The organism is Arcticibacter svalbardensis MN12-7, assembly GCF_000403135.1.
In the GTDB taxonomy this organism is placed as follows: domain Bacteria; phylum Bacteroidota; class Bacteroidia; order Sphingobacteriales; family Sphingobacteriaceae; genus Arcticibacter; species Arcticibacter svalbardensis.
The window spans coordinates 115,343-169,694 of sequence record NZ_AQPN01000063.1 but is presented as its reverse complement, the minus strand read 5'-3'; the positions used below and the strand labels follow the sequence as shown (position 1 = coordinate 169,694).

General features: G+C 38.2%; 43 protein-coding genes. 33 read left to right on the top strand and 10 right to left on the bottom strand.

The features are described 5' to 3' along the window. Nucleotides 1-437: 437 nt before the first annotated feature. A complete protein-coding gene (locus ADIARSV_RS08065) occupies nucleotides 438-587 on the bottom strand; it encodes a TonB-dependent receptor plug domain-containing protein (RefSeq protein ID WP_016194967.1) in 150 nt (49 codons plus the stop codon). A 65-nt stretch (nucleotides 588-652) separates the two neighbouring features. After that, nucleotides 653-868 (bottom strand): hypothetical protein, encoded by a 216-nt coding sequence (locus ADIARSV_RS08060; protein ID WP_016194966.1) that lies wholly within the window; start codon nucleotides 866-868, stop codon nucleotides 653-655. A 977-nt stretch (nucleotides 869-1,845) separates the two neighbouring features. Between ADIARSV_RS08060 and ADIARSV_RS08050 the strand changes: the two genes are divergently transcribed. From ADIARSV_RS08050 to ADIARSV_RS20485, 10 genes are all read left to right on the top strand, one after another. Next, a complete protein-coding gene (locus ADIARSV_RS08050; RefSeq protein WP_052016977.1) occupies nucleotides 1,846-5,943 on the top strand; it encodes a hybrid sensor histidine kinase/response regulator transcription factor in 4,098 nt (1,365 codons plus the stop codon). 174 nt (nucleotides 5,944-6,117) lie between these two features. Then, nucleotides 6,118-9,099: a SusC/RagA family TonB-linked outer membrane protein gene (locus ADIARSV_RS08045; protein WP_016194963.1), complete on the top strand. Its 2,982-nt coding sequence runs from the start codon at nucleotides 6,118-6,120 to the stop codon at nucleotides 9,097-9,099. Between the two features lie 10 nt (nucleotides 9,100-9,109). After that, nucleotides 9,110-10,732: a RagB/SusD family nutrient uptake outer membrane protein gene (locus ADIARSV_RS08040; protein ID WP_016194962.1), complete on the top strand. Its 1,623-nt coding sequence runs from the start codon at nucleotides 9,110-9,112 to the stop codon at nucleotides 10,730-10,732. A gap of 92 nt (nucleotides 10,733-10,824) precedes the next feature. Beyond that, nucleotides 10,825-12,660, top strand: a complete 1,836-nt coding sequence (locus ADIARSV_RS08035) for a glycoside hydrolase family 2 protein (protein WP_016194961.1) — start codon at nucleotides 10,825-10,827, stop codon at nucleotides 12,658-12,660. A gap of 34 nt (nucleotides 12,661-12,694) precedes the next feature. Beyond that, nucleotides 12,695-13,996: a glycoside hydrolase family protein gene (locus ADIARSV_RS08030; RefSeq protein WP_016194960.1), complete on the top strand. Its 1,302-nt coding sequence runs from the start codon at nucleotides 12,695-12,697 to the stop codon at nucleotides 13,994-13,996. Nucleotides 13,997-14,434: 438 nt separating this feature from the next. Next, entirely contained in the window at nucleotides 14,435-15,061 is a 627-nt protein-coding gene (locus ADIARSV_RS08025; protein WP_235048384.1) for an RNA polymerase sigma-70 factor, read from the top strand. A 54-nt stretch (nucleotides 15,062-15,115) separates the two neighbouring features. Then, on the top strand, nucleotides 15,116-16,144 hold the full coding sequence (locus ADIARSV_RS08020; RefSeq protein ID WP_016194958.1) for a FecR family protein: 1,029 nt from the start codon (nucleotides 15,116-15,118) through the stop codon (nucleotides 16,142-16,144). 1 nt (nucleotide 16,145) lies between these two features. Beyond that, nucleotides 16,146-18,779 (top strand): outer membrane beta-barrel protein, encoded by a 2,634-nt coding sequence (locus ADIARSV_RS08015; protein ID WP_016194957.1) that lies wholly within the window; start codon nucleotides 16,146-16,148, stop codon nucleotides 18,777-18,779. 245 nt (nucleotides 18,780-19,024) lie between these two features. Then, nucleotides 19,025-19,957: a hypothetical protein gene (locus tag ADIARSV_RS08010; protein WP_016194956.1), complete on the top strand. Its 933-nt coding sequence runs from the start codon at nucleotides 19,025-19,027 to the stop codon at nucleotides 19,955-19,957. Nucleotides 19,958-20,125: 168 nt separating this feature from the next. Beyond that, the gene (locus ADIARSV_RS20485) at nucleotides 20,126-20,386 is read left to right on the top strand and encodes a glycoside hydrolase family protein (protein ID WP_016194955.1); all 261 of its coding nucleotides are present in this window, start codon (nucleotides 20,126-20,128) and stop codon (nucleotides 20,384-20,386) included. Nucleotides 20,387-20,436: 50 nt separating this feature from the next. Here the strand turns inward: ADIARSV_RS20485 and ADIARSV_RS08000 are convergent, their stop codons facing one another. Further along, nucleotides 20,437-21,570 carry a BamA/TamA family outer membrane protein gene (locus ADIARSV_RS08000; RefSeq protein WP_016194954.1) on the bottom strand — a complete coding sequence of 378 codons (1,134 nt, stop codon included), beginning with the start codon at nucleotides 21,568-21,570 and terminating at the stop codon, nucleotides 20,437-20,439. 64 nt (nucleotides 21,571-21,634) lie between these two features. Here ADIARSV_RS08000 and ADIARSV_RS07995 point away from each other — a divergent pair, with 64 nt between their 5' ends. From ADIARSV_RS07995 to ADIARSV_RS07900, 20 genes are all read left to right on the top strand, one after another. Next, on the top strand, nucleotides 21,635-22,609 hold the full coding sequence (locus ADIARSV_RS07995) for a deoxyhypusine synthase family protein (RefSeq protein WP_016194953.1): 975 nt from the start codon (nucleotides 21,635-21,637) through the stop codon (nucleotides 22,607-22,609). A gap of 237 nt (nucleotides 22,610-22,846) precedes the next feature. Next, complete coding sequence (locus tag ADIARSV_RS07990; protein WP_016194952.1) at nucleotides 22,847-24,214, top strand: cytochrome c3 family protein; 1,368 nt, start codon at nucleotides 22,847-22,849, stop codon at nucleotides 24,212-24,214. 33 nt (nucleotides 24,215-24,247) lie between these two features. Further along, nucleotides 24,248-27,265, top strand: a complete 3,018-nt coding sequence (locus ADIARSV_RS07985; RefSeq protein WP_016194951.1) for a TAT-variant-translocated molybdopterin oxidoreductase — start codon at nucleotides 24,248-24,250, stop codon at nucleotides 27,263-27,265. 29 nt (nucleotides 27,266-27,294) lie between these two features. Then, nucleotides 27,295-28,767 carry an NrfD/PsrC family molybdoenzyme membrane anchor subunit gene (gene nrfD, locus ADIARSV_RS07980; RefSeq protein ID WP_016194950.1) on the top strand — a complete coding sequence of 491 codons (1,473 nt, stop codon included), beginning with the start codon at nucleotides 27,295-27,297 and terminating at the stop codon, nucleotides 28,765-28,767. 3 nt (nucleotides 28,768-28,770) lie between these two features. Then, complete coding sequence (locus tag ADIARSV_RS07975; RefSeq protein ID WP_016194949.1) at nucleotides 28,771-29,307, top strand: DUF3341 domain-containing protein; 537 nt, start codon at nucleotides 28,771-28,773, stop codon at nucleotides 29,305-29,307. Continuing rightward, nucleotides 29,300-29,884, top strand: a complete 585-nt coding sequence (locus ADIARSV_RS07970) for a c-type cytochrome (RefSeq protein ID WP_316929497.1) — start codon at nucleotides 29,300-29,302, stop codon at nucleotides 29,882-29,884. Before ADIARSV_RS07975 ends, ADIARSV_RS07970 begins: the two co-directional genes overlap by 8 nt. A gap of 20 nt (nucleotides 29,885-29,904) precedes the next feature. Continuing rightward, nucleotides 29,905-31,140 (top strand): hypothetical protein, encoded by a 1,236-nt coding sequence (locus ADIARSV_RS07965; protein ID WP_016194947.1) that lies wholly within the window; start codon nucleotides 29,905-29,907, stop codon nucleotides 31,138-31,140. Between the two features lie 40 nt (nucleotides 31,141-31,180). Next, nucleotides 31,181-32,500 (top strand): cytochrome c oxidase subunit II, encoded by a 1,320-nt coding sequence (locus tag ADIARSV_RS07960; protein WP_016194946.1) that lies wholly within the window; start codon nucleotides 31,181-31,183, stop codon nucleotides 32,498-32,500. Nucleotides 32,501-32,521: 21 nt separating this feature from the next. Continuing rightward, on the top strand, nucleotides 32,522-34,417 hold the full coding sequence (locus ADIARSV_RS07955) for a cytochrome c oxidase subunit I (RefSeq protein ID WP_016194945.1): 1,896 nt from the start codon (nucleotides 32,522-32,524) through the stop codon (nucleotides 34,415-34,417). Nucleotides 34,418-34,473: 56 nt separating this feature from the next. Then, entirely contained in the window at nucleotides 34,474-35,346 is an 873-nt protein-coding gene (cyoE, locus tag ADIARSV_RS07950; RefSeq protein WP_016194944.1) for a heme o synthase, read from the top strand. 4 nt (nucleotides 35,347-35,350) lie between these two features. Next, nucleotides 35,351-35,938 carry a cytochrome c oxidase subunit 3 gene (locus ADIARSV_RS07945; RefSeq protein WP_016194943.1) on the top strand — a complete coding sequence of 196 codons (588 nt, stop codon included), beginning with the start codon at nucleotides 35,351-35,353 and terminating at the stop codon, nucleotides 35,936-35,938. Nucleotides 35,939-35,945: 7 nt separating this feature from the next. Next, a complete protein-coding gene (locus tag ADIARSV_RS07940) occupies nucleotides 35,946-36,635 on the top strand; it encodes a cytochrome c oxidase subunit 3 (RefSeq protein WP_016194942.1) in 690 nt (229 codons plus the stop codon). 19 nt (nucleotides 36,636-36,654) lie between these two features. Next, on the top strand, nucleotides 36,655-37,005 hold the full coding sequence (locus ADIARSV_RS07935) for a cytochrome C oxidase subunit IV family protein (RefSeq protein ID WP_016194941.1): 351 nt from the start codon (nucleotides 36,655-36,657) through the stop codon (nucleotides 37,003-37,005). Then, nucleotides 37,002-37,703, top strand: a complete 702-nt coding sequence (locus tag ADIARSV_RS07930; protein WP_016194940.1) for an SCO family protein — start codon at nucleotides 37,002-37,004, stop codon at nucleotides 37,701-37,703. The genes ADIARSV_RS07935 and ADIARSV_RS07930 overlap by 4 nt, the downstream gene beginning before the upstream one ends. A gap of 12 nt (nucleotides 37,704-37,715) precedes the next feature. Continuing rightward, a complete protein-coding gene (locus tag ADIARSV_RS07925) occupies nucleotides 37,716-38,255 on the top strand; it encodes a DUF420 domain-containing protein (RefSeq protein WP_016194939.1) in 540 nt (179 codons plus the stop codon). A 12-nt stretch (nucleotides 38,256-38,267) separates the two neighbouring features. Beyond that, nucleotides 38,268-38,540, top strand: a complete 273-nt coding sequence (locus ADIARSV_RS07920; protein WP_040299453.1) for a hypothetical protein — start codon at nucleotides 38,268-38,270, stop codon at nucleotides 38,538-38,540. After that, entirely contained in the window at nucleotides 38,540-38,935 is a 396-nt protein-coding gene (locus tag ADIARSV_RS07915) for a DUF983 domain-containing protein (protein WP_040299451.1), read from the top strand. Before ADIARSV_RS07920 ends, ADIARSV_RS07915 begins: the two co-directional genes overlap by 1 nt. A gap of 202 nt (nucleotides 38,936-39,137) precedes the next feature. Beyond that, nucleotides 39,138-39,800 (top strand): DUF2461 domain-containing protein, encoded by a 663-nt coding sequence (locus tag ADIARSV_RS07910; RefSeq protein ID WP_016194936.1) that lies wholly within the window; start codon nucleotides 39,138-39,140, stop codon nucleotides 39,798-39,800. 60 nt (nucleotides 39,801-39,860) lie between these two features. Beyond that, on the top strand, nucleotides 39,861-40,628 hold the full coding sequence (locus ADIARSV_RS07905) for an OmpA family protein (protein ID WP_016194935.1): 768 nt from the start codon (nucleotides 39,861-39,863) through the stop codon (nucleotides 40,626-40,628). Nucleotides 40,629-40,766: 138 nt separating this feature from the next. Next, nucleotides 40,767-41,288 (top strand): flavodoxin domain-containing protein, encoded by a 522-nt coding sequence (locus ADIARSV_RS07900; protein ID WP_052016976.1) that lies wholly within the window; start codon nucleotides 40,767-40,769, stop codon nucleotides 41,286-41,288. Here ADIARSV_RS07900 and ADIARSV_RS07895 read toward each other — a convergent pair. After that, complete coding sequence (locus tag ADIARSV_RS07895) at nucleotides 41,260-41,547, bottom strand: DUF4286 family protein (RefSeq protein WP_016194934.1); 288 nt, start codon at nucleotides 41,545-41,547, stop codon at nucleotides 41,260-41,262. The genes ADIARSV_RS07900 and ADIARSV_RS07895 overlap by 29 nt on opposite strands. Nucleotides 41,548-41,589: 42 nt before the next feature. Then, complete coding sequence (locus ADIARSV_RS07890) at nucleotides 41,590-43,560, bottom strand: tetratricopeptide repeat protein (protein ID WP_052016975.1); 1,971 nt, start codon at nucleotides 43,558-43,560, stop codon at nucleotides 41,590-41,592. Between the two features lie 186 nt (nucleotides 43,561-43,746). Here ADIARSV_RS07890 and ADIARSV_RS07885 point away from each other — a divergent pair, with 186 nt between their 5' ends. The 3 genes from ADIARSV_RS07885 to ADIARSV_RS07875 are packed head-to-tail and all read left to right on the top strand — an operon-like array spanning nucleotide 43,747 to nucleotide 47,988. Then, the gene (locus tag ADIARSV_RS07885; RefSeq protein WP_016194932.1) at nucleotides 43,747-45,621 is read left to right on the top strand and encodes a S9 family peptidase; all 1,875 of its coding nucleotides are present in this window, start codon (nucleotides 43,747-43,749) and stop codon (nucleotides 45,619-45,621) included. Nucleotides 45,622-45,627: 6 nt separating this feature from the next. After that, entirely contained in the window at nucleotides 45,628-47,295 is a 1,668-nt protein-coding gene (locus tag ADIARSV_RS07880) for a sensor histidine kinase (RefSeq protein ID WP_016194931.1), read from the top strand. 3 nt (nucleotides 47,296-47,298) lie between these two features. Next, nucleotides 47,299-47,988: a response regulator transcription factor gene (locus ADIARSV_RS07875; protein ID WP_016194930.1), complete on the top strand. Its 690-nt coding sequence runs from the start codon at nucleotides 47,299-47,301 to the stop codon at nucleotides 47,986-47,988. A 2-nt stretch (nucleotides 47,989-47,990) separates the two neighbouring features. Here the strand turns inward: ADIARSV_RS07875 and ADIARSV_RS07870 are convergent, their stop codons facing one another. The 5 genes from ADIARSV_RS07870 to ADIARSV_RS07850 all read right to left on the bottom strand — a co-directional run bounded on the left by ADIARSV_RS07870 (nucleotide 47,991) and on the right by ADIARSV_RS07850 (nucleotide 54,315). Next, nucleotides 47,991-48,887 carry a UbiA prenyltransferase family protein gene (locus ADIARSV_RS07870; protein ID WP_016194929.1) on the bottom strand — a complete coding sequence of 299 codons (897 nt, stop codon included), beginning with the start codon at nucleotides 48,885-48,887 and terminating at the stop codon, nucleotides 47,991-47,993. A 27-nt stretch (nucleotides 48,888-48,914) separates the two neighbouring features. After that, the gene (locus ADIARSV_RS07865; RefSeq protein ID WP_016194928.1) at nucleotides 48,915-50,168 is read right to left on the bottom strand and encodes a metallophosphoesterase; all 1,254 of its coding nucleotides are present in this window, start codon (nucleotides 50,166-50,168) and stop codon (nucleotides 48,915-48,917) included. 14 nt (nucleotides 50,169-50,182) lie between these two features. Continuing rightward, nucleotides 50,183-51,691: a sigma 54-interacting transcriptional regulator gene (locus tag ADIARSV_RS07860; RefSeq protein ID WP_016194927.1), complete on the bottom strand. Its 1,509-nt coding sequence runs from the start codon at nucleotides 51,689-51,691 to the stop codon at nucleotides 50,183-50,185. 19 nt (nucleotides 51,692-51,710) lie between these two features. Beyond that, the gene (locus ADIARSV_RS07855; protein WP_016194926.1) at nucleotides 51,711-52,811 is read right to left on the bottom strand and encodes a vWA domain-containing protein; all 1,101 of its coding nucleotides are present in this window, start codon (nucleotides 52,809-52,811) and stop codon (nucleotides 51,711-51,713) included. 178 nt (nucleotides 52,812-52,989) lie between these two features. Then, entirely contained in the window at nucleotides 52,990-54,315 is a 1,326-nt protein-coding gene (locus ADIARSV_RS07850) for a DUF6089 family protein (RefSeq protein WP_016194925.1), read from the bottom strand. Nucleotides 54,316-54,352 lie beyond the last annotated feature (37 nt).

Genomic DNA, 54,352 nt, shown 5'->3' with positions numbered 1-54,352 from the left:
CCCATCAAATCAAATGCGCCAACTAAAAATTACTAATCCCGGTTTTACCGGACAACAATAAAAATAAATATAACTCTTGCTTGGGACTGTAATGACACATGCGCAGATCTGATAGTTTGTCCCGAAAAACGAAGATTCTTTAAACCTTATTATAGGTGATACCTTCCAGATGTAATCCTCTGTTAAACAGTTCGCCTAAATTCAACATAGATCACAGTCTATTTAAAATAAAACCAGATATTGAACACTGCTTTTCAGTTCTATAAGCTTTATTGAAACAGTGGATATTAGAATTGAGCCATATCATGAATAATAGAGATGTTGATCATAACCTTAAAATAACCTTCTGAAATACTATTATGTTCTCAAAACTAAATGTAAAATTTTAGGCAATATCAACTATATTAATTTCATTTAAACCCCGGAGGAAGTAGCTATTATTTCTGTGAGAAATCAATTTTACTTGCGTAGGCCTTTTTGATCTCAATTAATAGTACCCCATTTGCGGCTTTAGAACCATAAAGGGCAGTTGCCTTTGCCTCTTTCAATACTTCTATTTTCTCTATCCAGTCAGGTGAGATTTCCATAAATCTAGACGCGTCAATGGTACAACTCTTCTTATCAGAATAAACCAGGTATAAAGGCTTTTTATTCAAGATACAGTTGATACTCCACCTAATAAAACTTTGCCCACCGCGATCAGCTTAACCACCATATTGCCATTTAAGGATGTCTCTACCTTGGCATAATTATCCAATTCAAAGATAAACGGGATAGCCTTATTCACTTCCGATATGCCCAGTTCAAATCTACCGGTGCTGTCTGTTATAGCCAGTACGTTCTCGAAGTTTTTTTGTCTAACCTTCACCCCATTCAAAGGTTTGTCAGTCTGGTTATCTACAGCCCTTCCGCTAATGGTATCTCTTGGTATGGGTGGTTTAGCGGCTGATGTTATTGATGACGGCAGTAAAGCTGATGTTTGATCGCTTGGTACAACACTGGCCTCAGCGTTTGTGCATGTGTTGGGCTTGCCTCAATTGCGCCCATGGCGAGGGGCATCAACCAATGCCAACTCACTTTTGAGGAAGGCAGCACCAGTTTGCGATTAAGCTGACTGGAAAACAGGCGCCCACAGACATTATCTTCTTTGTTTTTGAAAAAGTGGATAATTTCGGTATCAGATTTGGAAGTGAGATCTATGATGCTTTTTTTACAATGATTACAGTAACACCCAGCGCCGGCTTGCGGCATATCATCCCTGTACTCAGAACAGAGGTGGTCAATATTAATTGTAAATCTTTCACAATTGACCTTTTAACAATGGTTCACTAATTTACATTATTTTACAATAAGTTTTATTGATAAAAAAGGGGTGTAATGATAATATGTGAGTCATTTAAATTATTGCACCACAAAGGTAACTTTGTGTTATAACTTTTCCTTTCTCTTTTTTGCGTTTAGGACGCTATAGGTCTTTTACCTATAAAGAGTAACCAAATTACAATCTTAAATGCTATTTTTGGGAAAATTGCATATAAATTAAACTTCCAACTGTATTGTCAGAGCTCTTCATTCTCAAAGTGCTTGATGACTACTCCTGATTTCCCCTTAGAACTTGAAGTGGTTTGAACGAATACTGATCTTAAAAAGCGGTTGTAAATGTAAAATGGGTCAAATTTAAATGAATAATCAAGGTGTTTTTAAGAGAGTAAATTGAACTTGAACCTGTCGCATATTTACATTAATGTTACTATCTTTAGTCATTCCACAGCCTTTAATTATAATTATTTAATTCCCCCTATGAATTTGAGAAGGTATTTTTGTCTCTTCATTTTTGTTTTTGTAATGAAGACAAGTAGTGCACAAACGCTCAACTTTAAACATATCTCTTATAAGGAAGGACTTGTTCAAAGTCCTATATCTAATTTCTTGCAGGACAATCAAGGATTTATCTGGTTTGGAAATTTGAAAGGGTTAACCCGTTATGATGGGTATGAATTCAAGACTTTTATTTATGACGAGGAGGATAAAAGCAGCATCAGTAACAACAGAGTGAATGTCATTTTGCAGGACCATAATAAAAATTTGTGGGTGGGTACTGCAAATGGGTTGAACTTGTATAATAAAAATTCGGAGAGTTTTACACCGATAGATGTTTTGGAGATTAAGGGAGGTAGAAATTACATCTCATCTTTAGCAGAGGATTCAAATGGAGATTTATGGGTGGGCACTTTCGCAGGAATTAGAAAGTTGAATCGAAGAACTCAAAAGTTAGAACCAGTTATTAAACCATCGCAGTCAGAAACACTAAGCTCTAAAGCCGTTTTCTCTCTTTTTGTGGATCAGGATAATTTCATGTGGGTAGGTACAAAATCTGGATTGCAAAAATTCGATCCTAAAACAGGGAAAGTGATTTCATTACCATCATCATTTGATGTTGTTAAAGATTTAAAGGTTTTGGTAACGCGACAAGATAAAATCGGTAATCTTTGGTTTGGAACTGAAGTGTCGGGGGTATTTAATTATCAGCGAAGTACCAATACCCTTAAAAGGTATGTAGTGAAGGATGGTGATGCCAACTGTATATCATCTAATTGGGTGAAAGATATTCTATTATATAATGCTCATACCATTTGGTTCGCCACAAGAAATGGCATCAGCACCTTAAACACAAAAAACCAACAGTTCACTAATTATAAACATGACCCTTTAAATTCTAATAGTTTGAATGATAATTCCATTTGGAGTTTCATGAAAGATAAAGCTTCATGTGTCTGGGTTGGTACTTTTGCCGGCGGGATCAATTTCTATTACAAAGGGAATGCTAATTTTCAAAACGTAGGGGAGCGTGTTGGTGATCGCATAGGTTTAAATCATGTACTGGTGAACGCAGTTAGTGAGGATAAGGATGGCAGTTGGTGGATAGGGACTTTCGGAGGTGGACTCAATCACATTATAAGAGACCGAAAAAGTGAATATTACTCAGTTAAGTCAGATTTGGAAGGTAGACCAAGCAACGGTATTAAATCTTTAGCTGATGACGGTAAAGGGAATTTATGGATCGGGTCGTTGGATGGATTAAGTTTATTTAATAAGCGGAATAAATCTTTCAAATATTTCAAATTTCCAATAAGAGACGGTAAGTTAAGTGAAGATTTGATCAACACGGTATTGCCAGATGGTAGGGGTGCGTGGGTTGGAACCAATGGTGGCGGACTAAGATATGTTTTGCCAGATGGTTCTTCCCCGATTTTTTTAAGAAAGCAGGGGCATCGAACTGGAAAATCTAAAAATACGTTTACGCTAAGCGACAATTTTATCACTGCTCTGATAAAGGATGAGCAAGGAAACTTATGGATTGGAACACAAAATGGTTTAAACTATTTCAATCCGAAGGTAAAAGGTATCACTAAGCTTTATAGAAAGGTACGGAATACCAAGTTCCAGATAAACAGTAATAATGTAACGACACTTTTTATCGATTCTAAAAGAAGATTATGGATAGGAACTGAAGGAGGAGGGCTTAATTACTTTGATAAAAGCACCGGTCATTTTTTTGCCATCAGTAAAAACTTAGGCTTAGGTGACGATATGATTCACACCATTGTGGAAGACGATTCGCAAAATCTATGGTTAAGCACCGATTTAGGCTTATATAAGTTGAAATTCAAATCTTTTCATCTGCCGTTTAAAAAGGAAGATCTCGAAATCACTTCCTATACTGCAAATGATGGTTTAATCAGTAATCAGTTCTCAAGTAATGCAGGGATTAGATTACATACCGGCGAGATTTTATTTGGCGGTCTTAACGGATTATCTCTATTCTATCCCGAAAATATCATAAAAAACACTTCAGCTCCAAAAGTGGCACTCACCAGAATCTTATTGAATAATAGAGTCGTTGCGATAGGAGAAGATGCTCCGTTAACAAAATCAATTTTAGAAGCGCAACAAATCATTGTTCCACATGATCAATCTAACTTAAGTTTAACTTTTTCCGCTTTAAACTTCATCAATCCAGAGAACAACCAATACGCTTATAAGCTGGAAGGTTTGCCGAATGATAAAGAATGGCAGCAAACTGGAACGCAGAGAGTGGTCAATTTTGCTAATGTTTCTCCAGGATCTTATCTGTTTAAAGTGAAAGCAGCAAATAATGACAAAGTTTGGAGTGACGATATTCGAATATTAAAAATAATTGTTCTTCCTCCGTGGTGGTTAAGCTGGTGGGCATATTTAATATATATGGTACTAACCGCGTTCATTTCGTTGATCATCATACGCTTTTTTAGGAATAGAGTCCGGTTAAAGAGAGATTTATATCTGGAACATGTATATAATATCCGACGTGAGGAGTTGTACCAGCTGAAGCTGAATTTCTTCACTAACATTTCCCATGAAATCAGAACTCCTTTGACGCTTATTCTGGGTCCTCTGGATAAAGTGATGCGCAGTGGAGAAGCTAAAATATTCTCAAAACAACTTATTCTCATTAAAAATAATGCAGATAGGCTAATGAAATTGGTGTCTGAACTCCTTGATTTTAGAAAAGCAGAAGAGGGTCATTTAAAAATTCATTGTTCAGAACAGGATATCATTGTTTTTTGTAGCGATATTTTTGAATCCTTTAATGAGCTTGCTGAAGACCAGAAAATTAGTTATCAGTTTATAACTTCCTCAAAGCAACTTTTTATCTATTTTGATGAGGACCAGTTGGAGAAAGTTATTTACAATCTACTTACCAATGCATTCAAATTTACATCAGAAAAAGGAAGTATCAGTTTGATTATTGAAGAAGATCAGGAAGGAGTGAGCATTAAAATAGTTGATGACGGAAAAGGAATTCCACAGGTTTTGCAACCCAAATTATTCGAGAGCTTTTTTCAGGTGGACGACAGAGGAAGACATAATATTGGAAGTGGAATTGGTCTGGCTCTTTCAAAAAGCATAATGGAGTTGCATAAGGGCCGAATAGAAGTGAACACTGAAACAGGTCTTAAAAGTGTAACTGTTTTTACTATATTTCTTAAAAAGGGAAGCGACCATTTGGATGAATCCACGATAGTTAAGTACCATACTTTAGCTGAAGATGCGAGAGAGCAAACGGCTTCTCCAGATCCTGGTCTTGACACAAGTCATGTGGAAATCGTCCACTCGTCCGCAAGAAAATATACGGTTTTAGTTGCGGAAGATAATGATGAAGTGAGAGGTATGGTGGTGGATATTTTATCTACAGGGTATAGAATCTTGCAATTTTCATGTGCTGAAGATGCATTAGTTTATATGGAAAATGAAATTCCTGATTTAATCTTGAGTGACATCATGATGCCAGGAATGAACGGTTTAGATTTTTGTAAAGTGGTGAAGCTTAAAGAGTCCACCAGTCATATTCCTTTTGTTCTACTTACAGCTAAGGCCTCCATCAATAATCAAATAGATGGGCTTTCAATAGGAGCAGACGCTTACCTCTTTAAGCCATTTAGTCCTCAGGTACTAGAGCTGAATATTAAGAACTTACTGAGGGCCCAGGAAGTGACAAGAGAAAAATTTGGACAACGTTTTATTCTCCAACCAACGCTTTTAGATGTCACTTCACCAGAAGAGCTATTTGTAAGTAAATTAATGAGCATCATTCAAGATAAAATGGAGGATCCAGCCTTTGATGTAAATGAACTGGTAAATGAAATAGGGATGAGTAGGACAGTGCTCTATAAAAAAGTGCAATCAATTACTGGACTTCCGGTAGCTGATTTAATTAAACAGATCAGGTTGAAAAAGGCTGCAGAATTGTTTAAACATACCAGCTATTCTGTGTCAGAAGTTACTTATATGGTTGGCTTTAATGATCGTAAATATTTTAGTAAAGAATTTAAAAAACAGTTTGTAGTTCCGCCATCTGAATATATCCAGACCTTCAACGATAAGGTGAAGGACAATAATTGATTTTTGCGAAATATGCATTAAAACGTCATTGTTTTGTTCTTAAAAGACGTTTGACCCCTCAATTGAGTACAAGTGAACACCCCGCTTTCTTAGTTTCACATCCATATTTGTAAAGTTATCAGGCCAATTTGATAACAATTATAAATCAACCAATTTATTAGCAAATCAATTAAAATGAAAAAAATTTACAAAAGGAATGTTTGGCACTATGTCAGTTTAACCAACTGTTTAAAGCACTGCCTAATTATTACGCTCTTTTTATTTGTTGCGCATGCTCAGGCTCAGGGTGTAATTATTAAAGGAACAGTTAGAGATGAGCAGGGTGTGACATTGCCGGGAGCAAGTGTATTGTTAAGTGGTACGGATAAAGGTACAGTAACGAATACGAATGGAGTCTTCAGCATTAATGTACCCGGAGACGCTGCAATTTTAGTTTTCACCTATCTGGGTTTTGATGAACAGCGGATAAAAGTTGGGCTGGACAGAAATCTAAATGTTACCTTGAAATCATCAGCCAATGCTTTAAATGAAGTGGTGGTAGTCGGTTATGGTACCCAAAAGAAAAGTGACGTCACAGGCGCCATCACAAGTTTAGATACCAAGGATCTGGAAACAATGCCTCAAACGAATGTTCAACAGGCGCTTCAGGGAAAGATTGCTGGGTTAAGTGCACAAACCATTGGAGCAAGTGCTGAAGGAGGAAATTTGAATCTTCAAGTGCGTGGAGTTAACTCCATTGGCGCAAGCAATAATCCTTTAGTGGTTGTAGATGGAGTGATCTTCAGCAATAGTTTATCAGAAATCAATCCGGAGGATATCGCATCATTGCAGGTATTGAAAGATGCATCCTCCTCAGCAATCTATGGTGCCAGAGCGGCAAATGGCGTGATATTAATCACCACTAAAAAGGGTAAGACTGGAATAGCCAAAATCTCTTATAACGATTACTTCGGTACGGATAAGGCCGTTAATATTCCTGATATGATGTCGGGGGAACGTTTTTATCAGTTGAAAGCGCAGCGCTTTGGTGCCGGCTCTATTACCAATACCGAGCAGAACTCTATTGATAACGGAATTTCTACAAACTGGATTGATCTGGCATTGAGAGATGGCTTTAGGCAACAGCATAATTTGGGAGTTTCAGGTGGTTCAGACGATACGCACTATTATTTTTCAGGTACAATGAACAAGAATGCCGGGATTTCTAAAAATGATAATTTTGACAGGTATAGCCTTAGGTTGAATGTTGATTCTAAAATTGGGAAAATATTCACTATTGGAACTAATACACAGTTTGGACTTTACGACAGAGGGGGAACACCAGCAAACTTTACGCAGGCTTTTGTGATGAATCCATTAACGATTCCTTACAATGCGGATGGTTCCATCAACTTAACACCATGGCCGGATGATGCCTTTTGGTATAATCCGCTACAAGGCTTGAACGTGCTTAATAATGACCTTACCCGGTCAGTTTTCTCTAATAACTATATTAATGTAGATATTCCTTTTGTTAAAGGACTATCTTACAGGTTGAACACTGGTTACAATTATACAAATCAGGGAACGGAAACTTATTACGGACAAAATACCAGAACGGGTCTGCAAAACAAAGGACAAGCAGATATTTCTAATAACAATACTGTAGATTGGTTAGTTGAGAATTTATTGAATTACAACAGAACTTTTGGTAAACATAGTATAGGATTCACTGGCCTTTACAGCGTACAACAAAGAAAATATACGAGTCACGGTACAACAGGTGTTGGTTTTACTAGTGATATTCAAACATTTTATCAAAATGCTACGGCGTCCCTTATTACGGCTAAAGATGACTTCAGTCAAACCAATAATATCTCGCAGATGGGCAGATTAAACTATTCTTATGATGGGAAGTACTTATTGACTGCAACTGTAAGAAGAGACGGTTTCTCCGGTTTTGGGAGTAACAGGAAATTCGGGACTTTCCCATCCCTTGGTTTAGGATGGAACATAAGCAAGGAAGAGTTTTTAAATCAGTATAATTGGATTGATAATTTGAAACTGAGATTGTCCTTCGGAAAGAATGGAAACCAGGCTATTGATCCATATGCCACATTGCCGCAGCTATCTACTCAGAATTATTTGAATAATGATGGTAGTCCAGCAATTGGATATTACACTAATAAATTGGGAGATCCTTCTTTAGGATGGGAGACTACCGTTTCCTGGAACTTCGGGTTGGATTACAGTTTTATAAAAGGCAGAATTTATGGTAGTGTAGATTACTATAGTTCTAAAACATCTGATCTTTTATTGGCAAGAGCGATCTCCCCGGTTAATGGTGTAAAAAATATCACACAGAACATTGGAGAGACAAAGAATCATGGTTTAGATTTTCTCATATCCAGCATGAACGTGAGAAAGGGAGATTTTTCCTGGTCAACTGATTTAAACTTCTCTCTCTACCGCAACAAAATTGTGAATGTGGGATTAACCAATGAAAATGGCAATTATATTGATGATATAGGAAACAGGTGGTTCATTGGTCAGCCAATCAATGTGACTTATGCTTATGTATTTGATGGGATTTATCAGGCAAATGATGATATCGCCAATTCCGTTCAGCCAACAGCTAAACCTGGAGACGTGAAGGTGAAAGATGTGAACGGCGATGGTCAAATCACTGCAGATGATAAGGCAGTGATTGGCAATTCGGTGCCTGATTATTCTGCGGGTCTTACCAATACGTTTAATTATAAAAACTTCTCATTAAGTTTCTTTATACGTAATGTTCAGGGAATTACGAAGACAAACACGCTGTTGAATACTTATTTTGATGGTAGAAACGGAGCATTAGATCGCCAGTTCTGGACACCTGAGAACCCAATCAATACGTATCCGGAAAATCGTGATGACGCTAATCCTTTTGGTGTGGGGATTTTTGAAAAAAAACAATCTGATGCCAGTTTTATAAGATTGCAGGATGTTTCCCTCAGCTACACCCTTCCAACAAAACTCATCAGTAAATGGAAGGTTGATAGATTACAGATTTTTGTGAATGCTAAAAACCTGGCTACAAGGACAAACTGGGTAGGATTGGATCCTGAATTCAGCAACCAAACAGCACAACCACAAGTGAAGTCTTTCGTCATTGGATTACGTACTCAATTTTAAGATTAAGATCATGAAGAAATTATATATCATAGCTATTTTACTCACTTTTACTTACACTTCTTGTAAGGAAGATGTTTTTTTAACAGAGAAGCCACAGGATGCACTGTATGCAGATAATTTATTTGAAAGTTACGATGGTTTCCGGTTAGCTGTTAATGCTTTGCTGGACTGGCCAAGACAAGAACGTTCTGAGATGATACAATCTGCAGAACTCGGCATCATCTGGAAAATAGGTGTTGACAATGGATGGTCTAATGCCGAATTATCATGGACAAGAGGGCTAAATAAATATAATGTTGATTTAAACCCTGAAATGCAGTTTATAAACGGTGACACAGGTGGCCGAGATGGTATCTTTTTGATTCTTTATAAAGCTATAGCAGCAGCAAACACTGTCATCACCAGAGGGCAAAACCCAGATGTAGATTGGCAGGGAGGTTCTGTTCAGCAGAACGAAGTCAACAAAAACCTGATGGTTGCTCATGCTCATTTAATCAGGGCCTGGGCCTATCGCCACTTGGTTTACACCTTTGGGGCTGTCCCCATCACAACGGAGGAGATCACCGGTGTGAATTATCGTAACGACTGGGAGAGAAGCCCGGTACCAGATGTACAGGCTTTCATCGTAGAAGATTTAAAATTTGCAGAGGAATATTTACCCGATTACTCTGATAATGTTCTGGTTTTATCCAAAGTTATCGCTCAGCATTATTTAGCGGAGATGTATTTATGGATGAATGATCCGGCCAAGGCAGAGGAGGAAGCGTTGAAAGTAGTGAACAACCCGCGTTATAAATTAATTACCCAACGTTATGGAGTAAACGCTTCTAAACCAGGTGTGGCTTTTATGGATCAGTTTCTTAACGGAAATATTCTTCCAAGTGAAGGGGATACAGAGGCCTTATGGATTTTTCCAAACACCGATGTTTTGGAAGCTATTGGAGCAAGAGGTAATGCGATGCGTAGAACATGGGTGGTAAATTATAACTCTTATGCCCCTTACACACCAGAAAACGGAGGAAGAGGACTTGCAAGGGGTGGAATGACCGCCTGGGCATTCAGTATTTACGAACCTCAGGATGACAGGTTCAGTAAGTATGCCATTGCTAAATCTTACACGAATTCAGATGGTATTACGATAACAAACACGCAAACATCTGCTTCTCAGATGAATGTTAATAATAATAAATGGGCAAGCACCCGTAAATGGGATTGGACTTATGCAGATCCATCACTATGGAATGCCAGTTATTCTTATGCCGATCAAACCTATATTCGTTTAGCCGATACTTACCTGTTATTGGCGGAGGCTTATTTCAAACAAGGTAAATTGGCAGAGTCTGCTGGTATGATCAATCAAATTCGAACCAGATCTCATGCTACACCTATTGTAGCAGATGGTTCGACCATCACTATGGATTATATCCTGGATGAACGCTCAAGAGAGTTGGTAACTGAAGAGAACAGAAGAGAGACACTCATCAGAACTGGAAAATTATTAGAGCGAGCAAGAAATCCTTTATATAATAAATTTACTACCGCTATACAAGATTTTCAGGTGCTGTTACCAGTTCCTCAGAAAGTTATTGATGCAAATACAGGTAAAAAAATGGAACAGAATCCAGGCTATTAAATTATTCTTAAAAACCACCAGTCTCTGCAAACAGCTGGTGGTTTTATCGACTTATAGCTTAAGAGAAAATCATCATATATTAGAATCCAAACATGCGAAAATTTATCATTTATTTTGTCTTACTTATCACTTGTGGTTTCCAAAGTTATGCACAGGAAGTAATCCAAAACATCAGTTCAAGAAAGAACATTAGTCTTAACGGCAGATGGAATTATATTGTCGATCCTTATCAAAATGGTTATTTCGATTACCGTAGAATGGCCTTTGATGAATCTGAAACAGGAAATGGAGGATATTATGATGACAAGCAACCGAAAGACAAAACAGACTTAGTAGAGTATGATTTCGATCACTCCCCAAGTTTAAATGTACCTGGAGACTGGAACTCGCAGAAAGAGGATTTGAAATTATATGAAGGTGCTGTTTGGTATCGCCGGTTATTTAATGCCACTCCACAGAAAGGGAAAAAATACATCATTTATTTTGCTGCTGCCAACTATGAAGCTCATGTTTACTTAAACGGCAAAAAGTTGGGAATGCATAAAGGTGGATTTACGGCTTTTCAATTTGATGTCACTGAGCTGTTGAAATTGGGAGCCAATTCTTTGGTGGTCATGGTGGACAATACCCGTAAACAGGATGAAGTCCCAACCATCAATACGGATTGGTGGAATTACGGTGGAATAACCCGGGATGTTTATTTAGCTGAATTGCCAGACACCTATTTAGCTGATTATAAGATTCAATTAGCGAAAAATAATCTGAAAGAGATTTCTGGATTCATCCAGATAAAAGGGAATCAAAAAGAACAAAAAGTGACTATTAATATCCCCGAAGCAGGGATCAAATTCAACACCAATACCAATGATAAGGGTTATGCAGCAATAAATATTCCGGTTAAAAACTTAATCAACTGGTCTCCTGAAAACCCCAAGTTGTATCAGGTGAATATCAAAACAGAAACAGATGCCGTGGAAGATAAGATTGGCTTTCGAACCATCAGCACCAAAGGGAAGGATATTTTATTAAATGGTAAATCTGTTTTTCTTAGAGGAATAGCCATTCATGATGAAAATCCATTAATCCCTGGAAGACCACGTTCTGAAGCTGATTTAAGGATGTTGTTAACATGGGCCAAAGAACTGAATTGCAACTATGTGCGTTTGGCGCATTATCCGCACAACGAGAAAATGATGCGTTTAGCAGATGAAATGGGATTAATGGTTTGGGCTGAAGTACCTGTCTATTGGACCATTTCATGGGAAAATCCTGAAACGTATAAAAATGCAGCCAAGCAGTTAACTGATTTAATCGAACTTGATAAAAACAGGGCCAGCGTGATCATCTGGTCTGTTGGAAATGAAACTCCAGTCAGTGAACCAAGAAATAAATTCATGGGTAATCTTGTTGATAAAGCAAAATCTTTAGATGACACCCGTTTGGTAGCTGCAGCTTTAGAGTTGCATCGCGAGGGAAATATAGTTCATGTGGATGACGTTCTTGGTGAGAAGTTGGATATAGTAAGCTTTAATGAATATGCTGGCTGGTATTGGGGAGGAACTCCAAAAGAAATACCTCAATATAAATTTGAAATCAAATACCCTAAACCGGTGGTGATATCTGAATTAGGAGGAGCTGCTCTAGCGGGATTTCATGGCGATCAGGACACCAGGTGGACGGAAGAATATCAGGAGGCTCTTTATGAAAATCAGTTCAAGATGTTAGATCAAATTGATGGACTTAGAGGAATGACTCCATGGATTTTAGTGGACTTCAGATCACCTAGAAGACCGCATCCAATATATCAGAACTTTTGGAACCGTAAAGGTCTGATCTCTGATACAGGCGTAAAGAAGAAAGCTTTCTTTGCATTGAAGTCTTATTATGAAAAGGTAGAAAAGAAATACGCAAACAATTCAAATAAGTAGAATTAATGCGAACTATAATTAGAAATTAATTATCATGATACGTAGTTTAAATGTTTTTAAAGGAGTTGTTTTAAGCTATCTTTTATTCATACTCCCGACCATTGCTTTCTCACAACTTAAGATAAGTCCCTATCTATTAGGAGAGAATGCCTGGAGTCCCAAAGGGGTATTGCAAGTTCAAAATCTGATTAAAAATGTGAATTTTCAAACCGTAAGAATTGGAGGTAATGGATATGAAAATGCGGAATTCATTTATAAAGATGCGATAAAACTGATCGCGTTTGTGAGAGCTGTGGGTGCTGAACCTATATTGCAGATGCCCCGACAGTTCAAAGATGGAGACAAGGCTTACCATGCCATTGCTTATATAAATGGAAAAATGGATCAGCATATTAAGTTTTGGTGCATAGGAAATGAGCCAGACCATCATAATCAGTTAGCGAGTCCAGAGGAGGTGTATGATTATTTCTCCAAGATCAGCACTCAAATTAAAAGGTATGATTCCCATGCTAAGATCCTAGGATTTGATTTATCATCTTATCAGCCTAAATATCTCAATCGCTTATTGGGTGGCAATTTAGATTTGACCGGCAGAATTCCTCATCATGATTATTACTATTTGGATGTGCTTTCTTTTCATGGCTATCGGTTTGCAGATATTGCGATGTTTGAAGGCCAGGTAAAGGAATTGAAATCGGTTTTATCTGTTTTGAATAAAAAAAGAGATACTGGTAATCCACTGGGCTGGGCCATCACAGAATTTAATTCACATTGGAAACTGGATGCCTCCCTGGGGGCCAATTATTCTCCTTATAATTTTCATAACGGGCAAATTTTTGCTGAAATGTTTGATTTAGGAATGCGTGAAGGTGCCTTTACCATCTGCCCCTGGAGTATGTTGGAAGGTGGAGCTCACCGATCAGGAACAGATTTAAGTCTATTTGATGAACTGAACGGAAAGTATATGCCGCGGTCAAATTATTACCATACACAGTTATTGGCTCAGAATTTTAAAGAAAATTATCTTCAGCATAGCCCGAACGCAAAAGGTTTAACCATCATCCCCATGGGAGATGAAAATGGCCTGGCCATAATGGTGTTGAATAAGAATGAGACAGAAAGGCAAGCTTATGTATTTAAATTAAGAAGAGAGCAAAAGGAGGACAACAGCACCGTTTATATTAATGCAAATCTTGATCAGGTATACAAGGGAGAAATTCTTGCTGCCACCACTCAGATGATCTTATTTGATAGTAAAGGTCAAGCAACGAAAATTATCACCTATTCCGCTAAAGATGCATACGCGATGACTTCACCTGTGGAGAAGGATTTATAAATGCACGGATAGGTATAAAGCCCGCAATTATCTTTGTGATGATTGCGGGCTCATTTATGGCATGGCAAGGATATAATTAGTTGAGTAATCTCATAAATTCGTTTTGGCCAAATTCATGAATTCGTTTTAACCGTTACACATGCTGCTAATAATTGTAAAGAAGAGCGGCAGAATCATTATATAGTTCACAATTATCGGATAATCAGGATACATGTATATACCAATTGAAAATTCAATCGGAATATACAGATACAATGATAATTAGATTTTTTGTGGTTTATTAGACCCCTAGTACCCGGTAATGACTATAAAATTAATTTGTTTATTAGTAGGTATTCATTTAGTAATGCTAAATATCCTCTCCGAATAAGTATATCTTCTAACTTTAGTGTCATTAACAGTAACACTAAAATATTTGGTTCACAAAGCTGGTCATCTATGCCGGAAGAAAAAAGTAAGATTCTATTGCTGTTCATGGAAATCCAATATGGGAACAAGGTCGCGTTCGATGAACTTTTTGTCCTTTATTATGACAGGCTTTTATCCTTTGCAAGGCAATATACCAAACAACTGGAGGTCGCAGAGGAAATTACCTCTGAACTTTTTGTAAAAATATGGATTAAACGCAACGATCTTGAACATGTCAATAATCCAGAAGTCTATCTTTTTGTGTCGATTAAGAATGCATGTCTTAATTTGCTAAGGTCTGAAAGAAGACGTCCTACTTTATCTGCGGAAGTGATGGATAGTCAATTTTTAGAGCAACTTTCCAGTCCAATCAACGAATCTTTGGAAGAAAAAGAACTTTTAAAATTGCTCGACAAAGCTGTCAATGACTTACCGGAAAAGCGTAGGATAATTTTTAAGCTAATTAAGGAAGATGGCCTTAATAGTAAGGCAGTAGCTAAAATCTTAGGTATTTCAATAAGAACCGTTGAAAACCAACTTTACAAAGCAATAAAATCGCTTGCAGACTCGCTTGCCGATCATCTTGGTTACCATCCACAGAAGAAAGCAATTAGATTGAAAGAGTTTTCCAGATCAATAATCTTATTTTTTCTATAACCCGATAAGTAATATCCTCGAATCTATTGTCTTAGTAGTATCAGCCTTTATAAAATGGTAAAAACGAAATTTTTAAAATTAGTATCAAAAAAGTTTTCTAAAGGGATTTCTGAAAGTGATGCCGGCATTTTAAGAGACTTGGAGGCGAATAGTGAAGAGCTTCAAGTGCTTTCTGACCGACTAACTTTATACTTTAAGGAAGAGAATGAATATAGGCCACGATTAGATAAGTTAAGCGATACATGGGATAAAATATCAACAATTGAAAGTAATAATTTCCAAGGTAAATTCAATTATTCACCATCAATTAGGATAGCGCACTTTTACTCGAATCTTATAAAGGTCGCCGCTGTTCTCCTATTATTCACCTGTACAGGTAGCCTAGCTTATTTCCTTTTGAAACGTGAGAAAGTGATAGACTCTATTGTAATTAATGCAACAAAGCAAAAGATCTATAGAAGGCTCGATGATGGTACAAGGGTCTGGTTAAACAAAGAATCATCTATTAAATATAATAAGGATTTTGGAGTTGAACAGCGGGAGATATTTCTTGATGGAGAGGCTTATTTTGATGTGACAAAAAATAGTGCCGTGCCCTTGTTTGTTCATGTCCGTGGCATTGATATAGAGGTAAAGGGAACTGCTTTCAATATCAATGCATATAATAAGAATAATGAAATTCAGGTTGCATTAATTAGGGGGGCTATACAGATAACGGACAGGCTGGACAAAAAGCGAATGGTTTTATTAAAGCCTAATCAAAAATTGATTTATGCTAATTCTGGAACAGGTGCAACAAATGGTGAATTTTTAATAGTTCCTGTATCACCGAATTTGTTAAAGAAAGAAACTAAGTGGATTTTAGACACATTAACGTTCAGAAAAGAAAAACTCAAGGATCTCGCTTTGCGGATGGAAAAGAAATACAACATCAAAATTAAGATTCAGACCGAGCAAGTTAGAGAGAAACGATTCAGTGGTACATTTACTAATGAGACGATTCAACAGGCTCTGGAAGCTCTTAAGCTTTCGTATCCGTTAACTTATACGATCAATAATAATATTGTTGTGATTAAGAATTGAGATGAAGAGAATCATAGCCTTATTCGCTTTTGTGATCTATCACTCGTTTCTTTTCTCGCAAGACCGAAGAGTTACCTTAGAGCTTAATCATGAGCCAATTAGCTTGCTATTTAATGAAATTAAAAAACAATGTCAATATAATGTAGTATACAGCGATGATTTGGTCTCGGATACAATTAGCGTTTCAATTGACGCCAAAATGATGCCGGTGGCTCAAGTATTGTCCCGAATTCTTCCCTCAAAAAAGCTTTGTTATTATTTTGTTTCTAATAAGCTGATTGTGATTACTAAAATAAAGGATGAAGATGATATGATGGAAGCCAAATCACTTCTTAGAGGAAAAGTGGTTGATGCAAAAGGTGAGGGGATACCTTTTACTTCCATTGGACTTTTTGAAAATAATTCATTTCTAATCGGAACTGTAAGTAGCCTTGATGGAAATTATCAATTAGCATTTAGATTTCAGCCTGGACATAGCTATTTTTTGAAAACATCCTACGTAGGTTTTAAACCATTGGAGATAGCATTTACTTATCCAGACACAATAAACAGTAAAAGAATACAATTAATTGAAGATCAGCTTCTGCTAAAAACCGTGAATGTTACAGCTGATAATCCATTTATCGAGCGGAGAGTTGATCGTTATATTGTTAACGTTGAGAAAAGCTCATTCGCACAAGGATTTTCTGCATGGGAAGTATTGCAAAAATCGCCAGGTGTCTGGGTTTCCAGTAATGGGAGTATTCGACTAAAGGGCAACCAATCGGTAATGGTTATGATCAATGACATGGTGCAGCGAATGTCTCAGGAAGATCTGGCTGAATATCTTAATTCGTTAAGATCGGATGAGATCAGTAAAATTGAAATTATCTATAACCCGCCTTCTGAATTTGAGGCCGCCGGTGCTGGTGGAATTATACACATTGTTTTGAAGAAATCCAGGAAGGATGGTATTACCGGTTCGGTTTACTCCAGATATCAGCAACAGGGTAAAAATCCATTTACAAGTACAGGTGGTTCGCTCGCTTATAAGGTGAAGAAAATATATATCTCTGGGAATATATCATACACAAAGGATAAAAACAAAGCATTTGGTCAGGAAAATATTATTTATCCTGACAACAGTGTTTTTAACAATGTTACGGATAGATATAATAACATTTCCAGATCTCAGTACCGACTTGGAATTGCATACGATATTTCTTCATACCAATCCATTGGTATACAAAACACCGGTGCATTAAACAGGCCTGTTCAGGTATTTTTAACAGATATAAATTACCAAAAAGAGCAGCCCTTGCTGGGTACTGCCAGAGCGGATTGGGAAAGAAGAATAAGTTTCAACAGTACGACTCTAAATTATGTTCTTAAATTAGATAGTCTGGGTTCGTCACTTAAAGTCATTGGGGATTATTCAAAGAATGGTAAAAATGAAGAGAATAAGCTTGCTACAACTTACAACGATTCTTTAAAGAACTCTGCTTCAATAACAGCTACCCCAAGTAGTACAAGTATTTACGCGGGACAGGTAGATTACACTAAAACCTGGAGCAATAAAACGGAATTTAAGGCGGGAGTGAAATATACATCGATCAAGAGAGATAATCAAAGCTTAAATGAGAATTATTTTCAAAATGAATGGTTATTCAATCCACTGGGTAGTAATCACTTTATTTATTCGGAGCAGTTGATGATGCTATATTCTTCTTGGGAAAAGAATGTAAATAAAACCAGCATTAAATTAGGACTAAGAGCAGAGGAAACTGTGTCGAATGGTAACTCAATCACCTCGGTTCAAAGTTTCAATCGAAACTATCTTGGTTTATTTCCTTCTTTTTACCTGATGCAGATGCTCAATGAAAGTAAGAGAACGTCGTTATATTTTAACTATTCAAGGAGGCTCCAAAGGCCTTCATTTAATGACCTGAACCCTTATCGACTTCAAGTCCATGACTATTCGATTCTTACTGGAAATCCAGATCTTCTACCACAGTATACAAACAATTATCAGGCAGGATATATATTTTTTAAGAATTACACGGCAGATATATATTTTTCAGCAACCAAAAATCTAATAGCGCTTTTAGCAACGCCTTTAGAAAACAATGTAATGGAATACAAATCCTTCAACTTTAATAATGGCAAGGAATATGGTCTGAATCTAAGTATCCCGGTGAACATTTCTAAAATATGGACAGTAGCGAATAATCTTTCGCTTTACAGGCTTTCAAATGAGGTAAATAATGTAAGTACTACTTACACGACCTTATATGCAAAATCCATTCAAACCTTAAACCTAAAAAAAATAATGGGTATTGATGTAATCGCTGAATACAAGTCGCCATCGGTAGTTGGTAATACCCGGCTTGGATATATGTTTTATTTGGATATAATGTTCTCCAGGAAAATAATGAAAGAAAAGGGCGTTTTTCGAATCTACTGCTCGGATGTGCTGAATACGGTAGTAGAGAAAGAACTGACAATATTTAACAACACTACAATCGATTATTACCAGAAAAGGCAAACGAGAAACGTAAGCCTGTCCTTTAGCTATAATTTCAGTCTAGGCAAGAAATTTACACAGAAAAATATTGAGCAAAGCAATAAAGAAGAAAATAGGAGAATGGGGAACTAGTATTCATTTAATTTCACAAATGTCGGGGAAGCATACAATATAAATGAGCAAATAAAGACTTTAGAGCAGTTGTCGTTTATTATGGTACTGCCGTTTAGCTACTCCTTAGCGGAAAGAGTTCAAATTTTGTATCTTCATTATATTTACTGTATTTAAAGCGAAATGGAAGGACCTCGGGAAGGTTTAGGAATCTAAACTACTGGATTTAATGATAAAAAGGCCATTGTGAAAATAGAAAGTCAACTATGAAACTAATAAACATTTCAATATTTATAATCGTCTCGTGTTTTTGTTGTTTTTCTTGTGCTAATAAAATGAAAGGTGATACATCTAACGAGTGGCCTTTATTTAAAAATTACAAGGATATAAACTATTTTGAAGTGCGCCGAGAGTTTAAAAACGGTTTTTCTTTTGATGAGAAAGGGTATCAATTAGAACCCGAGTGGAGCTTATACTTTACATCAGACAGTGCTGTGAAAGTCTTTAATAGTAAAATGTCAAAGTATTTGGAGTATCCAGTTGTCTATGATAAAAAATCCATTGTAAATTTTGCCAGGACATGGTTTAGGGTAACTTCTTTAAGTAAAGACAGCCTGGTGTTGCAGCGACTAGAGCTTACTGACAAGGCTGTGTCTGCAGAAAGATCTAATGTTTTCATGACCTTTTATTCAGCGAACTACATAAAAAATATTCGGAAGACGAGCTTATCAGATCTGAGGAGACCTAATCTAAGCGACTCAATTTATGTTAAGGCTAAAGTAGAAATGGCTAATCGGTACGTTGATAGTGCTTTCGCTGCAAGAAATCCGCCGCAACTGGAAAGCAGGAGTCCCATAATTGAAGTCAAAAAAATTGAACCGGAGGTAGAAGATATAAATATTAACAACCGTTATATAGCTGATGCTTATTTATATCCTGAATATCATATCACAATTGATAATGCGTACAATAACTTTGCTTATTTTTTCTCTGCTAACATTGACAAACAGGGTAACATAACTTTTAAGGAAATTTTGCAGTTAATGAGTCCTGAATATGTAGAATCTAAAAAAAGAGTAGTCAAAGGGATCGTTGATGTTTACCTTAAAAATCTTTTAAATATAACTCCTGGATCCACTTTAGGGTTCCCTCAAAATAGTACGGTTTATCTTTTTGTTAGTGGTAAAAAGAAGTCATGAAGCGTGATTAGACTATTTCGACACATATCCCAACGTTTTGAGGCAAGGTACGGGTTAAATGGGGGCACGCCATCATAGACCTGGAAAAACTTTATCCTGTTAAATTTAAAAATCTTCAATGGGTAATGGGCACCGCAAACGATTTATGATCCTGCGGCAAATAAATTTATGGTGTATTTTACGATTAAATTTAAGGATGATGTTCAACTAGACTTTTATTCAGCTTATGCTAATAGGGATTTTAGTGGTTTTGAAACTGAGTCTACCCTGTGGTTTCGTGCCAAATATGGCGCAATCGATGGTGATATCGTTTATAAAGACGGGTTATATCATTTCTTCTACAAGGGGAATACGAAAGATGATGCTGGGAAAGAGATTAGTAATGGTATTCAGCATGCTATTAGTAAAAGCCTTAAAGGGGCATGGTAGAAGATTTTAAATATCCGGATGTCTATTCCGCTAAGAAAATATACGATTTTTTAAAAAGCCTCTGCTAAGGCAAGATAAAATCCGGTTTGGCGTGCTTCTTTTGGTCTTTTTTCGCCTACTGCATAATCCATGCGGAGGGTTAGTCCTCTGCCTGGATCAACAAAATAGCGGACACCTGCTCCATAGTTAGGCTTTAGGTTTGCGATTTTAAAGGAACCATTGCTGAATACAGTTCCTGTGCCGGCAAATGCTGCTGCTCCAAAGCGGGGTATGAATCGATACCGCAGTTCGGCATGCGCGGTAAATAGGTTTTGATCCCGGTATCGGCCAGTATAATATCCTCGCATAATCTGATCGTTCCCTAATTGGGGAAGCAGATAAAATGGCGTTTTATTTCCGTAGACTCCCTCAAATGTGGATTGAAAGCCAAGTACGGCCTTTTTATTCAGACTTTTAAAATGACGAAGATCGGCTTTGATTAAACTTCCTGAAAAATCGTTTGATCCAAACATTGAGGGTGCATAGGAGTAATTTAGTCTGAAGTAACTCCCTGCGGTAGTATAGGTATTGGTATTTCGGGTATCGAGTATCGCTGATGTTCCGAGGTACATTACCTGTGCGGTTTCAGTTACGGCAAAATTTCCGGTATCATAAATACCTCCGGGTTCCTTGTCAGAATAAGCAAAGTTTTCGTACCCGATATTCAGACCTGCATAAAAACCTTTGGCAAACTTCTTTTCGGCTTCTGCCTGAACGATGAAAAGGCGCTGTACAATAGGATCTTTATCTGATTCAAGGGTTTGATCGCCTATTCCAAAGAAATCAAAAGGAAACTTTTTGTAACGTAATGTTCCTGCGAAATGATATTTATTGCCCGCTGACCAGATATCTGGCTTGATGACGAAGTTGGATTGCTTTTTGGTGGTGTAGGTGAGGATGGCATTTATTGTGGAGCTCCGCATAGATGTGTCGGTTTTATCGGTATAAAAGGAGGTAATAGACAGTCCGCCAAATTCAATTCCGGTTTCCTGTGAGTATGCTGCTGCGGGAAGAATGATAAAACTAGTTTTTCTGCTTGTGTCACTCTCACTGGATAGAAACTTTTTTATTAATTTCTTTTGTGCAGTACAAATGGTTGTACAGAGAAGAGTTAAACAAAAAATTAGTGTTATGCTTTTGCCCATGAGCCGCTAATTTAGTGTTCAAAGTTTTTAAAATTGCTATTTTTGATGCTTTAAATTAAAATTAATGGAAAGAGGACCTATTTCTAAGTTTATAGAAAAGAATTATTTGCATTTTAATTCCGCAGCGCTGGTTGATGCAGCTATTGGATATGAAAAATATATCGATGCTGGTGGTAAAATGATGATTACCCTGGGTGGTGCTATGAGTACAGCTGAACTGGGGATTTCTTTGGCGGAAATGATCCGTCAGGATAAAGTGTCTATTATAAGTTGTACAGGTGCGAATCTGGAAGAGGATATTATGAACCTGGTTGCTCATTCTCATTACAAAAGAGTGCCAAATTATCGCGATTTGAGTCCACAGGATGAATGGGATCTTTTAGAAAATCACTATAACAGGGTAACGGATACTTGTATTCCGGAAGAAGAAGCTTTCAGAAGGATTCAACAGCATATTCATAAGATCTGGGTGGACGCTGAGGCTGCCGGAGAGCGTTATTTTCCACATGAATATATGTATAAGTTGCTGAATAGCGGTGTGTTGGAGCAGTATTATGAAATTGATCCTGCGAATTCATGGATGCTTGCTGCTGCTGCAAAAAACCTGCCTATCGTGGTTCCGGGTTGGGAAGATTCGACTATGGGAAATATCTTCGCTTCTTATGTGATTAAACAACAACTGCAGCCTTCTACTGTAAAAAGTGGAATTGAATATATGGCTTATCTGGCTGAATGGTATACGAAAAATTCGGAAGGTAAGGGAGTTGGCTTTTTCCAGATTGGTGGTGGTATTTCTGGCGACTTCCCAATATGTGTAGTGCCAATGTTGTATCAGGACCTGGAAATGACTAATATTCCTTTCTGGGGTTATTTCTGTCAGATCTCTGATTCGACTACTTCGTATGGTTCTTATTCGGGTGCTGTTCCGAATGAAAAGATCACTTGGGGTAAGCTTGATATCCATACTCCTAAGTTTATTGTGGAGTCTGACGCAACTATCGTAGCACCATTAATATTTGCCTGGATTTTAAAACAATAACTTGTATTCAAGGTTAGCATAAAAATGTCTCCTGATTGTACTATTTCTTAAGGAGAAATGAGTATTTTAGGAGACATTTTTATGTTATTTATGCTTTGTTTAGAATGGATATAAATTGTTTTTCAAAGTCATTAATGTGTCACAGATCATTTTTTTAATTATATTTTTGTCATCCTTAATTGTGATTTTAAACACAATTTTCAATTTTACATATAAATTAAAGCGTAAAATAATAATATGAGAAGCATCTCATTGATTTTTAGAAGTGTTGTAAAACCGTTTATTTTTGTTTCTGCTCTAAGTTTTGGTGTTCAGGGATATGCACAAGATACCTCTGCTGCTCCGGCCGCCGCGGGTAGTGTTGCTGGAAGTGCCACTGCTGCAGTGGCTTCTACTGCGTCTAAGGGAGATGCAAGTGCAGGTGCTGCTATTTTTAAGCAGAAGTGTACTGCATGTCATGCCTTAAATCGTACTGTAGTTGGTCCGGCCTTAAAAGGCATTAGCGAGAGGCAAAGTGAAGAGTGGTTGATCAAGTGGATCAAGAATTCTCAGGCTCTTATTGCTACCGGAGATCCGGATGCTGTCAAAATCTTTAATGAATATAACAAGGTTGTCATGACTCCTTTTCCGGAATTAACGGATGGGGATGTTGTCAATATTCTTGCTTATGTGAAGGAAGAGGGTGATAAACCGGCAACTCCTGCTGCTGGTGCCGCTGGTACTGCCGATGGAACCGGAGCTGCAACTGATACTGGTGGAGTTAGTAATTTCATGCTGGGTGGTTTGATCGTAGTGGTCATCATCACGTTATTGGTTGTGCTGGTATTAAACCGCGTAATCAGTACATTACACAAACTTCTTTTACAAAAACAAGGGGTTCCTGTTGAGGATGAAAAAGTTGCTGAGCCAGGAGAAAAGGTTTATGACAAGCTGAAAAGACTTTCTAAAAATAAGAAACTGGTATTTTTTACTATTCTATTGGTTTCAATTTTGCTTGGTTCATGGAGCTGGCGGATGATGTGGAATACAGGTGTTCATGAAGGGTATCAACCGGAACAGCCTATTAAATATTCGCATCAGTTACATGCCGGTACGTTAAAGATTAACTGTCAATATTGCCACACAGGTGCATACAAATCAAAGAATGCTTCTATTCCTTCTTTGAATGTATGTATGAACTGCCATAATTATGTTCAGGCAACTGAAAAATATAATGGTGAGATCTCTCCTGAGATTATGAAGATCTATAAAGCGCTTGATTATGATCCGGATACGAAAAAATATGGTAATGATCCTAAGCCTATTCAATGGGTTCGGATCCATAACCTGCCTGACTTTGCTTATTTCAACCATTCCCAACACGTTTCTGTAGCAGGAATTGAGTGTCAGAAATGTCACGGTCCAATTCAGACTATGCCTGAAGTATACCAATACGCTCCTTTAACCATGAAATGGTGTATTAATTGTCACCGTACAATGGAAGTAAATGCCAAGGGAAATGGCTATTACGATAAGCTGGAAGAAGTGCATGACTTGTTGAAACAAGGAAAGAAAGTCACTCCTGCAGTACTAGGTGGTATTGAGTGTGGTAAATGTCATTATTAACAATAAATACAGATACAGTTACATATAGCTTAAATGAAGAGCAATAAAAAATACTGGAAAGGCTTAGAAGAGTTGAAAAGTTCTTCTGATTTTGTGGAAAAGAATAAAAACGAATTTGCTGAAGAGATTCCTTTGGAAGATGTCTTAAGTGAAGGAGTACTGAATTCAGTTACACCAAGGCGTGACTTTTTAAAGGCATTAGGGTTTGGTTTAGGTGCTGTTTCTTTGGCTGCTTGTCAGACGGCTCCTATCCGAAAGTCTATTCCTTATCTTATAAAACCAGAAGAGATTACTCCTGGGGTGGCTAATTATTACGTATCCAGCTTTAATGGACAGAGTATCTTAGTTAAAACAAGAGAAGGCCGTCCGATTAAAATTGAAGTAAATCCTGCTGGATTATTTGAAAATACAGGAACTGATGCGGTAACGCAGGCTGCTGTGCTTGACTTATACGATGTATCCAAATTAAAGGGTCCTGTGCTGAATAAAGCTGAAGTGACCTGGGATAACATGGATTTATATGTTAAAGGGGAATTAAATAAGCTTCAGGCATCCGGAAAGAAAATTCGCCTGGTATCGTCTACGGTAACAAGTCCTTCAACTAAAGCGGTTATTGCTGATTTTATTACGCAGTTTCCGAATACTACACATGTTCAGGTGGATGCTGTTTCTTATAGTGGAATCCTTCAGGCAAATGCAGCAAGTTTTGGAAAATCAGTATTACCCCGTTACCGGTTTGACCGTGCGGATGTGATTGTTAGTATTGCGGCTGATTTTCTGGGTACATGGATTGCTGGAGAAGAATATAGTCGTCAATATGTTGGAAATCGTAATTCAAAGTCTCTGAAGAAGGGAAAGATGTCCAGACATATTCAGTTTGAAACTGGTATGAGTATGACGGGTACTAATGCGGATTCGCGCATCCCTGTTAAGCCATCTGAACAAGGTCCTGCTATTATTGCTTTGTATAATGAAGTTACTGGTAGTAGATTAAGTGGAGCAGAGGGGCTTTCTGCAAATGGGGTTGCTAACACAGCAATTAAACTTGCCGCCAAGGAGTTGGTTCAGGCAAAAGGTCGTGCTTTAGTAATATGTGGATCTAATGATGTATCCATACAGACCTTAGTTAATGCGATCAATTCTTCATTGGGAAGTTATGGTACTACGATTGATCTGGATAATCCTTATTTGAATTATGCAGGTAATGATGCGGTATTCGCTTCTTTTATAGGTGAAATGAACAGGGATGAAGTTGGTGCTGTATTCTTATTGAATACGAATCCTGCTTATAGTTATATTAATGCAAAAGCGTTTACTGATGCTTTGGCAAAGGTGCCTTTGCGGATTTCATTCTCCGATAGGGAGGATGAAACGGCTAGTTTATGTAATGTGCTTGCACCAAATTCCAACTTTCTGGAGTCTTGGGGCGATGAGAGCTCTGTAGATGGTTATTATACAGTGGTTCAGCCTACTATCAATCCGGTATTTAATACTCGTCAGGCTGAACAAAGCTTGCTGGCTTGGTCTTCAAATCCGCAGAAGAACTATTATCAGTTTGTGAAAGCATATTGGGAGAAGAATATATTGCCAACAGCTGGCAAGTCATGGAAGCAATTATTGCAAACTGGATTTGCTTATACTGGTGAAAAACCTGCAGGTAATTATACCTTCAGTGCTTCGCTTCCTGCTGTAGCACAATCTATCGTTACACAAAGTAAAACACTTGCTAAGGATATAGAAATACATTTATACCAAAGTATGGCTATGAGGGATGGTCGTTATGCAAATAATGCTTTCCTTCAGGAATTGCCTGATCCTGTTTCTAAAGTGACATGGGATAATTATGCTGCTGTTGCGCCTAAGTTTGCTGAAGAGCAAGGATGGAGTGAGTTTGATCAAATTGAAATTAAAGGGGCGAATGGATATACCATAACGCTTCCTGTGTTATTGCAACCGGGACAAGCGCGTGGGACGATTTCTATAGCGGTTGGATACGGACGTGAAAAACCGGGTCAGATTGGTAAGGTAGGGGAGAATGCATATCCTTTTGCTACTAGTACAAATGGTTCTATCCGCTTTTTTAATACCGCAACGGTAACTAAGACGGGTGATAAATATGAATTGGCTCAAACACAAACGCATCATTCTTATGAGGGTCGTGATATTGTGAGAGAAACTTCTTTTGCGAGTTATGTAAAAGATCCTCATTCAGGTACTGGTCAACATGGCGGTGGTCATCATGATTATGATTTATGGCCTGAGCATAAGAAAATTGGGCATAACTGGGTAATGGCGATCGACTTGAACGCTTGTACGGGTTGTGGTGCTTGTATTGTTGCCTGTAATGTGGAGAATAATGTTCCTGTTGTAGGACGTGACGAGGTAAGAAATCGTCGTGAAATGCACTGGCTTCGAATTGACCGTTACTATAGCTTTAAAGAAGGTGAAAAATCGGTAACTGAAGAGAAGGAGATTGAGAAGCTGGAGAACCTGGATGATGTGTCTGTTATTCATCAACCAATGCTTTGTCAGCATTGTGATCATGCTCCTTGTGAGACAGTTTGTCCGGTTATTGCCACCATGCATTCATCCGACGGACTGAACCATATGGCTTATAACCGTTGTGTGGGTACGCGTTACTGTGCGAATAACTGTCCCTATAAAGTACGTCGTTTCAACTGGTTTAACTACTGGAATGACTCCAGGTTTGATAATTATCTGAATAATGAGTTTACGCAGTTGTTGCTTAATCCGGATGTAACTACCCGTTCAAGGGGGGTTATGGAGAAATGCTCGATGTGTATCCAGCGAATTCAGGGTGGCAGATTGAAGGCTAAGATTGAAAAAAGGCCGCTTGTAGATGGTGAAATTCAGATGGCTTGTCAGCAGGCTTGTTCAGCAAACGCCATTATTTTTGGTGATATGAACGATCCTAATTCAGCTGTTAGTAAGGAATTACGTAATGAGCGTACTTATTATGTGCTGGAAGAGATTAACACTCAGCCGGGTGTTGGTTACCAGACCAAGGTTAGAAACGTAGTAGAAGCTTAATTGATATTAGAATAAGATTTTAAAAGATTATGTCAGCACATAACGAATCCATATTAAGAGAGCCATTAATCACAGGTACGAATATAACCTATTCGAAAATTACTGATGATGTTTTGGTTCCAGTTGAAAATAAGCCCAACATGGCCTGGTGGATAGGTTTTGGTATAGCTTTAACATTGGCTCTTACCTGGGTGGTAGCGATAAGTTACACTTTTTGGGTAGGACTAGGTGTCTGGGGTTTAAATAAGACTGTAGGTTGGGCGTGGGATATCACCGGTTTCGTATGGTGGGTAGGTATTGGTCATGCGGGGACATTGATTTCAGCGGTTCTATTGCTCTTTAGGCAGAACTGGCGAAATTCAATTAATCGATCTGCAGAGGCCATGACGATCTTTGCCGTGATTTGTGCCGCTACCTATATTATTGCGCATATGGGTCGTCCATGGTTAGCTTATTGGGTTTTCCCGCTTCCAAATCAGTTTGGCTCTTTATGGGTTAACTTTAACTCGCCATTGATCTGGGACGTATTTGCGATTTCAACGTATTTCTCTGTATCCCTGGTGTTTTGGTACACAGGGTTACTTCCTGATATTGCTACTATCCGCGATAGGGCTTCCGGTTTTAGAAGAAGAGTATATTCTATTCTTTCTTTTGGATGGGCAGGATCAGTAAAGAACTGGCAACGTTTTGAATCGGTATCCTTGATTCTGGCAGGTATTTCTACTCCATTGGTATTGTCGGTGCATACGATTGTATCCATGGACTTTGCTACATCGTTGGAGCCGGGATGGCATACCACTATATTCCCTCCTTATTTCGTTGCGGGAGCTATATTTTCGGGATTTGCTATGGTGCAGACGCTTCTTTTAATTGCCCGTAAGGTGATGAAATGGGAGAATTACATTACGATGTTCCATATTGAATCAATGAATATTGTCATCATTGTAACGGGATCTATTGTTGGGGTAGCTTATTTAACTGAGTTATTTGTAGCCTGGTACTCGGGAGTTGAATATGAACAATATGCATTTTTAAATAGGATTAGCGGACCTTACTGGTGGGCGTACTGGAGTATGATGACCTGTAATGTGATCTCTCCGCAGTTATTCTGGTTCAAAAAGATTCGTACCAGCATCTGGGCATCATGGGTATTATCCATTGTGGTAAATATCGGGATGTGGTTTGAGCGTTTCGTAATTATCGTGACCTCATTACACCGTGATTACCTGCCTTCAAGTTGGGCTATGTTTTATCCAACGCCAATAGATGTACTGTTGTTTGTAGGTTCAATAGGTGTATTCTTTACTTTATTCCTTTTATTCCTTCGTGTATTACCGGGAATTGCAATGGCTGAAGTGAAACTTCTTTTGAAATCTTCGAGTGATCAGGCTAAACAAAAACTAATCAGAGAGGGTAAGATAGATGCAGAACAGGCTGAATATTACCAACAGTCTTTGGAAAAATTTGATAGTGTTTCAAAAAGTGATTACGCTAAAACCTAAAACATGAGTAACGTAAAATATATACTAGGTCATTTTGAAGATCCTGATGAAATGATGCACGGGATTGATAAATTACAGGAAAACAACATAGGTATCTATGATGTGTATACACCCATGCCAATCCATGGAATTGAAGAAAAGCTAGGTTATAAACGCTCAAGACTTCCTATTGCAGCTTTTTGCTTTGGTATTACCGGGACATTGACTGCGATCTCTATGATTTATTATATGCTGGTTTATGATTGGCCAATGAATATTGGGGGAAAGCCATCATTGGCTATGCCGGATTTTGTGCCGATCACTTTTGAGCTGACTATTCTGTTTGCCGCCTATGGAATGATGTTTACCTTTTTCTATGCTAATCATTTATTTCCGGGACGTGCACCTAGGGTAATGGATCTGAGAGCCACCAACGATCGTTTTGTTATTGCTATTGATGCGAAGACAAATCCTTATCCGGATAAAATTGAAAATTTGTTAAAAGAGGCAGGCGCTGTTGAAGTGATGCACAACGAAAGGAAGTATGTTAGTTATGAATAAACTCAGGATATTAAGCGCCGCATTAATTGCCGTAGCAGGATCTGCTGTGGTCTCTTCATGTGGGGGTGATAAAAGAAGTACAGGGATGGAGTTTGCCCGGAATATGTATGATCCGATTGCATATAATCCGGATCAGGCAAATAAGAACTTTGCAAATGGTCAAACTGCTCAATTGCCTCCAGCTAATACGATGCCGGTTGGTTATGATAAGGTAGATGAATATCCAAATACACCTGAAGGTTATCTGGCAGCAAGTAATAATCTGTTTAATCCTCTAACAAGGAATAAACAGACTTTAACTGAAGGCCATACATTGTATCTTAATATGTGTTCGCACTGTCATGGTACTCAAGGAAATGGAGATGGACAAATTATTAAGCTGGAGAAGTTTCCGCCACCACCTTCTTACTCAAAGGGGAATTCCTCCAGAGGTGGTGCAATGAAAGACTTAACAGACGGAAAGATTTTTCACACGATTACATACGGTTTGAACCTTATGGGACCTCACCGTACACAACTTAATCCAACCGAAAGATGGAAAATAGTTATGTACGTTAGAGAATTGCAAAAACTTTAATAGTCAATGTTTTAAGCGAAATGGGAACTAACAATCAACATACTCATAATTTTACACAGCAATTTGAATTTTCAGGTAAAGCAAAGACCTGGAGCCTCATTGCTATTTTAATAGGCGTTGCAGCGATTGCATACGGCTTTTTATTAGATCCGGCGGAATATCATTCGGAACGTACATTTGCCAATCTCCTTTTAATGGGATATTACTTCACTTGTGTATGTGCGGCAGGTGCTTTTTTCCTTGCACTGCAATTGGTTACACAATCTGCCTGGTCAGCAGGATTAATCAGGATTCCTCAGGCTTTCGCCAAGGTATTGCCAATTGCCTCTGTTATTTTACTGGTAATATGTGCTGCGGGTTTATTCTCGCATAATCTATATCATCATTGGAATCTAGAAGGAATTACAGAGGTAGGAAATGAACACTACGATGCTGCTATTGCAAAGAAGGCTGGCTTTTTGAATGCTCCTTTTTTCCTTATCAGGCTGGTGTTTTTCTTAACAATATACAGCATATTTGCTCTCGTTCTCACTCGTTTCTCTGATAGAGAAGATTTAGTTGGAGGATTAGCCAATTATAAAAAGAGCTTTAAGATTTCAGCAATATTCCTGGTGATTTTTGGTTTTACTACTCCAATCTGGGCTTTTGATACAATTATGTCTCTTGAGGCCCATTGGTTTTCTACCATGTTTGGCTGGTATAACTTTGCCGCTATGTTTATTAGTGGTTTATGTGCCATTACAGTTACTGTAATATTGTTAAAAAAAGCGGGTTATATGAGTTGGGTGAATCATAATCATATCCATGACTTAGGCAAGTTTGTATTTGCTTTCTCTATATTCTGGACCTATATCTGGTTCTCGCAATTTTTGTTAATCTGGTATGCTAACATGCCTGAAGAAACCGTTTACTTCTTTAAAAGATGGGAGCCTGAGTATAAACTATGGTTTTGGTTAAATATTGTGATTAACTTCCTTGCGCCAGTATTGATTTTAATGACTCGCGATGCCAAAAGACGTACGAATACTTTACTAGCGGTATGTATCTTGTTGTTATGTGGGCATTGGCTGGATTATTATCTTATGATTATGCCAGGTACGGTAGAAAGTAACAGGCAGTTTGGAATAACAGAACTTGGGATTTTTATTGGTTTTGTAGGATTGTTTAGCTTTTTGATGATGACTCAATTGGCAAAGAAACCTCTGGCTGCAAAGAATCATCCATTTCTTGAAGAAAGTTTACATCATTCTATATAGATAGACGAAAAAGGAATTTACATTAGAATCTTATAAAGAAATGCGTTTTAATACATTATTTAAGATCAGAAATAGCATTGCGGTGCTCGCTATAGCCTTAATGGCCTTTAGCACTCCCCTGGCTGCCCAAGATACAACAGCAGTGATTTCGAAAGGAGTTACTGGGCCTGTGAAAGGAGTAGCTGCGGACAATGATTTAGATGCGTTTGCTAAGGGACTAGCAAATATAAGTGCAGATGCTACTACAAGTGATGCTGCTACAGATACTACTGATGTTTCTGTTGTGGCTAATCACAATGCGGTTTATAAATCAGCTGGATTCTATTCCATCCTGTTTATTTTGGTATGTATCTTTATTGCTATAACAGGTAAAATATTGCGTGTGTATGAAATTACACGTGAAATTCAAGGAAAGAAAGCTGGATTGAACTGGAACAATATTCAAGGTGTAATTTTAGTATTATTCCTAATCCTGGGCTTATATGGCACATACTGGAGCTATAATACATGGGGTTGGGTAGTAACTAAGGATGCAGCATCTGTTCATGGAGCAAGAATAGATAGCATGATGTTAGTTACTGTCGCCATTACCACTATAGTTTTTGTGCTGACACAATTTCTGCTGTTTTGGTTTTCTTATAAATATAGAGGACGGGAAAATAGAAAAGCATATTACTATCCGCATAATAATGCCATAGAGCGTTTGTGGACTATTGTTCCGGCATTCGTTCTTACCGCGCTTGTCGTGTTTGGATTCTTTACCTGGAGAAGTATTACCAATCCTTCTCAGTCTGACAAAGACAGTGCTCTCTCTCTTGAAGTAACCGGTGAGCAGTTTAAATGGAATGTTAGGTATGCAGGTGATGATAATCAGCTGGGCTTAAAAAATTATAAGTTAACTACGCCAACAAATGGTTTGGGTATTGACTTTACTGATAAGAAGAGCTGGGACGATAGATTAGGTCCTGAAATTGTTTTACCAGTAAATAAATCGGTACGTGTTACAATAAATTCTAAAGATGTTTTGCATAGTTTCTATATGCCGGACTTTAAAGTGCAGATGAATGCAGTACCGGGTATGGCTACTTACTTCCAATTTACTCCTCGTTTTACTACGGAGGAAATGCGCGAAAAGAGTGGTAATGCAAAATATGATTACGTATTATTGTGCGCTAAAATTTGTGGAAGTGGGCATTACAATATGCAATATAAGGTGAGAGTTGTCAGTGACAAGGAATATAAAGAGTGGATAGTGAAACAACCTCTTTTCTTCAATGACGACATGAAGAAAGAAATGCAGTTAAAGTCCGCATCTTTGTCAAAAGAGACTTTACGAAATAATAAGTTAGCAATAAATTAGTAAATCAGATAGATCGATAATATGTCAAGCACAGCGATTAATCATACTTTAGAACATTCGGGACATGCACATGATGACCACGCTCATCATCAATCGTTCCTAACTAAGTATATTTTCAGCACGGATCATAAAATGATCGCAAAACAGTTCCTGATTACGGGTATTATAATGGCCGTTATTGGAATGTTTCTTTCTATTCTTTTCCGGATCCAGTTAGGATGGCCCGATCAAAATTTTCCAATCTTGGAAACTTTCCTTGGAAGATGGGCTGAAGGAGGAAGAATAAAACCGGATTTTTACTTATCATTGGTCACGATACATGGTACCATCATGGTGTTTTTTGTACTGACGGCAGGACTAAGTGGTACGTTTAGTAATCTGTTAATTCCCTTGCAAATAGGAGCCCGGGATATGGCATCACCTTTGGTGAACATGCTGTCTTATTGGTTTTTCCTGACTGCCTGTGTGATTATGATGGGTTCCTTTTTTACAGAAACAGGGCCGGCGAGTGCAGGATGGACGATTTATCCGCCTCTTTCTGCTTTGCCTAAAGCGATCTCAGGATCGGGTATAGGGATGACTCTTTGGTTAATCAGTATGGTGTTCTTTATAGCCTCCTCATTAATGGGTGCGTTAAATTATATCAGCACGATATTGAATATGCGGACCAAGGGTATGGATCTTTGGAAAATGCCTTTAACTATCTGGGCTTTATTTTTAACTGCTATATTAGGAACACTTTCTTTTCCTGTTTTAGTAGCAGGAGTTGTGCTTTTAATTTTTGACCGTAGTTTTGGAACAAGTTTTTACTTATCCGATCTGGTTGTACAAGGACAGATATTACCGCAACAAGGAGGAAGTCCTATCTTGTTCCAGCATCTATTTTGGTTCCTTGGTCACCCAGAAGTATATATAGTAATCATGCCTGCCTTGGGTATCACATCTGAAGTGATTTCAACTAATTCCCGTAAGCCTATATTTGGTTACCATGCCATGGTTTACTCGTTAATAGGTATTACTGTTCTTTCTTTCATCGTTTGGGGGCATCATATGTTCGTAACGGGAATGAGCCCTTTTCTTGGGGGAGTTTTCATGATCACTACACTGATTATTGCGGTTCCTTCAGCTGTGAAAACGTTTAATTATCTGGCTACGCTGTGGAGAGGTAATATTCGCTTTACTCCAGCTATGTTGTTTGCAATTGGATTGGTATCTTTCTTTATTTCAGGTGGATTAACCGGTATTTTCCTGGGTAATGCAGCGTTGGATATTAACTTACATGATACTTATTTTGTAGTAGCACATTTTCACCTTGTAATGGGTTCTGCTGCAATATGTGGTATGTTGAGTGGTGTATATCATTGGTTCCCTAAGATGTTTGGAAGAATGATGGATGAGAAACTTGGCTATTTACATTTCTGGTTCACCTTTATAGGGGCATATCTTGTGTTTTTCCCAATGCACTTTATGGGACTTGATGGAGTACCAAGAAGATATTATGCTTTCACTGAGTTTGAATTTATGAAAGAATGGTTAACAGTTAATACCTTTATTTCCTGGGCGGCTATTGTATCTGCATTAGGACAGGTTGCCTTTTTATGGAACTTCTTTCATTCCATATTTTATGGAAAGAAAGCTCCTCAGAATCCATGGAATTCGAATACTTTAGAATGGACTACTCCGGTAGAACATATACATGGAAACTGGCCTGGCGAGATTCCTACCGTGTACCGTTGGCCATATGATTACAGCAAGCCAGGAAGTCCTGTTGATTTTATTCCTCAGACTATACCATTCTCTGAAACAATGAGCTCTAATTTTTCTCATGACTTTGAAGGTAATCCTGAGGCTGAACGCATACAGTTAGAATGGCAGAAGAATGATGAAGCCGAAAGGCTTGCAGAGGATAAAGTTTAATTATCCAACTTTAATCCTACTAGTGGGAGATTTATCCCAAAAATTGAACTATTTGAGTGAGTGAAGTTTCATTTATATCAGACTTTAAAAGTCTAATAAAACTTAGGTTAACCTTTCTGGTTGTTTTTTCAGCTTCTGTTTCTTTTTTAATAGGAAGCAGGGAGCAGGGATCAATAAACTGGATAAACTGGTTAATATTAACATTAGGTGGGTTTTTAGTTGCAGGTGCAGCAAATGGATTTAATGAGATAATAGAAAAAGATCTGGATAAACTGATGTCGCGAACAAGTGACAGGCCCATTCCTTCCGGGAGGATGACTACCGGGCAGGCCTTGGTACTTAGCTTGTTTATGGCCTTGGCGGGTACATTAATTTTGGTGAGGCTTAACTTCCTTACAGGCGTTCTTTCTGTATTTTCTATATTTCTCTATGCAATTGTTTATACCCCAGCGAAAAGATTATCACCAATAGCCGTTTTTATAGGAGCGTTCCCAGGTGCGTTACCGCCTTTGATTGGTTATTTTGCTGCCTTTGATAAACCAGTAATATCATGGATTCCATTGGTGTTATTTTTTATACAGTTTGTCTGGCAGTTTCCTCATTTTTGGGCAATAGCATGGGTGCTGGACGATGATTACAAGAAAGCAGGATTCAGATTACTGCCAACTAAGAAAAGGGATCGAGTGAGTGCAGGATTTATTATCTTTTCCGCATTAGTGTTAATTCCGGTGAGCCTTTTGCCAACATTTATGGGGTTTGGAGGTTATGTAATTGGAATAATTTCATTGATTGCAGGAATTGTTTTTTTATATTTAAGTGTTCAACTGTTCAGGGATTTAGAAGTAAAAACAGCTAGGAAAGTGATGTTTTGTTCTTTCTTTTATCTTCCTCTTGTTCAATTGATTATGTTGTTTGATTTTATTAAATAAAGATATGTTATCTATGGCCAAGGTTCCTTTAGAGCAGGACATTCAAAGTTTAAAGCCAAAGAAGTTTTTGATGTGGCTTTTTATCATTACATCATGTATGCTGTTTGCGGCTTTAACTAGTGCTTATATTGTATATACAGGTGGAAACCCAACCAGAGGAATCAAAGTTCATCTTCCTATTGCTTTTTTATATAGTTCAGGTCTGATTATTGTTAGTAGTTTAACAATGCACTATGCATTTAAAGCTGCTAAAGAATTGCAGTTAGCCAAACAACGTTTATTTCTTGGATTAACCATCTTGTTAGGTTTTGCATTTTTTGCCTCTCAATGGATTGCCTGGACTGTATTATTTGAATCCGGAGCACCATTTGTAAATTCCAATGCATCAGAATCCTTTATATATGTGTTTTCCGCATTTCATATTGTGCATATTTTTGCAGGAATAGGAATGATGGCTTACACCTATATCAAGCAAAATAAAGGCATACCGCATTATAAGAATATGTTCAATATGGAGCTAACTTCCTTGTTCTGGCATTTTCTGGATATACTATGGATTTATTTATACGTTTTCTTACTTTTGAATCAATAAGCTAAAAATGGATACTACTGTTTCACAATTAGACAAAATTAAAACTGGTCCCTGGAGCGGAGGAAGATCTCCCTTTGATGTCGAGTACGGGAAGATAATTATGTGGTTCTTCCTGCTTTCAGATACATTTACTTTTTCTGCTTTGCTTATCTATTATGGAGCTCAGCGTTTTAGTAAGGTAAGCTGGCCTGATCCTGATGTGGTATTCCAATCTGTTCCATTTATTGCCGAACATGGTTATCCCCTTGTTTTTGTGGGTATCATGACCTTTATCCTGATTATGAGTTCCGTTACTATGGTTTTAGCAGTAGAAGCAGGGCATCGTGGAGCTAAGAAAGAAGTCATCAAGTGGATGATCTGGACAATTATAGGCGGATTTACTTTCCTTGGTTGTCAGGCATTAGAATGGACTCATTTATTTCATGAAGGTTATGGATGGGGACATATTCCTGAAACTTATAAGGGAGTGGATGCAGTAAGTGCTACCCAGTTTGCCAATCTTTTTTTTACGATCACAGGCTTTCATGGCTTTCATGTATTTAGTGGTGTCATATTGAATATAGTTATTTTGAGTATGACCTTTGCTAATGTATTTGAAAAGCGTGGTACTTACATAATGGTTGAAAAGGTTGGCCTTTACTGGCATTTTGTAGATCTGGTATGGGTCTTCGTCTTTACTTTTTTCTACTTGGTTTAATTTTCTAAAAATATTTAAAATGACAACAGAGCATACAAAAGGCCAGGAACACGCAGATCAAGCAGATCATGCAGGCATGTCAGTAAAGAGAATTTGGATAGTATTTGCCTATTTGTTAGGAATCACGTCTTTAGAGTTTATTATAGCCCTGGTTTTAATACCAATGGGATTGAATCATGGCTTGGCAAACTTTACTTACATATCACTTACTTTGCTAAAGGCCTATTACATTATTGCTTATTTTATGCATCTTAGGTTTGAGAAATCAGCAATGATTACTGCGGTTACTGTAGGTCTGATTTTTATAGTCTATTTCATTGTACTCATGCTAACAGAAGGATCATATTTGAATCTTCATATGAACCAATGAGGAACACATCTTCATGGAAAAAAATAGTAGTCCTGGTAGTCATATTAATGGTACCGGGATTTTTATATTATTTACTGCAGGAAAAAGGTAAAAATCGTTATCGGCCCTTAAGTATTTTTGGTCCTAAGGAACTTAGTGGAACGTTTCATACTAAAAGGGGGAAACAGATTCCTGATACTACTTATCATCAGATCAGGGATTTTAAGCTGACTGATCAGCAGGGGAAAGAGTTTTCATTCCCGTTGGATAGCGGTAAAATTACCATCTTTAACTTCTTCTTTACCCGCTGTACCAGTTTTTGCAAGCAGATGAATGGCCAAATGGACTTTCTTGCAGATAAGTACGACGACAATAGAATGCTTCGCTTCTGCTCTATTTCTGTTGATCCGGAATATGATAATCCGGAAATCCTAACAAAGTATGCGCAGACCTTTCATACAAATCCAAAGAAATGGTTTTTCCTTACAGGGGATAAAAGTCTGATCTTTAATCTGGCTAAAAAAGATTTTTTAGTAGATGCTTATGCTGACCATGCTGATACCTCTACTATTGTGCATAGTCCTATGCTCATTCTGGTTGATCCAGAAAAGAGAATAAGAGGATATTACGATTCAGACAACAAAGAGCAAATGAGTAAGTTAGATGACGAAATCAAGGTGCTCATCGTAGAAGAATTGCGTAAGGTTACCGATCGTTAAATCAATAAAAAAATGAATGATAAAATAATATTTCGCTTAATTGCTGCTGTTTCAGTAGTCGTATTTGTTGTGGTTTGCATTCTTCAGGCTAAGCTCATAACTTTTTTTCCCGAAGGTGCGATTGTCCCTTCATGGGTTTATTTTCTACCTAAACTAAATGCAATCTTAAATGGTACTTGCAGTATTCTCCTGTTAGTTTCCTTGTATCAGATAAAAAAAAGAAATATTCAAGCTCATAAAGCGATAAACATTGTTACGTTTATTTTGTCTTCTATGTTCCTGGTCAGCTACATTATCTTTCATGCTACAGGAATAAAGACCACTTACGGAGGTGAAGGATTGATCCGTTACATTTATTACTTTATACTGATAACTCATATTATACTTGCCGCCGTAGTTTTGCCGTTAGTACTACTAAGCTTCTATAGTGGTTTACGCATGAACGTTTTACGCCATAGAAAGTTAGTTAGATGGAGTTATCCAATCTGGCTATATGTAACCGTTACGGGTGTTATTGTTTATGTCATGATATCCCCTTTTTATACATTTTAACCGCTAAAAAAAATGAAGTTATTACGCTATCTAACTGTGTTAATTTGCTTTATAAGCTTGCTTTTAATAAGTAATAAAGGTTACTCCCAATGTTCAATGTGTGCTGCTACAGCTGATAATTCAACCCAAAATGGCAATACAGAAGGCAACGGATTAAATGAAGGTATTTTATACTTGCTTGCTGCACCTTATTTAGCAGTTGCAGGCATAGGTTTTTTATGGTATAAAAAGTATCGGAAAGATCACGATAATTTGGACCTTAAAAACGATAATTTTAATAGGTAATGGGGAAAACAAGTACACCACAACTAACTGCCATTATAAATTGTAAGTGTCCAAAATGCCGCAGAGGCAATATCTTTGAAGGTCCTATGTATGGTTTCAGAGCCCAGAAAATGAATGAAGATTGTCCTCATTGTGGATTCCATTTTGAAGTCGAACCGGGTTATTTTTACGCTGCGATGTATGTCAGCTACGCATTAGTGGTAGCCCAGTTGGTAACTACCGGAATTCTTACTTTTTATTTAAGTAATAAAAGTGAGTCTCCCATGTTATACCTTGGTGTGATGGCTGCCATTATTCTTGCATTTTCACCTTTTAATTTCAGATATTCTAGAGTCATACTTCTTCATTTGTTATCACCAAACGTGAAATATAATCCCATGCTGGACAAAGATTAGCGATACTTCCATTCATGGCAGCAGTCATACCAATCTATTAACTGAGAACTTGTAGGTCATAAGGCAAAATCAAAATGTAAATTTAATTGATCGATAATAGAGCGGGATCAATTTTTAATTTAACAGATTTAGGTTCATTTATATTAATAATTTAAACCTTAGGTAATAAAGATTAAAATCAATTAGCAGGCCCGAAATAGTCATGATACAGCAATCAACTTTTAATTTTCTTAAATCTGTTGCAGAAAACAATAATAGGGAGTGGTTTAAAGATCATAAACAAGAGCATGATGCCGCAAGAGAAGATGTGCTTCAGTTTGCAAAGGATCTTATAAGAGGAGTTTCTACATTCGACTCCACTGTTCCCGAAGACCTGGATCCTAAAACTTGTGTAATGCGAATCTATCGTGATGTTCGGTTTAGCCTCGATAAACTGCCTTACAAAACCAATTTCGGCATTGGTATCTCAGCGCTTGGTAAAAATTTCCCTGGCCCTGGTTATTATCTGCACATCCAACCCGGAGCCTCATTTATAGCTGGAGGCAGCTGGTATCCCGAAGCAAACGAGTTAAAAGCTATCCGACAGGAAATTGATTACAATACGGCTGATTGGCACCATATTATCGATCAAAAAGATCTTATAAAAAGCTTTGGCGAATTGGGAACAGAACATAAGCTGAAAACAAGTCCTAAGGGCTACCCAAAAGATCATCCAGAAATGGAATATTTAAAGCTTAAAAGTTTCATTTTTACTAAACCTTTAACCGATAAAGAGATCCTTAAACCTAGTTCTCCTAAGGATATTGCAGAACTTGTTGCAAAAATATTTCCATTTATGGTCTTTTTGCGCAAAGCGATTTCTTAATATTGTATCATGAACAAATCGCTGTATTTTCTATTAGCTGTTTTTTTATTCAGCTCATGCATGGTCTTATCACCTAAAAAGTATAAAGCACTGGTTGCAGAAAGAGATTCATTGAATACGACTTTAAATAGTGCCAACGCTAAGATAGAAAGTCTGGATGATGAAGTTGCCCGGTTAACAACCGAAATTGCCAACTTAAACAGTCAGATAGATGATCTTAAATCAAAAGTCGGTGGATTAAATTCCAATAATGCCACCTTAAGGGCGTCATCAGATAAACTATCCGGAGATCTTAAAGCGCGCGAAGCAAGATTGCAGGAAGTAGAGGCCGTTCTTCGCAAAAGAGACGAAGCAACTAATGCATTGAAGGACAAACTTCAAAAAGCACTATTTGGCTTTCAGCAAAGTGGCTTAACAGTTGAAGTACGCAATGGAAAAGTTTATGTGTCCTTAACCGACAAGCTTCTTTTTAGTTCCGGCAGTATTATTATTGACGAAAAAGGAAAATTAGCATTGTCTGGCCTAGCCACTGTACTAAAAACTCAACCAGAAATAAATATTTCAGTAGAAGGACATACCGATAACCAAAAGGTGATTAACCTGGGACAGATTAAGGATAATTGGGATCTCAGTGTGTTACGCGCAACTTCTGTAGTACGGTACCTCACAGAGCAACAGGGGATAGAAAATATGCGCATCACAGCTACAGGAAAAGGTCAATACCAACCTATAGAGGATGCAAATACCACTGAAGCAAGAAGTAGAAATCGTCGTATAGAAATTGTGCTCTCTCCTAAGTTGGATGAGCTATATGATCTGATAAAATAGAATTTGCTTCGTATATTTAATAAAAAAGACCGCTACCCAAATGAGCGTCTTTTTTTATTAAATTTGATAACATTTCGAGTGTGAATTCCGTTTACTAATATAATTAACAACCAAAGTCGTAATCCTAAACCCTAAATAATGAAAACTGCTCTCATTTATATTTCACGTCACGGTACTACAGAGATAATTGCTCAGCATCTAGCAGCACTTATAGGGAGCAATGTTACTTTATACAATCTTGAAAATGAACCAGATCCAGTAATAACGGATTATGATCAGGTCATTATTGGAGGTTCAATTCACTACGGCTCCATTCAAGATCAGGTAAAAAACTTTTGTAAGCGTAACCTTGCCACTTTATTAGATAAAAAATTAGGGCTTTTTATTTGCTGCATCCTTGATTCAACCGATTCAGGTCAATTCTCTCGAGCTTTTCCTGCAGTACTCGGAGCACATAGTGTAGCACAGGGGATTTTTGAAGGAGACCTAATATTCAAAAAACTTAATTTTATCGAAAGAATACTCTTCAAGCCATCTGTTGACGGACAGGATGTCATAAAAATAAATGAGAAATCAATTGCCAGCTTTATTAAAGACCTGGCCGTACCGCATGGATTCCAAAGAACGATGCCTACTCCACATATTCCATCAAAGTGCTAAACGAAACACAGCGATTTTTGAATTTCTCCGTGTGCAGCTCCATTATTTCCAAGGCATGATTAGATACGAACTGATCATATTGAGCAGCTGATTCCGCAACAAACTGGATGCAATAAGTAATCCCTTCATTCGGTGAACTAAGTACCTTTAAAATGCGATGCGATATAAAAAGGGACGTATCGGATATTTTAGGAATGAAAGTCGATTTAATCCAGTTACGCCACTCGGTATCAATGTCTTCCTCAATTATTATAGTCAAATTGTATAAAACCATGTAGCGAAGTTACATGCAAGAGCTGAACTATCCAAGCGAATCCCCTCTTAACTTTCTAAATCGTAAACGGGCTTCGGCTATATATAAGCTTCCAGGGAAGTCCATTATGATCTTCTCATAATAGTGTTTTGCCTTTTCGGGCTCCTTTAATTTTGACTCATACAGCGTTCCTAACATAAACAAGGCATCATCTGCCCACACATCGTAACTATATTGACTCACAATGGAATCGAGACAAGATATGGCTGCCAAGTTATCCTCTTGCTTCAAAAATATCCGCGCTTTCAGCATTAATATATCATCAGCAAGCGAATTTTGAGGGTATAAGCGGTTTATACTATCTAAAATACGGATCGATTGCTCCGGATGGTTGCAAAATAAGAAGAAATCAGCTTCTGCATATTTTGCAAGAGCATTTGTATCCCCTTTACTCATCGTGTTTTCCGCAATCAGGATGCTTAAGTTCAGTGCGTCATTCGCAATTAATTGTGTGGTAGCACTTTTTAAAACATCCAGTTGAACTTTTGCCCATACAAAGTCACCTCTATAATAAGATAATTTTGCATTCCTATATTTTGCGTCTTGCCCCAGCGGTTTATTGGAAAACTCTTTTTCTACCTGACTATATAACAAAGTGGCATCCCAAACATTAGCACCTAAAATATAAATATCGCCCAATTCTAATTTTATTTGCCCTTTTAGTGCCGCCGGGAGGTTAGGAAGAGATAAAGCTTTCTCCAGCAAGCTCCGGGCTTTATCATAATCACGAAGCTGGTAAGCCTGAAAATTAGCTAAATTCCTCATGGCAAAAAGCAGTTCCTGAGGATTGTTCCTTGCTTCATTGAAAAACGTCCCATACTCCGCTTCCAACTTATTCACTTCCCCGGAGGAAAAGTCTCCTTTCCTCAATTTAGTACCCTGGAGGTTGCTGTTAGAGGAATTATTTCCAATTAAAGGCGATTTTGCTTTCACAGGCTTAGCATACTGCAAATTACCGTTAGATAAATTATCCCCAATTAAAGGCAATTCAGCATCTCCGAATTTATTACCCATAGAATTACTCAACAACTCAGTCTTGCAATACAGTATCCGGGCCTTAGAAGGTAAATGATATGAGCTATCGTTACTTTTATTATCTAAGTATTCAAAAGCCATTAGAGCCTCTTTAAATGCCTTGTTGAAAAGCAAAGTCTCACCCAGATTGAAAATTTGCTCTCCATTCATCTTCCCCTTTTTATCCAAGCTAATCAATTGTTTCAAAGCGGAAGCATAATCGTTCTGTTGCAAGTATGTCCAGGATAAAAGTTCCCCAAAAGCGACATGCGGTGGGTTTTTTGACATTGCCGCTACCAACGAATTTTTAAGAAGGGTATAATCCTCTGGTGTGTCAAATACAGTATTGAAATTATTCTGTGCCTGTCTGATAATCTGCGGATCAGGAGTTTTAGACAAAATGTTGATATATTCCAGCACCAGCATCTGTTTATTTTTCTGATACCGATAAAGGGAAATCAGGTCAAACCCGAATGCCTGTGGATCATTTAATGCTTTCCTTCCATATAAAAATGCCTTTATTGAATAGTCAAGTGCATTAGCACGGTAAAATGATCCTGCCAATTCTCTTATGTCAAATTCGTCTTTAGGAATCGTACGCAATAAGCCGTTGTACAGTTCATCAGCCTTTTCTTTAAAGCCTTGCTCCTGCAAAAGTCGCCCATAATCAATTTGATACATCGAAGAGCTCTTATTCGCTGCTATCATTTTCTTAATCAGCTCTTCAGCAAGCTGATAGTTTTTAGTCTTCAGTAAAACGGACAGATATTGGTCATAATACTCTGGCTGAGCACCGTTAGCATAAAGTTTCTGATATACGGGCAAAGCCTGTTCAAAAGCACCTGCCTGGTAATACTCCATGGCTTGTCTGTCCTCCACTTCCGACTGTGCAAATGCAGGGAAGGCCACGATTAATAACAGAAAGTGAAGAAGAAAACTTTTCATATCTTAAGTCCACAACTATTTACTAATATAATGCTTAATAAATAAATGTTTCAATGGGATGAAATTATACACAAAATAGCTGTATTCTAATTGTTACTCAATCCGCTTTTATAAAATGATAATTTAGTGCTTTAAATCTGTACTTTACGGAAGCCGTCAGTTGAGCGGTGTTGAATATTTATGCGAATGAAGATAAAGATAATATATGGCTTAGTGTGGTTGCTTCTTTTTGCATCATGTGCTCAGGATAAAAAAGCACAGCGGATCCCTCTTGAAGATTTTTTCAAAAATCCTAAAAAGACTGCGTTCCAGCTTTCTCCTGATGGCCAATATATTTCCTTCCTGCAACCATATAAAAACCAGATGAATGTATATGTACAAAAACTGGAGGGTAGTAAAATTACGCGTATCAGTTCTGAGCTCAATTATAGCATCTCTTATTATGTCTGGGGAAATAATGATGAGATAGTTTACCTGAAAAACAATGATGAAAATGGTCCCAGTCTTTATGTTGTCAATAAAAAGGGAGATAAGTTTCGTTCCTTATTTTCAGAGGGGAAACTTCGTTTAAAGTTTATTAACCCCTACCGGATTGTAAAAAATCAATTGTTAATTGCCATAAATAAGCGGGATTCCACTTTTTTTGATGCCTATCGGTTAAATATCAGGACGGGCGAACTCAGGCTAGCGGAAAAAAACCCGGGCAACATTAGTCATTGGATTGCTGATGAAAATGGACAAATTAAACTAGCAGTGGCCACTGATGGCGTAAATGAAACACTGCTTTACCGATCTAAAGAAAGAGAGTCATTCAAACCCGTAGTGACAAATAGTTTTAAAACGAAAATTGCGCCTATTGGCTTCTCTTCTTCGGATGAAGGGGTTATATATGCATTATCAAATCAGCACCGGGATAAAATGGCATTGGTGGAGATCAATTGTGTCACTGGAAAAGAAGAAAAGCTGATCTATTCAAACGATTCGGTTGATGTATCTGAAGCAGGGTACTCTCCATTAAATCATCGGCTCCTCTATGCAGGTTACGAAACCTGGAAAAAGAAGCGCTATTATCTTGATGATTCGGTCCGAAAGCTCTACCAGCATCTCGAAAAACTCCTTCCAAATACCGAAGTTCAGATCACAGGGAATGATGACGCAGAGAAAAAATTTATTGTTAAAACCTTTACCGACAGATCTCCGGAAACATACTATATGTACGATCTGACTAAAGAAAAATTAACAAAACTGAGTGAAGTTAACCCATCTTTGCCCCTAAATGCGATGTGTGAAATGAAGCCCATCTCTTTTAAAGCAAAAGATAACCGAACTATAAATGGATATCTGACATTACCAATCGGGTTTAAAGCAGAAAATCTTCCCCTGATTGTAATTCCACATGGAGGTCCAACATCCAGAGCCTCTTGGGGATTTAATTCTGAAGTACAGTTCTTTGCCAATAGGGGGTATGCTGTCTTTCAACCCAATTACAGGGGCTCCAAAGGTTATGGTAAAAGCTTCTGGATTGCAGGCTTTCAAAAATGGGGAAGTGATATTCAGGACGATATAACTGCAGGAGTAAAATGGCTGATCACCGAAAAAATTGCCGATAAAAATAGAGTTGCGATCTATGGAACCGGTTTTGGAGGTTTCAGTGCCTTACACGGTTTATGCTTCCAGCCGGACTTGTATCGTTGTGGTGCATCTCAAGCCGGATTTGTTAACCTGTTTACTTATATTAAAGCTGTTCCGCCTTACTTCAAGCCCATTCTTAGAATGTATTATGAGATGGTAGGGAATCCGGAACAACAAATGGATTACCTGAGGGCTGTTTCGCCGGTATTTCATACCGACAAAATTGTCGCTCCGTTATTTATTGCACAGGATTTAAAAGACCCCAGGGCCAACATTAATGAAACAAATCAGTTTGTTAAGGAGTTAAAGAATAGAAAGATCCCCATCACTTATTTAGTTAGAGATAACGACCAGTTGAATAACCTGGAAGAACAAATGGACTTCTACCGTCAGCTTGAAGTATTTTTATCTGACAATTTAAACAAATAACATCATATGCCTAAGGCAAGATTTCAATATCGCCGTACCAGCGCACTAAATGTTATTTTCCTGCTTCTCATTACAATTTCCTTTATTGGGGCCATGTTTCTGGCGCATCGGTTAACCGATAAGTATATTGAAAATGAATTTAACCAGCGTAAAATAGATGTTTTAGAAGAAACGCTCAAACCCTACAATGAGTTTTTTCAAAATAAAGTGCCCGAAATTTCCTTTTACCAGGGTTATCTTGATTCCGCTTCCGCGTTGAAGTATGCCGATTCGGTATTTCATGAATATGCTTTTGTAAAAGGCATTGAATTTTATGACACTGAAATTAGTAATCACGCGATTCAAAAAGCTTTCCGGATCAATCATTTTTCCATGAACCCCAAAGCTGTCTATGATTATAGACCAAATAAGCAAGGTAACGTGGTGTCTCGTCAACGGACAAACCCCACTAACACCGCTTCTGCAACCATGGAAGAGTTTAACCACATGGCTGTTAAATTTGCTTTGTATATTGAATCTGCAGATCCCGAAAAGCCACTTCAGTCGGCTGATTTTATCAGCATTTTCTACCATATAACGCATAACCGCATTACATTTATGAATATCCCAAGGGATGAGGATATGCAGACATTCAAAGCGCTCATGCTGAAGGAACAAGCACTCTCCCCGGTCTTTCAACAGGATATTGTGTCTTTTATTCTTGATCCGGGAAAGCTGATTATTAAAAATACAAATAAGGAACTCTATCAATATATACATATCACGCCCATTGTCTATGAGTCACTGAATACGGATCCTGATATCCTCAGTACTGATCTTCCATTAACAGGAGCATTTGCTGATTATAAACTCCATTTTAGCTCGTCCCGAAGTCATCTTAACAAAGAGATCAACCATCGATTGATCCCTGTAGCATTTGCTATTATTTTGGTATATAGTGTGTTGGTCTTTATTGCCTATCTCATATATAGCAATCTGAATGTAAACCGGAAAATGTTCAGTCTGCAGTACGATTTTATCAACAACCTTACTCATGAGTTTAAAACACCAGTAAGCGTTATCAAAATAGCAGGTAACAACATTAAAAGTGCAAAAGAACTCTCCGACAGGGAGCGGTTCCACTATGGAAAAATATTAGATGAGGAGGCAGACAAACTTAATGATCTGATGAATAAGCTGCTGTCTTTCACTCAAATAGAAAATCACTCTATCACCATTAAAAAAGAGAAGATAGATCTTCTGGTTTTCATTCAGAACATGGTTGACGCTTATCAGATCAAATATCCTGATTTTAAAATCACACATTCAACCGGGGCGGTCACTAGTTTTAAAACGGACCCTGTACTGCTATCGAGTATTTTCCAGAACCTGATGGACAATGCTTATAAATACTCATTACCACAAAAAAAGGTCCTTGACATTAAGGTTTTTCTTGAAAAAGGGAATATTGTTTTTAAATTTATAGATCAGGGTATAGGAATTGAAAAGGCCGAATCGGAGAATGTATTTAAAAAATTCTACCGCATACAGAGCCGATATAATCAGCAGGGGAGTGTAGGGCTAGGCCTCGCTTTTTGCAAAGAACTGGTTAATTTTATGAGTGGCAGTATTGCCCTTAAAAGTAAACAAGGTGAAGGTTCCGAATTTACTGTTGTTTTACCATTTGAAAACTAAATTATGACAAAAAAAATAAAAGTTGCAGTAATTGAAGATGATGAAAATCTACGCTTTTTAGTTGCACACCGACTAAAGGGAGAAGGGTATGCTGTAGTTGAATGCGCCAGTGGTGAAGACGCTGAAGCCTTAATTATGTCTGAACAACCAGATATCGTCTTGTTAGATTGGATGCTCCCTGGTAAACAAGGACCTGAAATCTGTAAGATTGTGCGTGATGAAGGCTTCGAAAAGTTCATTATCATGATGACTGCCAAAGCACAGGACGTAGATAAAATAGATGCTTACCATTTTGGCGTTTCCGATTATGTAACCAAGCCGTTTAATATGGATGTATTGGTTGCCTTGATTGAAAATAAGGTCAAGTTTATTGTCAACGCCGGCAACTCAGATGTGAATCGCTTTGGCGATATGGAACACACACCAAACACCCATTCCCTGGTAAAGAATGGAAAGAAAGTAGAGTTGACTATATTGGAAAACAGGATCCTTCTATACTTCCTTCAGAATATGAATAAGGTGATCAAACGCGAGGAACTGATGATGGTGGTATGGGGATACAATTCCGACGTCAACACCCGCACACTGGATATGCATATTGTCAGATTGCGTAAAAAGATTGAAGACAATCCCGATACACCTCATTACATGCAAACAGTACGCGGAATTGGTTACCGTTTCGTGGCTGAATAGTCTTAAATAAGGCTAAAAAGGACCAGAAGGACGAACTGTAAGAGCATGGTACCATCCAGGTACCCGAAATAATAGTATTCATCCTTGTTGAACCCGGATTTCAATATCAGCCATCCTGCTAAAATAGTGGTTAGCGTTAGGGCGAAGAAGTCCGCATTAAAATGCTGCGTAAACAATAAGAGCAGGCCAATGTTGGTCAGGAGCAGAAATTGGCAAAACAGGTAAGCCTTTTTCTCTCCAAGCATGACCGGAATGGTCTTCAGATTATAACGTTTGTCCTGAAACAGATCGCGGATATCAAAAGGAACCGTAATCGCAGCAACAAAAAGAAAGCGTTTGCCCACCAGTAAAATCGTGGAGGCTAAAGAAATATGAATAGCTTGATTTGCCGAGCTTTCCACTATCGGAAGCAGCACACTGCTAAATGACCAGATCATAGCAATTAGAAAAAGCTTCAACCCCGGAATGTTTCTTAAACCGAACTTATGCTCATTCAAAGTGAATAGTGGAAGGTTATACGCGATCGATACCACCCCTAAAAATGCAAGCAATAGCAGCGAAGGCATGGAAAGAAACAGGATAAGCGGAACGATAGCGACCACTACGATAATTGTCATCGTTACCGTCAGCCTATAATGACTGAAAATCCACCTTACCCGTCTGAAAGATGACTTCAATGGATGTTTAGGCTTTGACAGCAGCATACTGAAATTATACAAAGCGAGCGTAGAGCAGAACAAGAGTGCCAAAACATACTGATCCGGCTTAACCTTGAGTAGGTGGTAGGTGACCAGGCCCTGTGCAACCGCACAAAGTGCAATAAAAATATTGCTGAAAAGAATAAAATCCAGGATTGATCTAAGGGTATTACTTAACGATGGGGACTGCCTATCGGCCATGTAATAAGGATTAAACAGGGTGAAACGCTATGCTCTCTTTAATTCAAATATCGTAATTTCAGGTAATATTCCAACACGTCCCGGATAGCCTAAAAAGCCATATCCCACATTTACATATAATTGTTGTTGCTTTTCTTTATATAGTCCGGCCCATTCCTTATAAATATACTCAATCGGGCTCCATTGATACTCTTTTGTACGCACACCAAACTGCATGCCATGGGTATGTCCGCTAAACATCACATCAATATCCGGATGATCCAATACCTGCGCACGCCAATGAGAAGGGTCATGCGACATGAGTAATTTTACAGGTGCATCATCGGTATTTAGCATAGCCAGGTCAAGCTTACCATATTTCATAAACCGACCTGCACCCCAGTTTTCCACGCCCAGAATAGCAATTTCTTCACCATCTACGCGCAGTCTCCTGTTTTCATTCAATAGCAAATCATAACCCATTAACTGATGAATCTTTTTTACATCGGCCAGGTTCTTCGCTTTAGCAGGCGAGGCTTCTCTTCCGAAATGATAATCGCCATAGTCATGATTTCCCAATACAGAAAATACGCCCAAAGGTGCTTTAACCTTTGAGAAAATATCCTGATAATCCTTCATTTCTGTGGCCAGATCATTCACAAGGTCACCGGTGAAAAATATAAAGTCAGGCTTCTCCGCCAACAGCATGTCCACACCTCTGGTAACCGCCTTTTTATTATAGAAACTTCCAGAGTGAATATCTGAAATCTGTCCCAGCTTAATCCCGTCAAAAGCCTTCGGCAGATTCGGCAGAATCAGAGTTTGTCTCTTGATCTGGTAATCGTATCCACCCTTGGCAATGCCCCAGGTGAGCGATGCAAAAGGCACTGCAGCCACTACAATTCCAGCCTTCACCAGAAACTCTGAACGAGTAATAGGCGCCGAAATGGAATCAACTTTTAGCTCAGGATCCTTTGCAGGACTAACTTTTCTAATTACCCATGTAATCCCCCTGCGGATATCATCCACAAACAGAAAGAGGATGAAAAATACTTTAGTCACAAACGTTAAAAAGAATGCCACCAGGATGACCGCCCTTAACGAGAGAAAAAGATTTAAAAATATAGCAGAGAAAACGCCCAGGATCAACAATATGGAGTAACCCCACCAGATGCAACTAAATAAAGTTACCCGTCGGGCAGATGCTTTTTTGCTAATAGATTTAACGGCATTAAAAATGTAATAGTCGATTATAAGGAGTAAAAAACTAATTATAAGTAAAGGAATAATACGATCGGACATGTTGAATTTAAATATTAATAGCGGTTATCCTCATTCAAATCGTCCTCTTCATCTTCAAAACCAGTGTTGAATAAGCTGCCTAACATATCTTTAAATGCATAACCGTTATCCAGGGCAGACTTACTCACCTGAGAAAACTCCGATAAGCCGTGTAATAAGAATTCCATCAAAAGTAACTGTTGATTCTTACTTAGAGTAGGGTGAAACTTCTTTATTACATTTTTTAATTCAGGAACGCCATTTAAAACGGCTTTGTATTCATCTAAAAGGTATCCATCAAGCAGATTAACAGTATTTCCATTATCAAACCAGTTGATAATAGGAGCATAGGGATTAGGCGTTTTGGCACGTTTTTGTTTCTCCGGATCAGGAAAATAGTTAATCATCAATGATTTGATGGCCTTGCCCATTAGAATGCTGGCCACCTTGCCCGAGCCTTCCTGTTCTCCTTCGTATACCAGCTCTATCTTTCCTGTAATTGCAGGAATGACACCTGCAAAATCAGACATCCGCACAAATGTGCTCGACTCCCCATTAATGAGCATCCTTCTTTCAGCTGTGCTGATCAGGTTTTCATACGCAGATATCGTCAGTCGAGCAGAAACTCCCGATTTTTGATCTACATATTCCGAATTACGCGCCTCAAAAGCAATCTGCTCAATCAAATCTTTTACCAGGCCGTCTGCCTCAATCTTTTCACGCTGATCCTTACTGATCGAAGCCTCCTGTTGCGTAATCTTCCTGGAAATTTCAATGCTCCTCGGGTAATGCGTCAGAATCTGACTCTCAATCCGGTCCTTCAATGGCGTCACAATAGATCCACGGTTGGTATAATCTTCCGGATTAGCGGTAAATACAAATTGTACATCAATCGGCAGACGAAGCTTGAAACCACGAATTTGAATATCCCTTTCCTGTAAAATATTAAAGAGTGCCACCTGAATCCTTGCCTGAAGATCTGGTAGCTCATTGATTACGAAAATACTTCGGTGCGCACGGGGAATTAACCCAAAATGAATCACCCTTTCATCCGAATAGGTCAACTTTAAAGTAGCCGCCTTAATCGGATCTACGTCGCCAATTAAATCCGATACTGTTACATCAGGAGTAGCCAGTTTCTCCGTATAGCGATCTGAACGGTGAAGCCATGCTATTGGTGTATCATCACCAGACTCCTCCAGTTTCTGATGTCCAAACCAGGAAATCGGTGTAAAAGGATCATCAAAAAGCTCCGATCCTGCAATATAAGGCACATACTCATCCAGCAGGTTCACCATTAAACGTGCAATCCTGGTTTTAGCCTGTCCGCGTAAACCCAGTAGAAGAATGTTATGTTGCGAAAGAATGGCCGTTTGCAGGTCAGGAATCACCGTATCTTCATACCCGATGATGCCCTCAAATCCAGCATCTTTATTTTTGAGCTGAAGGATCAGATTTTCCCGTAATTCCTGTTTTAATGATCGTGAAGTATAACCGAAGGCCTTTAACTCTCCGAAAGTTTTGATGTTTAACAAATTCTCCATAAGTGTGCAGACGTTGATCCTATCGGTACGTCTTTCTTCTGTTTTTTATATAATCTTCGAAAATATATTCCCCTAATCCTTTAAGAGAACTGTAGAATGCTTTTCCGCCATTTACCTCGGTAAACTGGCGTACAAATTGTTGCAGATAAGGGTCGCGCGCAATCATAAACGTCGTAATCGGAATATGCAGACGTTTACACTGTGCCGCCATATTGAGCGTTTTATTGATCACTTTGCGGTCGAGCCCAATACTATTTTTATAATAACGGTTCCCCTCTTTCAAACAAGTAGGTTTTCCGTCGGTGATCATAAAGATCTGTTTATTCGTTGTTTTTCTCCTTCTCAGGATATCTGTTGCGAGCTCCAAACCGGAATACGTATTTGTATGATAGGGGCCAACCTGCAAATAGGGAAGGTCTTTAACCGTAATCGGCCAGGCATCATTACCAAAAACCACAATATCCAGTGTATCCTTAGGGTACTTGGTACTGATGAGTTCAGCCAGAGCCATGGCTACCTTCTTAGCAAGTGTAATCCGATCCTCACCATATAAGATCATGGAATGCGAAATGTCGATCATCAGCACGGTAGAAGTAAGCGTCCGGTAGTCCATCTCCTCCACCTCCAAATCGCGTTCAGTCATCGTGAAATCCCCAATACCATGATTTAACTGTGCATTATGAATGGAGGCAGTCATGTCAATCTGATCCAAACTGTCGCCAAACTCAAACTCACGTCGATCCGCATTTTTCTCTTCACCCTGTCCGGACTTGTTCGAGTTATGACTTCCTTTGCCCGACTTTTTAAGTTTACCAAAAATCTCTTCTAAAGCTGATTTACGAATGGTCTGTTCCGTTTTGGACGTAATTTGAAAACCGTCCTTTTTGTCCCTATCCTGATCAATGAAGCCTTTATCTTTCAGATCTTCGATAAAGTCGCCCATCCCATAGTCATTGTTGGTAAAATGGTGCTGTTTATCCAGTTCATTCATCCAGGCCAATGCCTCATTCGGATCACCCGCTGTGAAATTTAGCAGCTGAGTAAAAATATTCATCAAGCCATCAAACCCGCCGTCCTGAACTTTTTCAGGTATAAATTTAGAAAAAGAGTATCCCCGCATATCGCCTTTGCTTAAATGGTAAACGTAAAACCTAAATTAAAAGTTTGACCCGATTAAGATGTTTTTGTTATGTAAAAATGCATAACTCATGGTGTTTTTTATTGTTTTGATATTTTTGACCACAAAAAAGGCGTCCTCTTTGAGAACGCCTTAAAAAAACTGTTTAAATAGATCTTATCTAGTATAAAGTAAACTCTACACGACGATTCTGTTGTCTTCCAGCATCAGTGTCATTAGAAGCAATAGGTTGATCTTCACCATATCCGGTTGCTTCAATACGAGATGCATTTGCACCTCTGCTTACTAAAAACTGTCTTACGGATTCAGCTCTTGCCTTTGATAACTTAGTATTACTTGCAGAACTACCTACATTATCGGTATGGCCGGCAAGTTTCAGACTGAAGTTCTTATTAATCAATAGACTGGCAACACGAGTTAAGCTAGCGAAAGAAGTCTCGCGAATTGTTGTTTTCCCAAAGTCAAACTCCAGATTTTTAATCGCATCAGCTACTACCTTTTTGTCTTCTTCAGTGATGTATACTTTCACATCAGGTTTACGTTCAGCAAGAGGACAGCCAGAACCGTCCACTACAGTTTTTTCAGGAGTTCCCGGACATTTGTCGAAAAGATCGGCAACGCCATCCTTATCCTCATCTGCCAACGCTTTATTAAAACGTTCCTCTAAACGTGCATTTTTATCTTTTTCAGCATCCAGTTGTTTAACCAAATCATCATACCGGCCAACATAGTCGTTTTCCAGATCGGCAACTACATTATGTGCAGCTAATTGTGGTTTCTTACCATTTCCAAAAGCAAATTCTAAACCGGCGTGACCGTAAGAATATTTATCATTAGTTCCTCTTGTGTAACCGTCAATATTATCAGAATTAACAAAAGTTACCGTATAACCTAAATCAAGGTTTAAACTTTTAGTCAGGTTGAATTTTACACCTGCACCAACAGGAATAATCACCTCTCCAATATTATGAATTTCAGTAGTTGCACCAGCAGTATTGGTAGTAGAAGGTTTATATTCTGCCAAACCAGCACCCACGGTAGCATAAGGTTGAATAAAGTTCTGACGCTTTCTGAAGTTGATATTTGCCAGTGTGAAATTACCACTTAAGCTAGCAGCCCAATGCAGGTCTGTTGAGAAGGAAGCGATGGGGCCATTCTCGTCATGATTGATCAGGTTGCTTCTGTTGGCGGAAAGTTTACCGCGCAAATAATCCGCTTGTAAGCCAAATGAAGGGAGAATTTGTTTTTTGATATATCCACCATAACCTAGTTCAGTTTTTCTGCCGGCATAGTCGTCATTGCCAAAGAAGGATCCTAAATACATGGCTCCACCGTTTACTCCGATAGACCAGGTCCGGAATGCGTTGGGTTCGAAAGGTTTTACGTATTCAGATGATCCAGTGGAAGGAGTCTGAGCCAGCAAACTGCCGGATAATAACAGGCTGGTTAAGAAAGTGCCTGTTTTTATTGAGTTAAGGTTTTTCATTATTATTTGTTTTAATTTTTTACAGGTTTGAGACCTG

What these genes read in the sequence shown, in the direction of transcription:
- ADIARSV_RS08065 (WP_016194967.1), bottom strand. Translation starts at nt 587, where the DNA reads ATGGAAATCTCACCTGACTGGATAGAGAAAATAGAAGTATTGAAAGAG.
- ADIARSV_RS08050 (WP_052016977.1), top strand. Translation starts at nt 1,846, where the DNA reads ATGAAGACAAGTAGTGCACAAACGCTCAACTTTAAACATATCTCTTAT.
- ADIARSV_RS08045 (WP_016194963.1), top strand. Translation starts at nt 6,118, where the DNA reads ATGAAAAAAATTTACAAAAGGAATGTTTGGCACTATGTCAGTTTAACC.
- ADIARSV_RS08040 (WP_016194962.1), top strand. Translation starts at nt 9,110, where the DNA reads ATGAAGAAATTATATATCATAGCTATTTTACTCACTTTTACTTACACT.
- ADIARSV_RS08035 (WP_016194961.1), top strand. Translation starts at nt 10,825, where the DNA reads ATGCGAAAATTTATCATTTATTTTGTCTTACTTATCACTTGTGGTTTC.
- ADIARSV_RS08030 (WP_016194960.1), top strand. Translation starts at nt 12,695, where the DNA reads ATGATACGTAGTTTAAATGTTTTTAAAGGAGTTGTTTTAAGCTATCTT.
- ADIARSV_RS08025 (WP_235048384.1), top strand. Translation starts at nt 14,435, where the DNA reads ATGCCGGAAGAAAAAAGTAAGATTCTATTGCTGTTCATGGAAATCCAA.
- ADIARSV_RS08020 (WP_016194958.1), top strand. Translation starts at nt 15,116, where the DNA reads ATGGTAAAAACGAAATTTTTAAAATTAGTATCAAAAAAGTTTTCTAAA.
- ADIARSV_RS08015 (WP_016194957.1), top strand. Translation starts at nt 16,146, where the DNA reads ATGAAGAGAATCATAGCCTTATTCGCTTTTGTGATCTATCACTCGTTT.
- ADIARSV_RS08010 (WP_016194956.1), top strand. Translation starts at nt 19,025, where the DNA reads ATGAAACTAATAAACATTTCAATATTTATAATCGTCTCGTGTTTTTGT.
- ADIARSV_RS20485 (WP_016194955.1), top strand. Translation starts at nt 20,126, where the DNA reads ATGGTGTATTTTACGATTAAATTTAAGGATGATGTTCAACTAGACTTT.
- ADIARSV_RS08000 (WP_016194954.1), bottom strand. Translation starts at nt 21,570, where the DNA reads ATGGGCAAAAGCATAACACTAATTTTTTGTTTAACTCTTCTCTGTACA.
- ADIARSV_RS07995 (WP_016194953.1), top strand. Translation starts at nt 21,635, where the DNA reads ATGGAAAGAGGACCTATTTCTAAGTTTATAGAAAAGAATTATTTGCAT.
- ADIARSV_RS07990 (WP_016194952.1), top strand. Translation starts at nt 22,847, where the DNA reads ATGAGAAGCATCTCATTGATTTTTAGAAGTGTTGTAAAACCGTTTATT.
- ADIARSV_RS07985 (WP_016194951.1), top strand. Translation starts at nt 24,248, where the DNA reads ATGAAGAGCAATAAAAAATACTGGAAAGGCTTAGAAGAGTTGAAAAGT.
- nrfD (WP_016194950.1), top strand. Translation starts at nt 27,295, where the DNA reads ATGTCAGCACATAACGAATCCATATTAAGAGAGCCATTAATCACAGGT.
- ADIARSV_RS07975 (WP_016194949.1), top strand. Translation starts at nt 28,771, where the DNA reads ATGAGTAACGTAAAATATATACTAGGTCATTTTGAAGATCCTGATGAA.
- ADIARSV_RS07970 (WP_316929497.1), top strand. Translation starts at nt 29,300, where the DNA reads ATGAATAAACTCAGGATATTAAGCGCCGCATTAATTGCCGTAGCAGGA.
- ADIARSV_RS07965 (WP_016194947.1), top strand. Translation starts at nt 29,905, where the DNA reads ATGGGAACTAACAATCAACATACTCATAATTTTACACAGCAATTTGAA.
- ADIARSV_RS07960 (WP_016194946.1), top strand. Translation starts at nt 31,181, where the DNA reads ATGCGTTTTAATACATTATTTAAGATCAGAAATAGCATTGCGGTGCTC.
- ADIARSV_RS07955 (WP_016194945.1), top strand. Translation starts at nt 32,522, where the DNA reads ATGTCAAGCACAGCGATTAATCATACTTTAGAACATTCGGGACATGCA.
- ADIARSV_RS07945 (WP_016194943.1), top strand. Translation starts at nt 35,351, where the DNA reads ATGTTATCTATGGCCAAGGTTCCTTTAGAGCAGGACATTCAAAGTTTA.
- ADIARSV_RS07940 (WP_016194942.1), top strand. Translation starts at nt 35,946, where the DNA reads ATGGATACTACTGTTTCACAATTAGACAAAATTAAAACTGGTCCCTGG.
- ADIARSV_RS07935 (WP_016194941.1), top strand. Translation starts at nt 36,655, where the DNA reads ATGACAACAGAGCATACAAAAGGCCAGGAACACGCAGATCAAGCAGAT.
- ADIARSV_RS07930 (WP_016194940.1), top strand. Translation starts at nt 37,002, where the DNA reads ATGAGGAACACATCTTCATGGAAAAAAATAGTAGTCCTGGTAGTCATA.
- ADIARSV_RS07925 (WP_016194939.1), top strand. Translation starts at nt 37,716, where the DNA reads ATGAATGATAAAATAATATTTCGCTTAATTGCTGCTGTTTCAGTAGTC.
- ADIARSV_RS07920 (WP_040299453.1), top strand. Translation starts at nt 38,268, where the DNA reads ATGAAGTTATTACGCTATCTAACTGTGTTAATTTGCTTTATAAGCTTG.
- ADIARSV_RS07915 (WP_040299451.1), top strand. Translation starts at nt 38,540, where the DNA reads ATGGGGAAAACAAGTACACCACAACTAACTGCCATTATAAATTGTAAG.
- ADIARSV_RS07910 (WP_016194936.1), top strand. Translation starts at nt 39,138, where the DNA reads ATGATACAGCAATCAACTTTTAATTTTCTTAAATCTGTTGCAGAAAAC.
- ADIARSV_RS07905 (WP_016194935.1), top strand. Translation starts at nt 39,861, where the DNA reads ATGGTCTTATCACCTAAAAAGTATAAAGCACTGGTTGCAGAAAGAGAT.
- ADIARSV_RS07900 (WP_052016976.1), top strand. Translation starts at nt 40,767, where the DNA reads ATGAAAACTGCTCTCATTTATATTTCACGTCACGGTACTACAGAGATA.
- ADIARSV_RS07890 (WP_052016975.1), bottom strand. Translation starts at nt 43,560, where the DNA reads ATGAAAAGTTTTCTTCTTCACTTTCTGTTATTAATCGTGGCCTTCCCT.
- ADIARSV_RS07885 (WP_016194932.1), top strand. Translation starts at nt 43,747, where the DNA reads ATGAAGATAAAGATAATATATGGCTTAGTGTGGTTGCTTCTTTTTGCA.
- ADIARSV_RS07880 (WP_016194931.1), top strand. Translation starts at nt 45,628, where the DNA reads ATGCCTAAGGCAAGATTTCAATATCGCCGTACCAGCGCACTAAATGTT.
- ADIARSV_RS07875 (WP_016194930.1), top strand. Translation starts at nt 47,299, where the DNA reads ATGACAAAAAAAATAAAAGTTGCAGTAATTGAAGATGATGAAAATCTA.
- ADIARSV_RS07870 (WP_016194929.1), bottom strand. Translation starts at nt 48,887, where the DNA reads ATGGCCGATAGGCAGTCCCCATCGTTAAGTAATACCCTTAGATCAATC.
- ADIARSV_RS07865 (WP_016194928.1), bottom strand. Translation starts at nt 50,168, where the DNA reads ATGTCCGATCGTATTATTCCTTTACTTATAATTAGTTTTTTACTCCTT.
- ADIARSV_RS07860 (WP_016194927.1), bottom strand. Translation starts at nt 51,691, where the DNA reads ATGGAGAATTTGTTAAACATCAAAACTTTCGGAGAGTTAAAGGCCTTC.
- ADIARSV_RS07855 (WP_016194926.1), bottom strand. Translation starts at nt 52,811, where the DNA reads ATGCGGGGATACTCTTTTTCTAAATTTATACCTGAAAAAGTTCAGGAC.
- ADIARSV_RS07850 (WP_016194925.1), bottom strand. Translation starts at nt 54,315, where the DNA reads ATGAAAAACCTTAACTCAATAAAAACAGGCACTTTCTTAACCAGCCTG.